Source organism: Polaribacter sp. L3A8 (assembly GCF_009796785.1).
Classification (GTDB): Bacteria; Bacteroidota; Bacteroidia; order Flavobacteriales; family Flavobacteriaceae; genus Polaribacter.
In genome coordinates, this window is record NZ_CP047026.1 from 57,672 (window position 1) to 115,342 (window position 57,671).

General features: G+C 31.0%; 38 protein-coding genes (2 of these 38 cut by a window edge). 29 read left to right on the plus strand and 9 right to left on the minus strand.

Annotated elements, in window-relative coordinates:
* Positions 1 to 308, minus strand: partial view of a PUR family DNA/RNA-binding protein gene (locus tag GQR92_RS00240; protein WP_158837238.1) — the 5' portion only. Its footprint begins 70 nt before the window's first position; 308 of the gene's 378 nt are visible here — the first part of the coding sequence; its start codon is at positions 306 to 308; its stop codon lies beyond the left edge, outside the window.
* A gap of 82 nt (positions 309 to 390) precedes the next feature.
* Complete coding sequence (locus tag GQR92_RS00245; protein WP_158837239.1) at positions 391 to 2,145, minus strand: ABC transporter ATP-binding protein; 1,755 nt, start codon at positions 2,143 to 2,145, stop codon at positions 391 to 393.
* A gap of 194 nt (positions 2,146 to 2,339) precedes the next feature.
* Here GQR92_RS00245 and nusB point away from each other — a divergent pair, with 194 nt between their 5' ends.
* The 8 genes from nusB (at position 2,340) to GQR92_RS00285 (ending at position 8,854) form a co-directional block, all read left to right on the plus strand.
* Positions 2,340 to 3,278 carry a transcription antitermination factor NusB gene (gene nusB / locus GQR92_RS00250; protein WP_158837240.1) on the plus strand — a complete coding sequence of 313 codons (939 nt, stop codon included), beginning with the start codon at positions 2,340 to 2,342 and terminating at the stop codon, positions 3,276 to 3,278.
* Between the two features lie 51 nt (positions 3,279 to 3,329).
* On the plus strand, positions 3,330 to 3,797 hold the full coding sequence (locus tag GQR92_RS00255) for a DUF1573 domain-containing protein (protein ID WP_158837241.1): 468 nt from the start codon (positions 3,330 to 3,332) through the stop codon (positions 3,795 to 3,797).
* 2 nt (positions 3,798 to 3,799) lie between these two features.
* The gene (gene yajC, locus GQR92_RS00260; RefSeq protein WP_158841875.1) at positions 3,800 to 4,117 is read left to right on the plus strand and encodes a preprotein translocase subunit YajC; all 318 of its coding nucleotides are present in this window, start codon (positions 3,800 to 3,802) and stop codon (positions 4,115 to 4,117) included.
* Positions 4,118 to 4,280: 163 nt separating this feature from the next.
* Positions 4,281 to 5,159: a CdaR family protein gene (locus GQR92_RS00265; protein WP_233269916.1), complete on the plus strand. Its 879-nt coding sequence runs from the start codon at positions 4,281 to 4,283 to the stop codon at positions 5,157 to 5,159.
* Positions 5,160 to 5,750, plus strand: a complete 591-nt coding sequence (coaE, locus tag GQR92_RS00270) for a dephospho-CoA kinase (protein WP_158837243.1) — start codon at positions 5,160 to 5,162, stop codon at positions 5,748 to 5,750.
* 109 nt (positions 5,751 to 5,859) lie between these two features.
* Positions 5,860 to 7,449, plus strand: coding sequence for a sensor histidine kinase (locus tag GQR92_RS00275; RefSeq protein ID WP_158837244.1), 1,590 nt, complete (start codon positions 5,860 to 5,862; stop codon positions 7,447 to 7,449).
* Positions 7,450 to 7,459: 10 nt separating this feature from the next.
* Positions 7,460 to 8,161, plus strand: a complete 702-nt coding sequence (locus tag GQR92_RS00280; protein WP_158837245.1) for a response regulator transcription factor — start codon at positions 7,460 to 7,462, stop codon at positions 8,159 to 8,161.
* Positions 8,162 to 8,233: 72 nt separating this feature from the next.
* On the plus strand, positions 8,234 to 8,854 hold the full coding sequence (locus tag GQR92_RS00285; protein ID WP_158837246.1) for an L-threonylcarbamoyladenylate synthase: 621 nt from the start codon (positions 8,234 to 8,236) through the stop codon (positions 8,852 to 8,854).
* Positions 8,855 to 8,954: 100 nt separating this feature from the next.
* Here the strand turns inward: GQR92_RS00285 and GQR92_RS00290 are convergent, their stop codons facing one another.
* Entirely contained in the window at positions 8,955 to 9,953 is a 999-nt protein-coding gene (locus GQR92_RS00290; RefSeq protein ID WP_158837247.1) for a glycosyltransferase family 2 protein, read from the minus strand.
* 200 nt (positions 9,954 to 10,153) lie between these two features.
* Positions 10,154 to 10,597 (minus strand): type I restriction enzyme HsdR N-terminal domain-containing protein, encoded by a 444-nt coding sequence (locus tag GQR92_RS00295; RefSeq protein WP_158837248.1) that lies wholly within the window; start codon positions 10,595 to 10,597, stop codon positions 10,154 to 10,156.
* A 17-nt stretch (positions 10,598 to 10,614) separates the two neighbouring features.
* On the opposite strand from GQR92_RS00295, the gene holA reads away from it, so the two are divergent.
* Both holA and GQR92_RS00305 read left to right on the plus strand, forming a co-directional pair.
* A complete protein-coding gene (gene holA / locus GQR92_RS00300; RefSeq protein ID WP_158837249.1) occupies positions 10,615 to 11,616 on the plus strand; it encodes a DNA polymerase III subunit delta in 1,002 nt (333 codons plus the stop codon).
* A gap of 1 nt (position 11,617) precedes the next feature.
* Positions 11,618 to 12,070, plus strand: coding sequence for a DUF1569 domain-containing protein (locus tag GQR92_RS00305; RefSeq protein ID WP_158837250.1), 453 nt, complete (start codon positions 11,618 to 11,620; stop codon positions 12,068 to 12,070).
* 74 nt (positions 12,071 to 12,144) lie between these two features.
* Here GQR92_RS00305 and GQR92_RS00310 read toward each other — a convergent pair whose 3' ends face one another.
* The 5 genes from GQR92_RS00310 to GQR92_RS00330 form a co-directional block, all read right to left on the minus strand.
* Positions 12,145 to 14,913, minus strand: coding sequence for an alpha-amylase family glycosyl hydrolase (locus GQR92_RS00310; protein WP_158837251.1), 2,769 nt, complete (start codon positions 14,911 to 14,913; stop codon positions 12,145 to 12,147).
* A gap of 61 nt (positions 14,914 to 14,974) precedes the next feature.
* Complete coding sequence (locus GQR92_RS00315; protein ID WP_158837252.1) at positions 14,975 to 16,651, minus strand: SusE domain-containing protein; 1,677 nt, start codon at positions 16,649 to 16,651, stop codon at positions 14,975 to 14,977.
* A gap of 21 nt (positions 16,652 to 16,672) precedes the next feature.
* Entirely contained in the window at positions 16,673 to 17,812 is a 1,140-nt protein-coding gene (locus GQR92_RS00320; RefSeq protein ID WP_158837253.1) for a SusE domain-containing protein, read from the minus strand.
* 18 nt (positions 17,813 to 17,830) lie between these two features.
* Entirely contained in the window at positions 17,831 to 19,444 is a 1,614-nt protein-coding gene (locus GQR92_RS00325) for a RagB/SusD family nutrient uptake outer membrane protein (RefSeq protein WP_158837254.1), read from the minus strand.
* Between the two features lie 10 nt (positions 19,445 to 19,454).
* Positions 19,455 to 22,376: a SusC/RagA family TonB-linked outer membrane protein gene (locus GQR92_RS00330; protein WP_158837255.1), complete on the minus strand. Its 2,922-nt coding sequence runs from the start codon at positions 22,374 to 22,376 to the stop codon at positions 19,455 to 19,457.
* 199 nt (positions 22,377 to 22,575) lie between these two features.
* Between GQR92_RS00330 and GQR92_RS00335 the strand changes: the two genes are divergently transcribed.
* The 19 genes from GQR92_RS00335 to GQR92_RS00425 form a co-directional block, all read left to right on the plus strand.
* Entirely contained in the window at positions 22,576 to 23,598 is a 1,023-nt protein-coding gene (locus GQR92_RS00335) for a LacI family DNA-binding transcriptional regulator (protein WP_158837256.1), read from the plus strand.
* Between the two features lie 144 nt (positions 23,599 to 23,742).
* Positions 23,743 to 25,113, plus strand: coding sequence for an MFS transporter (locus GQR92_RS00340; protein WP_158837257.1), 1,371 nt, complete (start codon positions 23,743 to 23,745; stop codon positions 25,111 to 25,113).
* A 77-nt stretch (positions 25,114 to 25,190) separates the two neighbouring features.
* On the plus strand, positions 25,191 to 25,844 hold the full coding sequence (gene pgmB, locus GQR92_RS00345) for a beta-phosphoglucomutase (RefSeq protein WP_158837258.1): 654 nt from the start codon (positions 25,191 to 25,193) through the stop codon (positions 25,842 to 25,844).
* A 149-nt stretch (positions 25,845 to 25,993) separates the two neighbouring features.
* Positions 25,994 to 28,288, plus strand: coding sequence for a glycoside hydrolase family 65 protein (locus GQR92_RS00350; RefSeq protein ID WP_158837259.1), 2,295 nt, complete (start codon positions 25,994 to 25,996; stop codon positions 28,286 to 28,288).
* Between the two features lie 80 nt (positions 28,289 to 28,368).
* Positions 28,369 to 30,309, plus strand: a complete 1,941-nt coding sequence (locus tag GQR92_RS00355; RefSeq protein ID WP_158837260.1) for a glycoside hydrolase family 13 protein — start codon at positions 28,369 to 28,371, stop codon at positions 30,307 to 30,309.
* Positions 30,310 to 30,373: 64 nt separating this feature from the next.
* On the plus strand, positions 30,374 to 31,342 hold the full coding sequence (locus GQR92_RS00360) for an alpha/beta hydrolase (RefSeq protein ID WP_158837261.1): 969 nt from the start codon (positions 30,374 to 30,376) through the stop codon (positions 31,340 to 31,342).
* Positions 31,343 to 31,393: 51 nt separating this feature from the next.
* Positions 31,394 to 33,820 (plus strand): TIM-barrel domain-containing protein, encoded by a 2,427-nt coding sequence (locus GQR92_RS00365; protein ID WP_158837262.1) that lies wholly within the window; start codon positions 31,394 to 31,396, stop codon positions 33,818 to 33,820.
* Between the two features lie 97 nt (positions 33,821 to 33,917).
* Positions 33,918 to 35,708: an alpha-amylase family glycosyl hydrolase gene (locus GQR92_RS00370; RefSeq protein ID WP_441339132.1), complete on the plus strand. Its 1,791-nt coding sequence runs from the start codon at positions 33,918 to 33,920 to the stop codon at positions 35,706 to 35,708.
* A gap of 113 nt (positions 35,709 to 35,821) precedes the next feature.
* Positions 35,822 to 37,474, plus strand: a complete 1,653-nt coding sequence (locus GQR92_RS00375; RefSeq protein ID WP_158837264.1) for an alpha-amylase family glycosyl hydrolase — start codon at positions 35,822 to 35,824, stop codon at positions 37,472 to 37,474.
* 97 nt (positions 37,475 to 37,571) lie between these two features.
* Positions 37,572 to 40,355, plus strand: a complete 2,784-nt coding sequence (locus GQR92_RS00380) for a helix-turn-helix and ligand-binding sensor domain-containing protein (RefSeq protein ID WP_158837265.1) — start codon at positions 37,572 to 37,574, stop codon at positions 40,353 to 40,355.
* Between the two features lie 221 nt (positions 40,356 to 40,576).
* The gene (locus GQR92_RS00385; protein ID WP_158837266.1) at positions 40,577 to 43,579 is read left to right on the plus strand and encodes a SusC/RagA family TonB-linked outer membrane protein; all 3,003 of its coding nucleotides are present in this window, start codon (positions 40,577 to 40,579) and stop codon (positions 43,577 to 43,579) included.
* Positions 43,580 to 43,589: 10 nt separating this feature from the next.
* A complete protein-coding gene (locus GQR92_RS00390; protein WP_158837267.1) occupies positions 43,590 to 45,074 on the plus strand; it encodes a RagB/SusD family nutrient uptake outer membrane protein in 1,485 nt (494 codons plus the stop codon).
* Positions 45,075 to 45,085: 11 nt separating this feature from the next.
* Entirely contained in the window at positions 45,086 to 47,086 is a 2,001-nt protein-coding gene (locus GQR92_RS00395) for a carbohydrate binding domain-containing protein (RefSeq protein WP_158837268.1), read from the plus strand.
* Between the two features lie 46 nt (positions 47,087 to 47,132).
* Entirely contained in the window at positions 47,133 to 48,803 is a 1,671-nt protein-coding gene (locus GQR92_RS00400) for a family 16 glycosylhydrolase (RefSeq protein WP_158837269.1), read from the plus strand.
* A gap of 108 nt (positions 48,804 to 48,911) precedes the next feature.
* A complete protein-coding gene (locus tag GQR92_RS00405; RefSeq protein WP_158837270.1) occupies positions 48,912 to 50,216 on the plus strand; it encodes a hypothetical protein in 1,305 nt (434 codons plus the stop codon).
* 102 nt (positions 50,217 to 50,318) lie between these two features.
* Positions 50,319 to 53,777 (plus strand): hypothetical protein, encoded by a 3,459-nt coding sequence (locus GQR92_RS00410; protein WP_158837271.1) that lies wholly within the window; start codon positions 50,319 to 50,321, stop codon positions 53,775 to 53,777.
* A 121-nt stretch (positions 53,778 to 53,898) separates the two neighbouring features.
* Entirely contained in the window at positions 53,899 to 55,167 is a 1,269-nt protein-coding gene (locus GQR92_RS00415) for a glycosyl hydrolase family 17 (RefSeq protein WP_158837272.1), read from the plus strand.
* 5 nt (positions 55,168 to 55,172) lie between these two features.
* Positions 55,173 to 56,669 carry a glycoside hydrolase family 30 protein gene (locus GQR92_RS00420; RefSeq protein ID WP_158837273.1) on the plus strand — a complete coding sequence of 499 codons (1,497 nt, stop codon included), beginning with the start codon at positions 55,173 to 55,175 and terminating at the stop codon, positions 56,667 to 56,669.
* A gap of 6 nt (positions 56,670 to 56,675) precedes the next feature.
* On the plus strand, positions 56,676 to 57,671 hold the 5' portion of the coding sequence (locus GQR92_RS00425; RefSeq protein WP_233269918.1) for an MFS transporter. It continues 447 nt past the right edge of the window; the window shows 996 of its 1,443 coding nt (coding positions 1-996); the start codon lies at positions 56,676 to 56,678; the stop codon falls past the right edge of the window.

Consider the following 57,671-nt stretch of genomic DNA (forward strand, 5'->3'; position numbering starts at 1 on the left):
TCTTCCTTTTTAAAATCTTTTTGATGACGTTCACTAATTACTTCGCTACCTTTTTCGTTTAAAATGTAATCTGTTGCTTTACCTAACATTTCTTGAAAATCAGTAAAATCTTCTTTGTAAAGGTAAATTTTGTGTTTTTGGTAATGAAAACTACCATCATCATGTGTAAACTTTTTACTCTCTGTAACAGTTAAGTAATAATCATCTGCTTTTGTTGCTCTTACATCAAAAAAGTAAGTTCTTCTTCCTGCTCTTAATACCTGTGAAAAAATTTCTTCTTGTTCAACTCTCTCTGCTCTCTCTGCCATAATTCTTTTAAAATAGTAATTATAAATATTTTTTTTATACTTAACAAATCTAACAAAATATTTTATGTAGCAATGTTAAAGATTAATTTTCTTTTTCTAAAAGTTGTTGGTCATACAAGTTTTTGTAATACCCTTCTTGTGCTATTAGTTGATTATGAGTTCCTTGTTGTATGATTTGACCTTCGTCTAAAACAATAATTTTATCAGCATTTTTAGCAGAAGATATTCTATGACTAATTATAAAAGTGGTAATATTTTTTGAAATTCGCTCTAAATTAGATAATATTTTTTCTTCTGTTTCTGTGTCTACAGCAGACAAACAATCGTCAAAAATTAAAATTTTAGGCTTTTTAATAATCGCCCTTGCAATAGAAACGCGCTGTTTTTGTCCGCCAGAAAGCGTAACTCCACGTTCTCCTAAAATGGTTTTATATCCGTTAGGGAAATCTACAATGTTTTTATGAACATCCGCATTTTTTGCTGCAGCGATAATTTCTGCTTCTGTAGCATCTTCTTTACCAAACTTAATATTGTCTTCTATACTTTCTGAAAAAAGAAAAGGATCTTGAGGTACAAAACCGATCTGACTTCTGACGTCATCTAAATTAGCTTCTTTAATAGGAGTGTCGTCTAATAATATGGTACCTACTTTTGTGTCGTATAATCTAGAAATTAGTTCTATAATCGTAGATTTACCAGAACCAGTTCTTCCTAAAATGGCAATTGTTTCTCCCGATTTTATAGAAAAATTAATGTTTTTTAAAGCGGTAATATTGGTGTCATCATACGTAAAAGTAACGTCTTTAAAAGTTACGTTTCCTTTTAATTGAGAAGTAGCCGTGTTTGTGTTTTGAATTTCTGGTACTTGCTGTAAAAATTCATTAATTCTTGCTTGCGAGGCTTCCGCTTGCTGTACCATAGAAGTTACCCAGCCCACAACGGCAACTGGCCAGGTTAAAATGTTTACATATAACATAAACTCAATAATAACACCTATTTGAATTTGATCATTAATATATAGTTTTCCTCCAACATAAATAACAATGATGTTACTAATACCAATTAATAAAATCATTAACGGAAAAAATAAGGCATTTGCTTTTTGAAGGTGAATGTTTTTGTCCTTACTTTCATCTGCAATTTTATCAAAGTCTTTAATAATAGAAGCTTCAATTCCGTATGATTTAACCACATTTATACCTGAGAAAAATTCTTGGTTAAAGGTGGTTAATTTTGATAAATATTGTTGAACAACGGTGCTTCTTTTATGTATTACTTTGCTTAACACAAATATAGAAATAGATAATAAAGGAAAAGGTATTAACGTATACATGGTTAGTTTTACATTAATGCTAATCATTTGTGTAAAACCTACCGTAAAAGTTACAATCATATTTAGGCTATACATAACAGCTGGCCCAACATACATTCTTACTTTAGAAACATCTTCAGAAATTCTGTTCATTAAATCTCCTGTTCTATTTTTCTTATAGAAGTTAAGTGATAGTCTTTGGTATTGTTGATAAATTTCATTTTTGAGATCGAATTCTATCAACCTAGAAGTAACAATAATTGTTTGTCTCATTACAAAAGTAAAAAAACCAGATAGTACTGCAACACCTACAATTATTAGCACATTTATTACTAATTGATGTTGTACGGTTTCTAAATTAGTAACGACTCCGTTTTGATAATCTTCAACAATATTTAAAGAATCTCCTACAATTTGAGGTATTTTTAAAGCTAAAAATTTGGCTAATATGGTTATTAAAGTACCAATTAATAATCGCCATTTATATTTAGAAAAGTATTTATTTAAGTGTCGTAGTTCTTTCAACGAATAGTGAGTTTTAAAAAAAATAAAATTACAACTATTATAGTGTCTGTAAATTATTTTTTTGTTAAAAAAGAGAAAGCACGAAGATACAAGAATCAGTATAAAATTTATTCTTAAAAAAGAATTAAAACGTGGTAGTAGAAAAATAAAATAACACTATTTTTGCAGCAAATTATATATAAGTTCTTTAGAAAATGATTAACAGAAGACATATTCGAGTTAAAGTAATGCAATCTGTGTACGCAATGTTACATTCTCATAATGATGATATCATTAAAGAGGAGAAATTTTTGAAACATAGTATTTTAAAAATGCATGATTTGTACGTTTTAAATTTACTATTGTTAGTAGAAGTACAGAAATTAGCAGCCAAAAAAATAGCACTTTCTAAAAAGAAAATCCTTGCCACCAAAGAAGATTTAAATCCAAATAACAAATTTTTAAACAATAAACTAATCAATATTATCGCAGAAAGCGTTAGTGTAGAAGGGTATGTTGAGTTAAATGATTTGAGAAATTGGGAAGAAAATGATGAGTATGTAAAAATTATTTATGAGCAGTTGCAAAATAGCAATTTGTATCAAAAATATTTAGCTACAGAAGAAGATTCTTACAAAGTAGACAAGGCATTTGTAATTGATTTCTTTAAAGAAATTATTGCTCCGAATGAAAAATTAGGAGAGTATTATGAGGATACCATGATTTCTTGGGCAGATGATATTCCTTTTGTAAATACTTGGGTTGTAAAAACGTTAAGTAAACAAAAAGAGCAAGCTATTTTTGTTATAGGGAAGCTTTACAAAGATAATGATGATGAAGAATTTGTATCAAAAATGTTTAGAAAAACAGTTTTAAAGAATACAGAATACGAATTGATTATTGAAGAGAAAACGCCAAATTGGGAAACTGATAGAATCGCAGACATGGATATGATTTTAATAAAAATGGCAATTTCAGAGTTTCTTAATTTTCACTCTATACCAACAAGAGTTACTATTAATGAGTATATAGAGATTTCTAAAGATTATTCTACAGAAAAGAGTAGCTATTTTATTAACGGGGTTTTAGATAAAATATCTAAAGAATTTGTAGAAAGTAAAAAAATTGTTAAAATAGGAAGAGGATTACTTTAAACTATTGTTTTCGATAATTTATTTATTATTTTTACACAAAATTAAATCATAATGAAAAAAATAACAATTTTATTAGCTTTTGTAGTTACAGCATCTTTTTTTACAGCATGTAAAGATGGAGGAAATGTTACTTCTAAAATTAACAAAGAAAATTTAGACCAAGCAGCGTCTAGAGATAGCGAAATTAAAAAAGGAACAGCTTTAATTTCTTTAGATAAAAAAGTGTACGATTTTGGTACCGTAAATGAAGGAGATATTGTAGAAACTAGTTTTGTAATTACCAATTCTGGTAAAACAGATTTAGTAATAACAAATGCACAAGGATCTTGTGGATGTACGGTTCCAACATGGCCTAAAGCACCAATTAAACCAGGAGAAACAGGTACAGTTGATGTGAAATTTAACACGAGTGGTAAGCCTAATAGACAACAAAAAACAGTAACTTTAACTACAAATACAGCATCTGGTAGAGAAATCTTAACATTAAAAGGATCTGTAACACCTAAAGCAAAAATTTAATGATGTATAATGCAATTTTTTTACAAGAAGGAGTAGGTAGTTTAATGAGTATGTTACCTTTTTTAGCCATTATTGTAGTGTTTTATTTCTTTATGATAAGACCACAAATGAGTAAGCAAAAAAAGGAAAAGGCTTTTCAGGCTGAAATTAAAGTAGGTACAAAAGTGGTAACTTCTAGTGGTATTCACGGTAAAATTGCTACAATAAATACTGCAGATAATACAATTACTATAGAAACAGGAGCAGGTAAAATTAAGTTTGAGCGTTCTGCTATTTCAATGGAATTAAGCAAAAGGTTTTTAGAGCCAGCTAAAAAATAAAAATTAAGTTTTTAAAGTATTAAGTGAGCTTTGTCTTTATAGATACTGCTCACTTTTTTGTTTACTAGCTTTTGTGTAGATTGCATAAAATTCAACCATTATTTTGATAAAGAATAAAAAAATTTCGAAAAGTTTTATAAGCTTTTTAATCGCTTCTATTTTAATGTGGTTTTTAATTACGCTCTCTAAAGAATATGTTACTACATTAACCTATCCTATAGAATACACACATATTGCTCAAAACAAACTTTTGCAAAAAGTACCAATTAAAGAAATAGATATTGTAGTAAAATCGTCTGGTTTTAATATTTTAAGTTCTAGATTTGGAGATAAAAGCATTGCTTTAAATGCAAATAGTTTGTATAAAAAATCATCTAATAGATATTATTTTTTAACAAGAAACCAAGTAGTTACTATTCAAAAACAATTGCATTCTGGTGTTCAGTTACAAGAAATTCCTTTAGATACTATTTATTTAGAAATTGGAACTTTACTTTCTAAGAAAGTAGTTTTAAAAGCTAATTTAGATATTAACTATCATATTGGTTATGATATTTTAGAACCTGTAACAGTAAAGCCAGATAGTATTTTAATTTCTGGTCCAGATGCAGAAATAGAAAAGATTAAAGAAATCAATTTAAAATTTTTAAAATTAGAAGGTATTAAGGAAGATTTTTCTAAGAGAGTAAAAATTATATTGCCAGAAAATTCTAATAATATAAAAATGAATGCTACGTATGCTACCATAAGTGGTAAGGTAGAAAAATTTACAGAAGGTACTTTAGAAATCCCTTTTAAAGTAACGAACCTTCCAGAAGGTGTCTCTCTAACAACTTTAAATAAAACAGTTTCGGTTAGTTATGTGGTTGGTTTATCTAACTTTGATAAAATTGATAAAAACTTTTTTGAAATTGTATGTGATTACAATACTTCTAAAAAAAATAACCTAGATTATTTAGTGCCCAAAGTGCTTGTAAAGTCTAGTTATGTAAAAAGTTTTAAAGTGATTCCTAATAAAATTGATTTTTTAATTCAGAAATAAATGATTGTAGGTTTAACAGGGGGAATAGGAAGTGGTAAAACAACTGTAGCAAATATTTTTGCTAAATTTGATAATGTTGCTATCTATAATGCAGATGCAGAGGCCAAAAAATTAATGAATACTTCACCGATACTTAAATCAAAAATCATTGATGAATTTGGAGCTGCTTCTTATGTAGATAATCAATTAAATAGACCTTATATTGCCAACCTTGTTTTTAAAGATAAAAGCAAGCTAGAGGCACTCAATGCAATTGTACATCCAGAGGTTAAAAACCATTTTCAAGAATTTGTAAATCAACAGCATCATAAAGATTATATAGTATATGAAAATGCTATTCTTTTTGAAAGTAAAAGTAATTTAAAGTGCGATATTATTATTACTGTTTATGCGCCGCTAGATGTTAGGGTAAAAAGAACAATGTTAAGAGACAATAGTTCTAAAATAGCCGTAGAGAACAGAATAAAAAACCAATGGTTAGAAGATAAAAAGCTACTACAATCTAACTATATAATTGATAATTTGGATACCGAAAAGACTCAAATTCAGGTTATTAAAATCCATAATATTTTAACAGAAAAAAGCCATTGAATTTAATTTAATTCAATAGGATTGTTAAATTACTCTTAAATTTAAATCTATATTGTTAATTTAGGTTAAAAACAATAAAATCAATTTTTGAAAACCGTAACTTTGATGTATGGGTAAGAAGATGTTTGTTCTTATTGTTGTATTAATGAGCGTCTCCTTGATTGGAATTATTGCTGTGCAATTGTATTGGATTAATAATGCGGTGGCTAGTAAGAAGGAACAATTTAAAAATGATGTTCAGAAATCGTTGGGTAGTGTTTCTCAAAGAATTACCGATAAAGAGAATTATTATTTAGAAAAAAAATATGAAGGTGTCATAGAAAACACCGTTTTAGCAGACGAAGCTCAAATTAAAAATTTTCTTTTCCAAGAAATAGATACAGCTACCAATCAAAAATTTACTTATGGAGGTACCATTTTAGAAGAAAGTTTTAAAATGCCCATTGATTATCTAGACAATGAAACAGATTTTTTAGATAATGATACCATTGTTTTTAAAAGAGTGACAGGTAAAAATGATTTTTTCCATTCTAGAGTTATTAAAGGTGCCGATAATTTATTTTCATCTACAGATGAAAAAAGATTTTCTTTTACAAAAAGATTAAAAAGTATTGAAAGAAGCGAATTTGCTGAAATTTTTAGAAACATTAATAGTACAAGACCTATTCATAAAAGATTAAGCAATAGAGAGCTTAATGAAACCATAAAAGAAGAATTAGAAAAACGAAATATACATTTAGAATTTAAATACGGAGTATATAGTAACGATGGTTTGGCCACAAAGTTAAAGTCGGGCTATTATACCATTGATAAAAAAGAGAGCTATCCTTATCCGCTTTTTTTTAAAGCTAATGGAGACGTAGATTATGAGTTGTATATTACTTTTCCAGCAGAAAAAGAACATATACTTTCTGGGATATCAAATATTTTATCACTGTCAATATTTTTTATTTTAATTATTATAATTGCTTTTTCTAGCTCATTATATCAACTAATTAGACAAAAAAAAATATCAGAAATAAAAACTGATTTTATAAATAATATGACACATGAGTTTAAAACACCTATTGCTACCATTAATCTGGCATTAGATTCTATAAAGAATCCTAAGATTATTAATGACAAAGAAAAAGTGTTGCGCTATGTTCAAATGATTAGAGATGAAAATAAAAGGATGCACTCTCAAGTAGAAAATGTTTTGAGAATATCTCGATTAGAAAAAAATCAAATAGATATTAGTAAGGAAACCATAGACATGCACGACACAATAGAAGATGCTATTACGCATGTTAGTTTATTAATAGAAGATAGACAAGGAGATTTAAATACACATTTTGAAGCATTAATAACAGAAGTTCCTGGAAACGAATTCCATTTAACTAATGTAATTGTTAATATGTTAGAAAATGCTTTAAAATATTCTGAGGGAGCACCAAAAATTGATGTTTATACAGAAAGTACAGATAAATTCTTTATCTTAAAAATAAAAGATGAAGGAATAGGAATGGGTAAAGTAGTTCAAAAACAAGTTTTTGATAAATTTTATAGAGAACAAAAAGGAAACATTCATGATGTTAAAGGGCATGGGCTAGGTTTGGCGTATGTAAAAGAGATTATAGAAAAGCATCATGGAACTGTTTTTGTTGAAAGTGAAAAAGGAAAAGGAAGTACATTTACAGTGAAATTACCTTTAATTTAAAAACATAACAATGGGAAGTAAAAAAATTTTATTAGTTGAAGACGATCCAAATTTCGGAACCGTTTTAAAAGATTATTTAGCATTAAATGATTATAATGTAACGCATGCTAAAGATGGTATAGAAGGGTTAATCATGTTTAAAAATAGTGATTATGACTTGTGTATATTAGATGTAATGATGCCTCGTAAAGATGGTTTCTCTTTAGCACAAGATATAAGAAGCACAAATAAAGAAGTGCCAATTATTTTCTTAACAGCAAAAACGTTAAAAGAAGATGTTTTAAAAGGGTATGCTGTTGGTGCAGATGATTACTTAAACAAGCCTTTCGATTCTGAAGTATTATTACATAAAATTAAAGCAATTTTACAACGTAAAGACACAGATAAAACAGCAGAATCAGAACAGTTCGAATTTGTTATTGGAGGCTTTTTCTTCAATTCTAAGTTAAGACATTTGTCTGTTGGTGAAAACGGAGAACCTGTAAAATTATCTCCAAAAGAAAGTAAATTGCTACGTATGTTGGCTATTCATAAAAATGATTTAATGCCAAGAGAATTAGCATTAACAAAAATATGGAGAGATGATAATTATTTTACATCTAGAAGTATGGATGTTTATATTGCAAAACTTCGTAAGTATCTAAAACCAGATGAACATGTAGAAATTTTAAACATACATGGAGAAGGATTTAGAATGGTAGATAAGTCTTAAAAAAAACAATTTTCCCATAAAAAAAAACTCAACTTGATTGATAATCAAGTTGAGTTTTTGTATATTTATAATATGTCAGAATTTATTAAAATATATAATGAGAACCCCAATCAAAAAGAAATAGATAAAGTTGTTGCGGTTTTAAAACGTGGAGGTTTGGTAATTTACCCAACAGATACAGTTTATGGTTTAGGGTGTGATATTACGAATAATAAAGCTTTAGAAAAGATAGCTCAGATAAAAGGGGTGAAATTAGAAAAAGCAAAATTTTCTTTTATTTGCAATAGTTTAAGCCATTTATCTGATTATGTTAAGCAAATAGATAGCGCTACATTTAAAATACTTAAAAGAGCTTTACCTGGGCCTTATACGTTTATTTTACCAGGAAGTAATAATCTCCCAAAAGTATTTAAAAAGAAAAAAACAGTAGGTATTCGTATTCCTGATAATAATATTATTAGAACTTTAGTAGAAAGCTTAGGCAATCCAATTGTATCTACTTCGATTAGAGATGATGATGAAATTTTAGAATATACTACAGATCCAGAATTAATTTTCGAAAAATGGCACAAATTAGTCGATATTGTTATTGATGGAGGCTATGGAGATAACCAAGCTTCTACTATTATCGATTTTACAGAAGGGTATCCAGAAGTGATTAGAGAAGGAAAAGGAAGTTTAGATATACTTTAGTTTTTTTAAGTAAAACTTTTTTTAAAGTTGATAAATAACTGGTTTTAAGTGATTTTGTTTCAGTTTGAAAAAGGAGCAGAATACATATTTTTCTGTTTTTTTATTTTAACTCCTCAAACTTTTTTCTACCCAAAGCAAAATATTGCCAAACAACACTTGTATGTAAATTGTAGTTTTGTTTTTTTTGTAGGACTCTACGTTTTTTTAAAAATTTAAAAAAATTCTTGTAAAAACTAAAATGTGCTTTAATAATAGCCCAAGTGTGTATGGGTCTTAATTCTAGCATAAATTTAGCACCTGCAATTCCGTCTAAAAGTAAACGAGAAAAAATAACGAATAAAAACCATTTTTTAGGAACATTTTTTACAACATTTAATAAACTGTTTCTAAAGTTTAGATATGTTTTCTGCGGATTTGTTTCTTGTAAAGTAGCACCACCAACATGATATACTGTTGAAGCTCCAACATACTTTACTTTATACCCTCTATTTTGAGCTCTCCAACACAGATCTATTTCTTCTTGATGCGCAAAATAATCTTCGTCTAAACCACCTAATTGATGATATACCTTAGAACGAATAAATAAAGAAGCTCCAGAAGCCCAAAAAATAGTGGCTTCATCATTAAACTGCCCTGTATCTGTTTCTAAATCATTAAAAACACGTCCTCTACAATAAGGATAACCATACAAATCTACAAAACCTCCTGCAGCGCCTGCATATTCAAATTTTGTTTTGTCTTTAAAATCTAATAATTTGGGTTGAATAATAGCCGTATTTTTTTCGTTCTTAAAAACAGTTATAATAGGTGTTAGCCAATTTTGTGTAACTTCAACATCCGAATTTAATAAGCAATAAATATCAGCATCAATAACTTGTAAAGCATCATTATATCCTTTTGCATATCCGCCATTTATAGCGTTTTCTACAATTTTAACGGATGGAAAGAATTCTTTAACATACTTAATAGAAGAATCTGTAGATGCATTGTCTGCGATATAAATAGTAGCCTCTTGCGAACTAAAATTTATAACCGATGGTAAGAACTGCTCTAACAGTTTTTGACCATTCCAATTTAATATGACGATTGCTATTTTCAAGTGTGCGAATTTACTGTTTATAAATTAGTTTAATTCTAATTTTTTCTTAATAATAAATGAATTTTGTTAGGGAGTTTCTGTTCGAATGAAATTTTTTTTTAAAAGAATCTTCTATCAAGAATTAGTAATAAAATTTCTCGATATAATTTTGTATCCATAAAGAATCATCCGAAGTAATAGTTTAAAAATAAAAAGGGGTTCTATTTATAATTAGGAATTTCTTTTAAGAAAATATAGGTTTCATTTTCAAAATCCATTTTGCAGTAAAAATGCTCTAACCCGTTGGTCACTATCAAAAAAGTAGCTTTTAGTTTTAAATTATAACGTGCAATTTGGTCAAAAGTATCTTGTGTAATTTTAATGGAAGGCGCTTTACACTCTACAATAATTTCATGTTTCCCTTCTTTATTAAAAACTAAAATATCAGTTCTTTTTTTACGATTGTTAATGGTTAACTGCTTTTCTAGGGCTATTAAAGAGGTTGGATATTTTTTTTCATCAATCAAAAAAGAAACATAATGCTGACGTACCCATTCTTCTGGAGTTAAAACCAGATATTTTTTTCTTAATTTATCAAAAATAAGCGTCTTATTTTCGCTACTTTTGAGTTTGAAATTATAAGTGGGTAGATTGAGTTTTTGCATCAGTCAAAAGTAAGAAAATGAACGAAATAAGAAACATTGTTTCAGATATAAAGAAAGGAAATATAAAACCTATCTATTTTTTAATGGGGGAAGAGCCTTATTACATAGATAAAATTTCTGACTATATAGAAGAAAATATATTAGATGAAGGCGAAAAAGGGTTTAACCAACAAGTAATGTATGGTAGAGATGCAAGTATAGAAGATATTGTTTCTTCTGCAAAACGCTACCCAATGATGGCCGAAAGACAAGTGATTATTGTTAAAGAAGCACAAGATTTAAGTAGAAATATAGAAAAGTTAGTTGCTTATGCCGAAAATCCGCAGCCTACAACCGTTTTAGTTTTTAATTATAAATATAAAAAACTAGATAAGCGTAAAAAACTACACAAGGCAATTGCAAAAACAGGTTTAATTTTCGAAAGTAAAAAACTGTATGAAAATCAGGTTTCAGATTGGATTCGTAGAGTTTTAAGTGGTAAAAAATATCAAATTGAGCCCAAAGCGTCTCAAATGTTAGTAGAGTTTTTAGGAACTGATTTAAGTAAAATATCTAATGAGTTAGATAAATTGATGCTAATTTTACCTAAAGAGTCAATTATTAACGATAAAGATATAGAGGACAATATAGGAATTTCTAAAGATTTTAATAATTTTGAATTGCGAAAAGCAGTAGGAGAGAAGGATGTGGTTAAAGCGAATAGAATTATAAATTATTTTGCCGAAAACCCAAAAAATAACCCTTTGGTAATGACCATTTCATTATTAAACGGTTATTTTACACAGCTTCTTTGTTTTCATGGTTTAAAAGATAAATCTAAAAGTTCTGTAGCAAAGGCGTTAGGTGTTAATCCGTATTTTGTAGACGAATATTTTTCTGCTTCAAGAAATTATCCGATGCGAAAAGTGGCGCAAGTAATTGCTTTTTTAAGAGATGCAGATGTAAAAAGTAAAGGAGTTGGGGCAAGCCAATCTAACCAAGATATTTTAAAAGAATTATTATTCAAAATACTACATTAAGATGAAAAACATTTTTGAGAAAGAAATTACATCAGAAGAAATTAAAAGAATTAATAAACTGACTGCGGCAACTAAACCAACTTGGGGAAAGATGTCTGTTTCTCAAATGTTAGCGCATTGTTCTGTAACTTATGAGATGGTTTTTAGTGATAAATATCCAAAACCAAATGCTTTTACACGATGGATTTTAAAGATGTTTGTTAAAAAGATAGTTGTGTCTGAAAAACCGTATGCTAAAAACGGAAGAACGGCACCTCAATTTATAATTGCAGATGAGAGAGAGTTTGAAACAGAAAAAAAACGTTTAATAGAATACGTGATTAAAACCCAAGAATTAGGAAGTACTTATTTTGAAGGAAAAGAATCTCATTCTTTTGGAAAGTTAACTGCGGTAGAATGGAATAATTCTTTCTACAAACATTTAGATCATCATTTAACTCAATTTGGAGTGTAGGTTTTCTATTTTATTGATATAAAAAAAGAGAGCAGTAAATATTTACTGCTCTCTTTTTTTGTTAAGATTAGGGATTAATTTATAATCAATTTTTTAGTTAGAATTTGGTTTTGTGTATTCTTAATTCTTATAAAATAGATGCCTTTTTTTAATGTTGATATCACATAATAATTTGATTCAATATCCTCTTTAGAGTAGGTTTTAACTAACTTCCCTGTAATATCAAAAACGGATACTTTGTTTGTTTTATCAGAAAGGACAAAGTACGTTTTAGCAGGATTAGGATATAGTTTAATGGTGTTTTTACCATCAACTGTAAAATCATCTGTAGCAAGTGAAGCAGGGTTATTTGCATACACCCTAAATTCTCCTGGCGCTAATGTAATTGCCGCTGTTGTATTAGTAACTGTAATGTTAGCGTTGTTTTCTAATAAATTATACCAAGTACCTGTTTGCTGAAATGCAGGAACAATACTTTGCGTGGTTACCCCAAAATTTCCAATAATTGTAATATTTTGTATGTCTGTTGCTGTAGGATCTGTTAAATGAATGGTGTTTAACCCATTAGCATTACCAACACCTAACGTGAAATTTGATGTTTCAAAAATATCATATTTTAATTTTAATTTAATTAATTTAGACCAAGTGTCTTTAACAGCTCTTCTACCTTCGTTGGCTAGATAACTCCATAAAATAGGTTTGTTACCTGTTCTACCATTTTCTTCAATAGAAAGATCATACCCTAATTCGCCAAATTGCCAAATCATTTTGGGTCCTGGTACTGTAAAGTAAAAAGCACCAGCTAATTCTTCTCTTTTTAAAGCTGTGTTTAGGTTTTTTATAGAATAGCTTCCATTAGAATTACCATATTCTAGGTTTTTGTACATTAAACGCTCTTCATCATGGCTTTCCATATAACTAACATTTGCAGGTACAGACCAACCTCTGTTTTTATAAGAAATCCAAGAAAAATCTGCATCACTACCAAAGCCCATAGTTGCTTGGTTATATTGGTGGTTATGATTTCCCCAAAGCATAATTCCTTTGCCTTCATCAAGTCTATAATTTACCCATTCGGTTTCTTCTGTATTACCTCCTAAATGTTCGAAAATAATGTAGAAATTAGGGTCTTTGTCCCATTGATAATCAGCATATTCTTTTAAAACATCAACTCTGTCTTGTTGATAATTGTTTGTACAACTTTGGTCCGCATCAGAACAGTTTTGCGTAAACCCTTTTGTTAAATCCCATCTAAAACCATCAATTTTATATTCATCAATCCAGTATTGAGAAACTCTTTTTACATACTCTTTTACAGCTTGTTTAGAGTGATTAAAATCATTAAAAACACTGTAAGAGTGCGTTGCTGTTTGGTTGAAAAAAGGACTATTGGCACTTGCTTGTCCTCCGTAACCACCATTGTCTGTGTTCCACATTCTGTAATAAGGGTTTTGACCACTTGCATGATTAAAAGCAACATCAACAATAACAGCAATACCTCTTCTGTGGCATTCGTCTATTAATTGTTTAAAAGAGTTTGTGTTACCATAATATTTGTCTAATGCCATGTGAAAGGAAGGGTTGTATCCCCAAGATTCATTCCCATCAAATTCCATTACAGGCATTAATTCTATAGCGTTTATACCTAATTCTTGCAAATAATCTAATCTGTTTTGTACAGCATCAAAACTATGAAGCGTATCAAAATCTCTTATTAAAAGTTCATAAATAACTAAGTCTGTTTTTGCAGGTTTTGTATAGTTATTTGTTTGCCAATTATAGGCAACATCACCCGTTCTTAATAAAGTAACTGCGTGGTTAGTTTTTCCTGTAGGATAACTTGCTAGGTTAGGGTAGGTGGTTGCGTTTATATATTGATCGTTGCTTTCTGTTAAAACCACTGTAGAGTATGGATCTGCAACTCTTAAATCGGCTTCAATAATATATTGATACGTATAATCTGTTTGCGGAGTTAAGCCAGTAAGTTCTATCCAAAAACGATCTTTGCTACTGTCTTTTTTTAATAAATAAGCATCGCTTACTTGCCAATCATTAAAGCTACCAATTAGGTGAATAAATTCTTTTCCTGGTGCATAAAATACTAAAGTTGCTTTTGTATTGTCTGATGGATTTAAATTGATTCCATCTTTCATTCCAGAAGGAATTGCAGCTTCTGTAATTGTTGGTTTTACAATGGCATTAAAGCTGGTGTTTTGTACCTCTCCGTTATTTGTAGCTTCTAAAAGGTACGTTGTGTTTTCAGTTACAATAGGAGCGTAGCTATATGCCGTTGCATTGTTTTTTTGATTAATTATTGTTCCATTTGCTTTTAAAGTAAAATCGGCGGCTATTGAGCTTGTTGCATTTATTGGTAACGTTTGTCCGGAGTTTAAAACAGTTGTTGCGTCTGTAGGCGTGTTTAATGTTAATTGAAAAGTACCAACTTGGTATGTTTTATCTTGCGATTTTTTATCACCAGAACCATCTTTTGCTTTTACTAGCATGCCAATGCTACCAATGTTTGTTCTGTTATAAAAAGTAGTTGGTGTAAAAGTAATTGAGTATGTATTATTACCGTTGTTGGTTAATTTTTGTGCCTCATTAGAACTAGACCAACTTCCGTTGGTTGGAGAATCCATAGAGTTTTCTCCGCTAGAATCATAAGACCAAGACCATAAATAAATGTCTGAAACACCCCAAGAAGCTCTTGTAATGTTAGACACTGTAATAGTTATAGCATCCGTTTCATTAAAAGTAGCAGGAGAAACAGAAAAAGTAACATTCTGTACTTGGCTAAAAGTAAAAGAGGATATTAAAAGGATTAATAAAGTAATTTTTTTCATAAAATAGGATGTTAAAAACAAAGGCCACCCATAAAGGTAGCCTTTGTAAAGTTTTATAAAATTATAGAACAGTTACTGTTCCTTTATTATAATCTACTGTAATTTTATAGGTACCATCTCCAGGAGATTTTACGTTGTTTTCATTATCAACAACTAACATACCAGTATTTTCTTTGCTTTCTCCCCAATCATTATCCCAAGCACCTTGTTGAGGTAAAAATTTAAACTCGTCTGTTGCGGTTAATGTTTGTGTAATTTCAAACAATCCTTCAGATACTTTTGTAAATGCAGGTGCCGTAGCATTGTTCCAACCATTTGGAGAACCTACTAAGTAAAGGTTTGTAGGTATTTCTGTTAGATTAAATGTTAATTTATTAAAATCTAAAGTAACCATATAAGTACCAGCAGTAGTTACTTTTATGTTTTGTTCATCATCTAATTCTAAAGAACCAGCAGTTGTTTTGCTTTCTCCCCAATCACCATCCCAAGAACCAGAAGTAGGAAGTAGTTTAAATTCGTCATTATCAGAAAAAGCTTGCACTTTTGTAAAGATGCCGTTTCCTGAAGTATAAAATTGTTGCGTTGCATCTGCATTGTTCCAACCATTATGAGCACCTACCATAAACAGAGTGTCTATATTTTGTAATTTAAAGCTTAATGTATTAAAGTCTATAATTACTAAATAAGTACCTGCTGCAGTTACTTTAATGTTTTGCTCACCGTCTTGTACTATTTTACCCGCATTGTTTGGGTCTTCTCCATAATCTCCGTCCCAAGCACCTGATGTAGGTAACAATTTAAATTCATCGTTTGCAGAAAAAGCTTGTACTTTGGTAAAAACTCCATTTCCTGAAGTATAAAACTGTTGAGTTGCATCGGCATTGTTCCAGCCATTATGAGCACCTACCATGTATAAATTATCTGGTATTTCTGCTTTAAATCCTGTTAATGAAACTGTAATAGCTTCTGAGGTTCTTGCTAAATCTCCCGAAGCAGATTTTGCAATAGCTTTAATTCTAAAATCGAAGTTAGAAGCAACGTCTGCAACACCTCCGTTAGCAATCACTAAATCATTTAAATTATCATGAGAAATTTCGAAAGTAGTTGTGTTTGTAGAACCAATGTTTGCAAGAGAAGCAAAACTAGTACCTGCTACAGCCATTTCTATTTCATAACTAATAATTAAGCTACTAGATGCACCTATTTCTGGATCATTCCAAGTTAGGGTTAAGGCTGTTTCATCAGGATTAACGTCGGTTAATACTTTGGTAAAAGTATTGTCTGGACTAGTAATTACCGGTGGTTTTACAGCAAATTTAGAAATTTGAAATAAAACTACGTTAGACATTGCACTACCTATAGATAATCTTACATAAATAGGTGTTTCTGTATACGATTTTACATCTGTATTTTCTAAAGCTTTGTTTAATTCTGATACTGTGATTGTAAAGTTCTTTTTATCTGTAGTACCTAATTGAATAGGGGCTGCAAAAGTACTTTCTAAATCCATTTCTACCGTATAAGTTGCAGCGGTGTTAATTTCATCTATCCAAGTAATTGTAAATGCAGGATTGTCTAGTAATTCTGAGTTTAAAAACACATTACTAATTCCTGGTGTTACTAACTCAAAAACAGGATCTGGACTTGTTATTGTTAAGCTCTCTTCTGTTTCACAAGCACCTAAAAAAAGTGTAAGTGATAAAAATAAGTAGCTTAATCTTTTTAAATAAGTTTTCATTTTATATCTATTTTTAAGTTATTATAAATTTAAAGGCATTAAGATATAACGACCTGTTAAATCATTAAACCAAACATCATAATCATCTTCTACAATTACAGGTATTGCACCACCACCATCGGTTGCTACTCCAGAAAAAGAAGTTGAGCTTCCCCATTTAGCACTTGCACCTGTAACAAATTCTACTTCACCAGGAGTTAAATGAATTGCAGTTGCAAACCAAATATGACCATCAAAAACTAAAGGAGTCATGGCTACATTAGCTGTACTAGATCCTTGTATTTCTAATGATGTAGGGCTTACAATACCGTCAGCATTAAAAGGTTCTATAGAATATTTTTTAGAAGCAAAGTTTACTTTAAAGGTATAGTAACCATCAGTTTTTACACCAAATCTACCTGGATCAGAATCTTGTGTTGCAGGGTTTCCTGCAATGTCACCTTCAGCATCTATTGGATCTTCATTATCTGGGTAAGTTGTTCCCCATTGGTTAGACCATTCTCCTTTTGTTTCAATTAGTTTAAATCTTCCTTCACCATCATCTGCAGTTGCTTTTGCAAAATAACCAGTATAGTAAAACGTATTGCTATCTGTTTCATCTCTAAATAAAGCAGGGTTGTTACCTGTTGCAAAATTATCCCAACCTGGAGCTGTTGCATTACCTATTAAATAATAATCTTTAAAAGAGTAGTTAAAGTATGGATATACACTAAACTGAATTACATTAGAAGTAGCCGTTTCATTATTTTGAGTACCTAATGAGGCAACAATTCTAATATAAATATCTGACCAGTTAAAAGGATTTACACCTGCATTACCTGCAGCTGCATTTACCTCGTTTATAGATAATGTTGCAGAAGTTTTACCAGAAATTGTTGATGCAGTAACTGGTGCTGTAAAAGCATCATCTTTAGAAAACTGGATAGCATAGTTAACCGCAGCTTGTATACCGTAATCTGCTTCATCCCAATTTAAAGTTAATGCAGGGTTTGTAGTATTTACAGCATCTAATTCTAATTGAGTAAAATTTAATTCAGCTAAAATAGGTGCTGTTGGAGCTGATATCGTAAATGTATCAGAAGTGTCATCGCAAGATTGGAAAAATAAAAGTACTAGACCAATGATACTAACTGCTGAAAATCTTTTTATGTTTTTCATCATTTGTAATTTGTTTTTAAATTAATACCCAGTATTTTGAGTTAAATTTGGGTTAGAAGCTAAACTAGCTGTAGGTATAGGATATACTTTCATGTAAGAAGGTAAAGCAATACCGTTACTTCCATTTCCTTTCCATGCCCAATTGTAATTACCACCAGTAAACTTACCAAATCGAATTAAATCTTGTCTTCTGTGTGCTTCCCAGTGTAACTCTCTTGCTCTTTCATCTAAAATAAAATCTAGAGAAATATCTGCGGCAGTTAAGTTGTTTTGAGGGTTGTTAGCTCTAGTTCTTAGTGCATTAATATACGTTTCCATATCTGCATTAGAACCTCCTGACCCGCCTCTTAAATGTGCTTCTGCATACATTAAATATACATCTGCTAATCTAAACAAAGGGAAATCTGTGTCTACAAAAGTTTGGTTAGAACCAAAGGTTCCGGTAGAAGTTGCATTTGAGTATTTTTCTATAATATAACCTTGATCTTTATCTGAGATATCAGTAATGTCAATACTTCTTGTTCCAGAGATAATGGTGTTTCTAGTGTCTCCAGAAAAGATACCACCATCAAATAATTGAGCAAATTGTTTTCTTACTCTTAATGCGCCTCCCCATCCAGAAGCACCAACACCTAAAGGAATACCGTTTGCTTCTAAACTTCCTATTTCACCATTTACCATAACAGTTGTTGGTCCGTAGTTTTGTGTAATTAAACCATCAGCAATTAAAGGAAAAATAATTTCGTTGATTGCTGAATTGGTATTGTTATCAGCCATAAATAAATGAGCGTAATTGGTTGCTAAAGAAAACCCACCACCTATAATTTTTTTACTTTCGGTTAAGCATTCTGTATATTTTGCTTCACCAATATATACTTCTGCATTTAAATACATTTTAGCTAAAATCATCCACGCAACAGCTTTGTCTGCTCTACCATGTTGATTGGTTTTTGGAGCCATTAAATCGGCATCGATTGCTAATAATTCGCTTTCTATGAATGTAAATAATTCAGCTCTGTCTGCTTGTGGAGGATTAAAACCTGCTGTTGGGTCTGTTTCTACTACCATTGGGGCTTTACCATATAGATCCATTAAGTTATAATAAGACAAAGCTCTTAGTAAACGCGCTTCTGCTCTATAAGTAACAATGTTTTCTCTTGTTGCAGTAGAAACGTTTCTTGCATCTAATTTTGCTGCTGTTGTTTCTCTTAAAAAGTTATTTGCAAATGCAACTGTAACCATAGCTCTACTAAACATACCTAATATTACAGGGTTTTGAGCAGTCCAAATATTACGTTGTAGTTCTCTTGTGCCAGGGTCATTTTCATAAGACCAAATCATTTGATCTGCAGATAATGTTTGTAAGTATAATAATGTTCTACCATATTGACTAGTACCCGCGTCTAATCCTTTAATATTAGAACTTTCTGGACCATCAACACCTGTTAAAGATAAGTTTGCGTAAGTACCTGCTAAAACTTCTAAGTAAGCATTTTCATTTTCAAATAACGCATCACTTAAAACCGTTTGATCATCTTCGGGTACAATATTTAAATCTTTTGTACAAGAAGCAACTACTGATGTTAGTAAAATAACAACGAATAGATTTTTTATTGTTTTTATATATTTTTTCATCTTGTTTTTATTAGAATTTAATATTAGCACCCATTAAAAAGTTTCTAGATCTTGGATAAATTAAATTATCAATTCCTTCAAATACTTCTGGGTCTAAACCAGAGTAGTTTGTTAAAGTGAATACATTTTGTACACCAGCCCATAAACGAATACTGCTATATGAGAATTTTTTTATTGGGTTGTTAAAAGTATATCCTAAAGTAACATTGTCCATTCTTAAATAAGAAGCATTTTCTATATAGATGTCAGAATTTATAACATCAGAAGTTCTTAAGAAATCTGTATCTAATACCGTGGTAGGAATGTTACCTAAAACAGCGTTATCTAGTAATAATTCATATTGAGCTCTAGAAGAGTTTACGTTGTTGTAAACATAATTACCAAGGCTTGCTCTTAAATTAAAAGCGACATCGAAATTTTTGTAATTAAAATTAGATTGAAAACCTAAAGTAACATCAGCATTTGGATTTTCTTTTAAATATCTATCATCATCATTTATAATATTATCTCCATTTAAATCTGCGTAGGCTCCTTCAATAGGTTTACCTGCAGTATTGTATAATTGTTTGTAAACATAAAATGAATTAGGAGCAAAACCTTCTCTTAATAATTGAATCGTATTACCAGTTCCTCCAGCAATACCACCTGTTCTAACATCTTGGTTGTTTGCAAGTTCTGTTATTTTTCTGTCTAAATAGGTTGCGTTAAAGGTAAAGTTCCAATTATAGTCTTCACTTTTAAGGATGTCTCCGTTTAAAGTAAACTCTAAACCTTTAATTTGTAATTGACCAATATTTTGGATTGTACTGTTTCCAAAATTAGTACCATCTGCTAAAGCAGCATCAAATAATAAATCATCAGATGTTTTTTGAAAAGCACTTAAAGATCCACTAAACTTATTATCAAACAAACCATAGTCTACACCAAATTCAATAGTTGTTGTTTCTTCCCATTTTAAATCAGGATTTACAACCGAAGGAATGGTAGATTTTATAGAAGAGTTACCAAATAAATATCTTGAGGTTTCATTACCAAAACGGTATCTATCTAAATACAAATCATTAACACCAGGTATGTTTTGTTGCCCGGTTAAACCAACACTTGCTCTTAATTTTAAGCTAGATAATACTTTAGAATCTTTTAAGAAATCTTCATCACTTATATTCCAAGCTAATGCGGCACCACCAAAGTTACCCCATTGATTGTCTGAACTAAAACGAGAAGTACCATCTCTTCTAAAGTTTAAAGTAAGTAAATATTTTTCGTTGTATTTAAATTTAAGTCTACTAAAGAATCCTAAGTTAACAACATCTGGATCTGCAAATGTGGTAGGAATATTTTCTGGATTATTTCTGTTTCCAGAATTGGTACCAAAGTTTTCGAATCTCTGATAAGAATACCCACCAGTAAAATCTACATTTAATTGATTAAAACTTTTTGAATAGTTTAAATACGTATCAAATAATTTATTACCTCTTTCTTGGGTGTTAAAAGCATCATTACCAAAAAATAATGCGTTAGATTGAGCAGGAGCTAATTTTGATGTAATGTCGCTGTTTTCTGATGTAATCTTATCGAAACCAACATTTACAACCGCTCTTAAATCTGGTATAAAGTGAAACTTGTAATCGAAATTTAAGTTACCGTATTGTCTAAAAGCGTACCCTGTATTATTTCGTTGTAATAAAGAGGCAATAGGGTTGGTAGTTCCGTTTGCAATTTCTCCATTAGAAAAATGTTGATAAAAGCCACCAAACCTAGAAGAAGCATCGTAAACAGGTTGTGTAGGATCATAACGTAAAGCAGCACCAATTTGTCCTGAATCACCAAAACGACTATCTTCAAAAACTCTGTTATAGTTTAAGTTAATTTTTAAATGATCTTTAAATAAAGAAGGATTCATAGAAAGAGAAATTGTTTTTCTATCAAATTGAGACGTTAATAAGGCTCCTTCTTGGTTGGCAAAACCTATAGAAAGTCTTGTTGGTATTGCACCAAATATTTGTCCTTTTGCAGTAAGGTTGTATAAAGAAGACGTTGTAGAACGTAATACTTCATCTTGCCAATCTGTATTTGCATTCCCTAAAGTACTCACATCGCCTGGTCTTTTTGCAGTAATTAAACTTCTATAATCATTTGCCGAAAAAACATTTACTCTATCTAATACTTCACCAAAAGTATATTGCATATCAAAATCTAATGTAAAATCTTTTCTACCTTTTTTAGTAGTAATAATAATAACACCATTAGAAGCTCTAGAACCATAAATAGCAGTTGCAGATGCATCTTTTAAAACAGAAAATGATTCAATGTCATTTGGGTTAATGTTTGCTAATAAACCACGAGAACCAGAAATACTAGCATCACTGTTTTCTATAGGCAAACCATCTATAATAATTAAAGGACTGTTAGAAGCACCAATAGAAGATCCTCCACGAATAGTAATTTGAGATCCAGAACCAGGAGCACCACTTGTAGTAACATTTACCCCAGAAACTCTACCACTTAATAAATTTTCTGGTGTTACAATGTTTCCTTTTGTGAAATCTTTAGCTGTAATAGACTCTACAGAACCAGTTGCATCTTTAACGGTAGTTGTACCATAACCTACCACAACAATCTCATCTAAAGATTCGGCAGATTCTGATAACTCAACAATAAGGTTAAAATCTGTACTAATTGTAACTTCTTTATCTGCAAATCCTAAATATCTAAACACAAGTACACTTCCCGTTTGTACCTTATCAATAGCAAAGTTTCCATCAAAATCGGTTTGTGTACCTCTTGTAGTACCTTTTAATACTACACTAACACCTGGCAAAGGACTGCCCGATGTTTTTTCTTTTACAACACCTTTAACTGTTTGTTGTGCAAACATGCTAAATGATGATGTTAAAAGAATTCCAATTAACAATAATTTAAATTTTTTCATGTATATTTTGTTAAATTATAACTGTAAATTTGACTTGTCGACAACAATAAATTTACATTCCACTTTGTAAAGATAGCATCTTGTCTATCGATTTTAGTATGATAAAAATCACGAAAACGTTTTCGTGTTAACAACTTTTTGAGTATTTTTATTAATAAATTAACAGATAATCGAATTAAATTTTGTCATTTCGCAATAAATGAAGAAAAAAATTACCATAAAAACAATCGCTAAAGAATTAGGCGTTTCTACCTCTACAGTTTCAAAGGCTTTAAAGGATAGTCATGAAATTAGTAAAGAAACCAAAGAAAAAATTCAAGCGTTTGCAGATTATTATAATTACAAACCTAATAGTTTAGCGCTTCAACTTCGGAATCAGAAGACCAAAGTAATTGGTGTTATTTTACCTAAAATAGTGCATCATTTTTTCTCTACAGTTATTATGGGGATTGAAGAAGGAGCTATTGCAAAAGGCTATCATATTATGGTTTGTTTCTCTAATGAATCTTATAAAAAAGAAGTAGAAACTTTAAAAGTTTTATCAAACGGAAGTGTAGATGGTTTAATTGTTTCGATAGCTAATGAAACCCTTGAAAATAAAGACTTTAATCACTTTACAGCATTGGTGGCAGAAGAAATTCCGTTAGTATTATTTGATAGAGTTGTAGACGAAATTTTATGTGATAAAGTGGTTGTAGATGATGTTGGAGCTGGTTATAAGGCAACCAAACATTTACTAGAAAATGGACGAAAAAGAATTGCTTTAATTACAACACCAAAACATGTTAATGTAGGTACTTTAAGAAGGCAAGGTTATGAGAAAGCTTTAATTGAAGCTTATATTAAAACAGATCCTAATTTAATTATAGAAATTGATGAAGAAGGCAATATCTGTAATCAAATAGAAAAAATATTTGAACAAGATATAGATGGTGTTTTTGCCGTAAATGAAATTTATGCAGCAAAAGCAATGAAATTAGCAAAAGAAAGAGGTTTTCGAGTGCCAGAAGACCTTTCTATTATTGGCTTTACAGACGGTTTAATTTCTAGATATTCATCACCATCTATTACAACAGTTGCACAACATGGTTTTACAATGGGAAAACAAGCAGTTGAACTTTTAATTGAACGAATTGAAAAAGAATCTGAAGTGTATAAACCTAAAAAAATTGTGATTTCTAGTGATTTAAAACTACGAGAATCTACGAAAACGTCGTCGTAGATAGTTTCGTTGCTTTTACTTGTTTTTCAATAAAAAATCTATCTTTGTGTCATAATTACGATTTATCAATAAATTACATTCCACAAAATTTATTAATTGATAAGTGTAAACGCTTATTGTAATATCCACTAATAGCATAGATAAATGGAAAAGCGTAAATTAAGCTTCTGGCAAATCTGGAACATGAGTTTTGGATTTCTAGGAATACAATTCGGATTCGCCCTACAAGGTGGATTTATGTCAAGAATTTTTCAAACTTTAGGAGCAGACACGGAAGAAATTCCGATGCTTTGGATTGCAGCGCCTTTAACAGGTTTACTTGTACAACCAATAATTGGTTATATGAGTGATAAAACTTGGAGTGTAAAATGGGGTAGAAGAAAACCTTACTTTTTAATAGGAGCAATTTTAAGCTCTTTAGCATTATTTGTTGTGCCTCATTCTCCTGTATTATGGGTTGCCGCTGGGTTATTATGGGTTTTAGATGCATCTATAAATGTTTCTATGGAGCCATTTAGAGCTTTAGTAGCAGACAAATTACCAGAATCTCAGCGATCTTATGGCTTTGTTGTACAAACCTTAATTATAGGTATTGGAACTTGGATTGCAAGTAACTTACCTTGGATGGTTTCTCAATTAGGTGTTAGTAATGAAGCTGCATCTGGCGTAGTACCAATGTCTGTAAAAGTTGCTTTTGCCATTGGAGCCTTGGTTTTTATGGCGAGTATTCTGTATACCGTTTTTACAACGGATGAATATCCACCAGAAGACATGGAAGCTTTTGAAAAAGAAAAGAAAGAAAAAAATAATTTTATTCCTGATATTTTAAACAATATTGGAAGCATGCCAACTACGATGAAAAAATTGGGAGTCATTCAATTTTTCTCTTGGTTTGCCTTTTTTACCATGTGGTCTATGGCAAACCCTGCTTTAACAGAGCATGTGTTTCATACACCAGCACCTGTAGAAGCTGCATTTAATATGGCAGACACGGTACAAGCAGAAGCATTTAAAATAGCCAACACAAAGTTTCAAGAATCGTCAAATTCAGTAGGTTCTGCTATGGGTATTTATGGGCTGTCATCAATGGTATTTGCGTTATTATTAACCTTATACACTTCAAAAAGAAACATCAACAGAAAATATGTACACATGTTTTCTTTAATAATAGGAGGAGCAGGTTTTTTATCAATGACTTATGCATCTCCAGAAAGTTTAAAATACTGTTTTGTATTAATTGGTTTTGCTTGGGGTAGTATTTTATCTATGCCTTATGCTATGTTATCTAGTTCTGTAGATCCAAAGAAAATGGGTGTAATTATGGGAATCTTTAACATGTTTATTGTAATGCCACAAATTATTGCAGCATTAGGTGGTATCAATTATGTGTCTAATTTATTAGGTGAAGATGCTATAAATGCGATGACAGTTGCAGGTATTAGTTTAATAATTGCAGGGTTGTGTAATTTGTTAATTACCAATAAAAATGCCATTAGTTATCAAGAAGAAGTTTAAAAATAAAAGAACATATATAAATTAAATTAGTTGGTTTTAAGACTGATTTTATTTCAAAAAAAACAAATTAAAAGTAGATGGAAAAAGGATTTATATTCGATTTGGATGGTGTTATTGTAGACACTGCAAAATATCATTATTTAGCTTGGAAAAAATTAGCGAATCACTTAGGATTCGAGTTTACCAAAGAACAAAACGAATTATTTAAAGGCGTTAGTAGAAAACGTTGTTTAGAAATTTTATTAGAAATAGGGAATAGAGAAGCTACACAAGAAGAGTTTGATACTTGGATGGTAGAAAAAAATGTAGACTATTTAAAGTATATAGAAAATATGGATGCATCAGAGATTTTGCCTGATGTACCTAAAATATTAGCCTTTTTAAAGGAGAAAAACATTCCTATTGCTTTAGGTTCTGCTAGTAAAAATGCACAACCTATTTTAGAAAAAGTTGGTTTATTACATTATTTTGATACCATTGTAGATGGAAATAATGTAACCAAAGCAAAACCAGATCCAGAGGTTTTTCTACTTGCGGCAAAACAATTGGGAGTAAATGCAAGTGATTGTGTAGTTTTTGAAGATGCTGTTGCGGGTGTAGAAGCTGCAAATGCTGCAAAAATGATAAGTATAGGTATTGGTGATAAAAAAATACTTTCTGAAGCACAATTTAACTACAACGATTTTACAGAAATCAGTACCGGTTTTATACAAGAGTTAATTAATAGATAATTAAGACAAAAGAAACAAGAGAATAGAAAAAAGAGCCCAGAAATTAGAAGGGTTTCTGAAGTTCTTTCTCTTAAAAAAAACATATTAGAACGTGATAAATTTGACTGTTGCAGTTTGAAATTTATTTTCTAACATCTTAAAAATACAAAATGAATCAAGATTACATCATACCAAACGAATGGTCTATCATAGAAGAAGGCTTTAATTCAGATAAAGTAAAATCATCAGAAAGTCTTTTTAGCATTGGTAATGGTGCCATGGGACAAAGAGCAAATTTTGAAGAACAATATAGCGGAGAAACTTTTCAAGGAAGTTATATTGCAGGGGTTTATTATCCAGATAAAACACGTGTTGGATGGTGGAAAAACGGATATCCAGAGTATTTTGCAAAAGTGTTGAATGCGCCAAACTGGATTGGTATTAACGTGCTAATCAATGATGAAAAATTAGATTTACATACGTGTAAAGAAGTTTCAGAATTTAAAAGAGAACTTAACATGAAAGAAGGTTGGTTGTCTAGAAGTTTTGAAGCTGTTTTACAAAACGGAATCAAAATTAAAGTAGATACCAAACGTTTTTTAAGTTTAGAGTTAGATGAAATTGGAGCTATCAAATACAACGTAACTCCTTTAAATTCGGATGCTAAAATTACTTATATTCCTTATATAGATGCTGGTATTACTAATGAAGATACCAATTGGGATGACCAGTTTTGGGATGTTTTAGAGGTTTCTAAAAACGACAAACAATCTTATATTCAGTCTAGAACCATGAAAACGCACTTTTATACGTGTACTTTTATGGAATCTCGTTTGTTTGTAAATAATGTAGAGGTTGCTGCAGAGAGTAAGAATGAGCAAACAGAAAATATTATTTCTTACGTTTACGAACAAGAAATAAAACAAAACCAAACCTATACCATTCATAAATTTGGTGGTTATGTGGTAGATAGAGATCATGAAAAAGACCAATTAGTTACAGCTGCAAAAAAGGCTTTAGACAAAGCGGTAAGTATTGGTTTTGATGCCTTGTTAGAAATGCAAAAGCAATCTTGGGCACAAATATGGAACATGTCTGACATTACCATAGAGGGCGATGTAAAAGCACAACAAGGAATTCGTTTTAATATTTTTCAACTAAACCAAACCTATTTAGGTACCGATGCTACGTTAAATATTGGGCCAAAAGGGTTTACTGGAGAAAAATATGGAGGAAGTACGTATTGGGATACAGAAGCGTATTGTATTCCTTTTTACATGGCAACCAAAGATCAATCTGTAGCAAGAACGTTGTTGGAATACAGATATAAACATTTAGACAAAGCAATAGAAAATGCGGCTAAACTTGGTTTTACAAACGGAGCAGCATTATACCCAATGGTAACTATGAATGGTGAAGAATGCCATAACGAATGGGAAATTACCTTTGAAGAAATTCATAGAAACGGAGCCATCTCTTTTGCGATTTTTAACTATTACCGCTTTACGGATGATTATTCTTACATTCCAGAAAAAGGATTGGAAGTTTTAATAGGTATTGCTCGTTTTTGGCAACAAAGAGCTACTTTTTCTTCGGATAAAAATAAATTTATGATTTTGGGTGTAACCGGTCCGAATGAATATGAGAACAACATCAACAATAATTTTTATACCAATTACATTGCAAAATGGTGTATCAATTATGCGTTAGAAAATATAGAAATTGTAAAAACAGCACATGTAGCTGATTATAACAGAATCAAAGAAAAAGTAAATTTCTCTTATGATGAATTAACGAAATGGAAAAACGTTGCAGATAATATGTATTTTCCTTTTTCAGAAAAACACAATGTATATTTACAACAAGATGGTTTTTTAGATAAAGAATTAATTACCGTTGCAAATTTAGATAAGAGTCAAAGACCGATCAATCAGAAATGGAGTTGGGACAGAATTTTACGTTCGCCATACATAAAACAAGCAGATACTTTACAAGGTTTTTACATGTTTGAAAATGATTTTTCTACGGAAGAGTTAGAGCGTCATTTCGATTTTTACGAGCCATTTACAGTGCATGAAAGTTCGCTTTCTCCTTGTGTACACAGTATACAAGCTGCAAAGTTAGACAGAATGGAACAAGCATATACTTTTTATTTACGTACATCTCGTTTAGATTTAGACGATTACAATCACGAAGTAGAAGAAGGGTTGCATATTACCTCTATGGCAGGTACTTGGATGAGTATTGTAGAAGGTTTTGGAGGAATGAGAGTGCAAAATAATACACTTTCTTTTGCTCCAAAAATTCCTAAAGAATGGAACTCTTATTCATTTAAAGTAAACTTTAGACATACAATGATTACTGTAAATGTTTCACAAAAAGGAACTGAATTTGAAGTTGATGGTACAAGTATTATCAGTCTTTTAGTAAATGGAGAACAAATAACAGTATCGCCAAAGAAGTAAAATTCCAATCGAGAAGATTTTTTTAAATACCTACAAGGCCTACAAAAATCTTGTAGGTATAAAAAACAACATCAAAAAAAATGAAAAGCCTACCATTAATTATTGTTATCGTACTTTTGTTTTCATGCGAAAAAAAAGAACCAAATAAGATGGAAGTTTTGAATGAAGAGACAGGGATAATGAATGAAGTTGAAAGAGTTGAACCTCCAAATTGGTTTATTGGTTTTAAAAATACTTCGTTACAATTATTGGTAAAAGAAAACAATATTGGTGCTGCTATTCCATCAATTTCTTATGCCGGAGTTACTATAGAAAAAGTAAACAAAGCAAAAAGCAATAATTATTTATTTATCGATTTAAATATTGATGCTGCTACAAAACCAGGAAAATTCAATATAACTTTTACATTTGATGATGGGGCAATAAAAACGCATACCTATCAATTAAAGTCAAGAGAAAAGACTTCGGATGAATATGTTGGGTTTAATAGTACAGATGCTATTTATTTAATTACTCCAGATCGTTTTGCAAATGGAGATGAAACGAATGACATTGTTGTAGGCTTAAAAGAAGCTACCATAGATAGAGTAGATAATTATAAACGTCATGGTGGTGATTTACAGGGAATTATGAACCATATAGATTATATAGCAGATTTAGGTTTTACTGCCGTTTGGCCAACTCCTGTTTTGTTAAATGATATGGAAGAAAGTTCTTATCATGGTTATGCAATTACAGATTATTATCAAGTAGACCCACGTTTTGGAACACTTGAGGACTATAAAAAATTAGCCGATGAATTACGTAAAAAGAACATGAAATTAATCATGGATCAAGTTGCAAATCATTGTGGAATAGGGCATTGGTGGATGAAGGATCTTCCGTTTGATGATTGGTTAAATAATCAAAAAAACTATGAAGACAATATAGACAATTGGGCCAGTGAAACCTCTATTGGATCTAATCATAGAAGAACTACAAATCAAGATTTGTACGCATCACAAGTAGATCGAAAAGGAAATAATGAAGGGTGGTTTTCTCCCAAAATGCCAGATTTAAATCAACGAAATCCGTTTTTAGCAGCCTACATTATTCAGAATAGTATTTGGTGGTTAGAAACATTGGGTTTAGGAGGTATTAGACAAGATACATATCCATATCCTGATAAAACATTTATGAGTAATTGGGCAGGTAGCATTATGAATGAATATCCTAATTTTTCTATTGTTGGAGAAGAATGGAGTTACAATCCGTTAATTGTTGGTTATTGGCAAAAAGGCGCAAATAATAAAGATGGTTACGAGTCTAACTTAAAATCTCCGATGGATTTTCCGATGCAAAAAGCAATTGTAGAAGGTCTTAATGAAGAAGAGGAATGGGATAAAGGTTTGATAAAACTGTATGAAGGTTTAGCGAATGATTTTCATTATACAACTCCAAAAGATATTTTAATTTTTGTAGACAATCATGATAAAACGAGAATGTTTACAGAGTTGTGGGAAGATATTAGAAAAGCTAAAATGGCATTGAGCTATATATTGGTTTTACCTAGAACTCCGCAAGTCTATTACGGTACAGAAATTTTAATGAATGATTCTGCAAATCCTGGAGATCATGGTTTAATTAGATCTGATTTTCCTGGTGGATGGAAAGATGATGCCACAAATGCCTTTACAGGAGAAGGTTTAAATGAATACCAAAAAGACATGCAATCTTTTGTTGCTAAGGTATTAAACTATCGCAAACATAGTGCTGCAATTCATGATGGTAAAACCCTACATTTTGCTCCTTTTAATGGTACTTATTTCTTGTTTAGAATAAAAGATGATGAAACTGTAGTGCTTATTATCAATAAAAATGAACAACCAATTACACTCGATTTAAAACGATATGAAGAAGTCGGTTTATCAGGAAAAAATCTTAAAAATATTATAACCGGAGAAGATTTTATTTGGAATGATGAAATTCATTTAACGGAAAAAGGTAGTATTATTTTAACTACAAAAATAAATAACTTATAGAAAGAAGTCTTTTTTTTAGTTGAGTTGTCAAGCTTTTTTTCTCACGGTATTTAAAATATAAATCATGAAAAAATATATAGTTTTGTTATTAATTTTTTTAATAGTTGCTTGTAAGTCAGAAACAAAGAATACGGATAAGAAAGAGGAGGACACTTTAAAAATCACCTCTAAAGTATTAGAAAAGGCGGTTTTATCATCAGGACAATTAATAAGAGTAGCTGCTTTTCCTTCTAAAAATATTACCCCAAGACCTGTGGATGTTTGGTTGCCAGAAAACTATTCAGCAGCAAAAAAATATGCCGTTCTATATATGCATGATGGTCAGAATTTATTTGATGCCACAACAACATGGAACAAACAAGAATGGATGGTAGATGAGGTTGCTTCAAAATTAATGAAACAAGGAATTACTAAAGATTTTATTGTAGTGGGCATTCATAACATACCAGCGATTCGCTGGTTAGATTTATTTCCAGAAAAAGCCATGAGTTTTTTATCGAAAGAAGATAAAAATATAATGATTGAAGAGGCTAAGAAGAATAATTTGACGATCAATTTAACGGGAGATAAATATTTAAAATTTTTAGTAGAAGAGTTAAAACCTTATATCGATAAAACATATTCGGTTTATAGAGACAAAGAAAATACGTTTGTGGCAGGTTCATCTATGGGCGGTTTAATGTCTATGTATGCAGTGGCAGAATATCCAGATGTATTTGCAGGTGCCGCTTGTTTATCTACCCATTGGGTTGGCGCAGTGCCAAAGGAAAACAACCCTTTGCCTAAAGCTATTTTTAAGTATTTAGAAGCGCATTTACCAGATGCAAAAACGCATAAAATGTATTTTGATTATGGTAATAAAACGTTAGATCAATTTTATGGAAAATATGCATCAAAAGTAGATTCAATTTTTACAAACGGTAGCTATACCGAAGCAAATTTTAAAAACTTATTTTTTGAAGGGAGCGATCATTCTGAATTGTCTTGGCAAAAAAGAGTGGATATTCCTCTTACTTTTTTATTAAAAAAATAAACTATGTACTTTTAAAGTAAATGTACCAGAATGAATTAAAAGCAAAAACAGATGAAAACATATATTATTCTTTTTTTATTACTTTTTATAACAGCTTTTGCTTTTACTCAAAATTCGAAAAGAGGTTTTAAGAAAGCAACATTTAAAGACTGTAATTTTTTACATGTAGAGGTAACAGACGGATCTTATAGAATTCAGTTTTACAATTCTAAAATAGTAGAAACCTCTTTTATACCTAAAGGAGAAACTTTTGTAGCCAACTCTCATGCAGTTGTTTTAAAACCAACTGATGTGCATGCTAGATTTAGGGAGTCATCAACTTTTGTTAATTTTTCTACAAAAGGAGTCTCGGTAAAAATTCAGAAAAAGCCTTTTAAGATATCTTATTTCTATAAGGATAAGGAAATTACATCAGAAAAAACAGGATATATAAAATCCAAACATCAACCAATGGAATTGGTTAAAGGTAATATTGTTGCAGCCGAAACAGAAAAAATAGAATTCAATTTAACTTCAGACGAAATTCTATATGGAGCAGGGTCAAGAGCGTTGGGTATGAATAGAAGAGGCAATAGATTGCCATTGTATAATAGAGCGCAGTATGGTTATGAAACGCACGCAGAATTAATGAATTTTACATTACCCATTGTAATTTCATCAAAAAAATACATGCTTCATTTTGATAATGCACCTATTGGTTATTTAGATTTAGACAGCAAAAAAGACAATACTTTAACCTATGAAACTATTTCCGGACGTAAAACGTACCAAGTTGTAGTAGGGGATTCTTGGATGGATTTGGTAGAAAATTACACCGATTTAACAGGGAAACAACCTTTGCCTGCTCGTTGGACTTTAGGTAACTTTTCGAGTAGATTTGGGTATCATTCTCAAAGAGAAACAGAAGCAACAATAGATAAGTTTCAAGAAGAAAATATACCTGTAGATGCTGTTATTTTAGACTTGTATTGGTTTGGAAAAACATTACAAGGCACCATGGGGAATTTAGAAGTTTACAAAGATTCTTTTCCGGATATGAAAGCAATGATTACTCGCTTAAAAAACAAAGGAGTAAAGACGGTTTTAATTACAGAACCTTTTATTTTATCAAATTCTAAAAAATGGAAAGAAACAGTTAAAAAAGATGTTTTAGCAAAAGATTCTCTAGGAAATCCTGCTAAATATGATTTCTATTTTGGCAATACAGGGATTGTAGATATTTATAAAAAGGAAGGAAAAGAGTGGTTTTGGAATATTTATAAAGAAATTATAAATTTAGGAGCAAAAGGACTTTGGGGCGATTTAGGAGAACCGGAAGTATTGCCTTCTTGGGTGAATTTTAGCGATAAAAAAGCAGATGAAATTCATAATATTTATGGGCATGATTGGGCACGTTTAATTTTTGAAGGCTATCAAAAAGAATTTCCAAAAGAAAGACCGTTTATTTTAATGCGCGCAGGATCTTCTGGTTCGCAGCGATTTGGAATGATTCCTTGGTCTGGAGATGTAAACAGAACTTGGGGAGGATTGCAATCTCAACCAGAAATTGCTTTACAAATGGGCATGCAAGGTTTAGGGTATATGCACTCTGATTTAGGCGGATTTGCAGGAGATAATTTAGATGATAATTTATACACACGTTGGTTACAATACGGTGTTTTTCAGCCAATTTTTAGACCTCACGCACAAGAAGGTGTGGCAAGTGAACCTGTTTTTAGAAGTAACAGCGCTAAAAGAATGGCTAAAGAAGCTATTGAATTACGTTATAAATTATTACCCTATAATTACAATGTAGCTTTCGAAAACAATCAAAAAGGAACTCCTTTAATGCGTCCTATTTTCTTTGAAGAAGATGATCTAAAATTGATGACAAATTCAACCACCTATTTATGGGGAAAGGATTTTTTAATAACACCAATTTTAAAAGATTCTGTAAAAGTCAAAGAAATTTATTTTCCTAAAACGGCAAATTGGTTCAATTTTTATTCGGATGAAAAAGTAACTGGAGGACAAACTAAAAGTGTACAAGTTGATGAAAATTCGATTCCGACTTATGTACGTGGAGGCGCATTTATTGCAATGACAAAATTAGTGCAAACAACAGATGCTTATGACGGAAATAATTTAGAACTACATTATTATTACGATGCTGCTGTGAAAGAGAGTGAAAGAGAATTTTACAATGATAATGGTTTGCTATCGAATGCTTTTGAAAAAGAGGAATTTGAAGTTTTAGAATTTGAAGCAGAAATTACCAAACGTTGTTTAGAAATTGAAATGGAAGCAGAATTTGGAAAGAACTGGAAGCCACAGCAAAAAGAAATATTGCTGGTTATTCATAATGTAAATTGGAAGCCAACTAAAATAAAAGTAGATGGAAAAAGAAAACAAAATTCAATCTTAGAAAATAATGTTTTAAAAATTCCAGTAAACTGGAATCCAACAGAAGAAATAAAAATAAAAATTTCATTAAAATAAGGAATCGGTTATGAGAAAAATATACAGCGTTTTATCCGTATTAATTTTATCAACAGTAATTGGTTGTTCAAAAGAAAAAATATCAAAAAATAAAATAATGAGTACAAATCCACAGAAAAAAACAGTTGTTTATCAGGTTTTTACACGTTTATTTGGTAATACAAATACTACCAACAAACCATGGGGAACTATAGAGGAAAACGGTGTAGGTAAATTCAACGACTTTACAGAAAAAGCATTGTCTGAAATTAAAGATTTAGGGGTTACTCACATTTGGTATACAGGGGTTCCGCATCATGATGTAATTAAAGATTACACAGAATTTGGCATTTCTAATGACGATCCAGATATTGTAAAAGGTAGAGCAGGTTCTCCGTATGCAGTAAAGGATTATTACAATGTAAATCCGGATTTGGCTGTAAATGTAGCCAATAGATTAGAAGAGTTTGAGGCCTTAATAGCACGTTCTCACAAAGCGGGATTAAAAGTAATTATTGATATTGTACCCAACCACGTTGCCAGAAATTACCAAAGTTTATCAAACCCTGAAGGAACAAAAGATTTTGGTGCAGATGATGACAAAACAGTGGTGTATGATGTAAATAATAATTTTTATTATGTGCCAAATGAAGCATTTCAAGTACCCGATTTCTTAAATAGTTATTTGCCTTTAGGCGGAGAAAAAAATCCTTTATCAGATCATAAATTTGTTGAAAACCCTGCAAAATGGACTGGAAATGGATCGCGCGCTGCAAAACCTCATTTTAATGATTGGTACGAAACTGTAAAAGTAAATTATGGAGTTTCTCCAGAAGGAAGAAAAGATTTTGATGAATTGCCACAAGGTTTTGAAAACGAAGATTACAAAAAACATTTTGCTTTTTGGCAAGATAAAAAAATACCAAGTTCTTGGATAAAATTTAGAGATATTGCTTTGTATTGGACTGCAAAAGGTGTTGATGGTTTTAGATATGACATGGCAGAAATGGTACCTGTAGAGTTTTGGAGTTTTATGAATTCTTCTATAAAAATGAAAAATTCTGATGCTTATTTATTAGCAGAGGTCTACAATCCAAATGAATATAGAAATTACATCAGAAAAGGGAAAATGGATTATTTGTATGACAAAGTTCAATTATATGATACTATTAAACATATAATGCAAGGTCATGGTATTACAGATCATATTCCGGGAATACAAGAAGATTTAAAAGATATAGAGCACAATATGTTGCACTTTTTAGAAAACCACGATGAACAAAGAATTGCGAGTCCGGAGTTTGCAGGTGATGCTTTAAAAGCAAAACCAGCAATGGTAGTTTCTACTACAATTTCTACTTCGCCAACAATGGTTTATTTCGGACAAGAATTTGGCGAACCAGGTGCAGAAAATGCAGGTTTTGGTAGCGCATCTAGAACTTCTATTTTCGATTACATCGGTGTACCAACTTTACAACGTTGGGTAAATAACAAAAAATTTGATGGTGGTCAATCTACAGATGCAGAAAAATCATTAAGAGATTTCTACAAACGTTTATTAAACTTTACCATTACAAGCGATGCTTTGATGGGAGAATACCAAGACATTCATCATTTTAATCGTCAGCATACAGAATGGTATAATGAAAGAGTACTATCTTTTGTTCGTTGGAGTGGTGATGAAAAATTAATAATCGTTTCTAATTTTAATGCTCAGGACACCTATGGTTTTGAGTTAGGTTTGCCTGAGGACATTATTAAAAAATGGAACTTAAAAGATGGCGAATATCAACTAGAAGACCAATTGTATAAAGAGTATTCATCAACTTTAAAAGTAGAAAATGGTGAAGCTAGGGTTAGAGTAGATGTAAAACCTTTAGAGTCTTTTATATTGAAAATTAAAAAATAACATTTATATATCCTGCAAGATTTTCGAAACCTTGTAGGTTTATAAGATTAATAAATAAACACCTTATAAGGTATAAAAGACCTTGTAGGAGAAATTTAAATGGAACAATACTCATGAAAAAAATACTCTTCATATTCATAATTGCAACTATTTTTAGTTGTAAAGAAAATTCATCAACAGAAAAAGTAGTAGCACAAACTTTACAAAAAGAGTTTGTTTGGGAAGGCGCTAATATTTATTTTTTGTTGACAGATCGTTTTAATAACGGAGATACAAGCAATGATATCAATTTTGATAGAACTAAAGAAACCGGAAAATTACGTGGTTTTGAAGGTGGAGATATTAAAGGGATTACGCAAAAAATAAAAGACGGGTATTTTACCAAATTAGGAATAAATGCCATTTGGATGACGCCAATTGTAGAGCAAATTCATGGAGGAACTGATGAAGGGACAGGTTTGTCTTATGGTTTTCATGGATATTGGGCAAAAGATTGGACAAAAATTGATCCTAATTTTGGAACAAAAGAAGATTTAAAAGAATTGGTTGCCCTCGCACATAAAAACGGAATTCGTGTTTTATTAGATGCAGTAATCAATCACACAGGGCCTGTTACAGAGAAAGATCCGGTTTGGCCTTCAGATTGGGTAAGAACGAGTCCGCAATGTTCTTATGATAGTTATGAACATACTGTTTCTTGTACGTTGGTTAAAAATTTACCAGACATTAAAACTGAAAGTAATGATAATGTTGCATTGCCGCCACAGTTAATAGAAAAATGGAAAGCAGAAGGATGTTATGAGCAAGAGATGGAAGAGTTAAATGCCTTTTTTACAAGAACAGGGCACCCTAGAGCGCCACGTTTTTATATTATGAAATGGTTAACAGATTATATTACAGAATTTGGAATTGATGGCTACCGAGTAGATACTGTAAAGCATACAGAAGAATTTGTGTGGCAAGAATTTAAGCAAGAATGCGATGCTGCTTTTGCTACTTACAAAAAGAATAATCCTGAAAAAGTTTTAGATAATAGCCAGTTTTATTTAGTGGGTGAGGTATATAATTATACAATTTCTGATGGAAAAGCATTTCATTTGGGTGAAAAAAAGGTAAATTATTTTGACAAAGCTTTTAATAGTTTAATCAATTTTGAATTGAAATGGAATGTCAAACAAATGGCAGAAGCAGCTGTTTTTCAAAAATATGATTCCATACTTCAAAACAATTTAAAAGGATATAGTGTTTTAAATTATATGACGTCTCATGATGATGGGCAACCTTTTGATAAGGAACGAAAAATGCCTTATAAAACGGCAACCATGTTGTTATTAACTCCAGGTACTTCGCAAGTCTATTATGGAGATGAATCTGCAAGAGATTTAACCATAGAAGGTACTGTTGGTGATGCCACTTTGCGTTCTTTTATGAATTGGAACGCTATAGAAAACGAAAAAGAAACTCAGAATATTTTAACTCATTGGCAAAAATTAGGGCAGTTTAGAGCAAACCATACTGCAGTTGGAGCAGGAAAGCATCAATTAATTTCAGAAGAAAATGGTCTGGTTTTTTCAAGAGTACGAAATAAAGATAAAATTATTGCGGGTCTTGATTTACCAATAGGAGATAAAGTAATTACTGTTTCATCTATATTTAATGATGGTGAAATAGTGAATGATTTTTATTCTAATCAAACGGTAGTAGTTAAAGAAGGAAAAGTAAGTGTAAATTCAAGTTTTGATGTTGTTTTGTTAGAAAAGCAATAAGATTAATTACCTATACAAAAACCATACAGGTACTTGTTTTATTCTAAGTTTTATAATATTTAGTGTAACTTAGTAACCAAACATTGCCTAATCAAACATGTATAGAACTTTATCTTTCTTAATTCTTCTTTTTGTTTCTTCTATAAGTTACGCACAGGAGTTACCGCCAATAAAAATATTTACACCAGAAAATTACAAAGCTCAGAACCAAAATTGGGGAATAGCACAATCTGAAGACGATTTAATTTACGTAGCCAATAATGGAGGTCTTTTAGAATATAATGGAGAGCATTGGCAATTGTATACACATTATTCTAATCCGATTTTAAGATCATTAAAAATTAAAGGAAAAGTTATTTATACGGGTTCTTTTATGGATTTTGGTTTTTGGGAGAAAAATGAAAAAGGTCAGTTAAAATATAGTTCTTTAGTAGTAGATTTTAAAATAAAACTAAAAGAAGGAGAAGAGTTTTGGAAGGTTGATTTTTATCAAGATTGGATACTTTTTCAATCTAAAACAAGAATTTATTTTGTAAATAAAATCACCAAAGAAGTTAAAATAATAGATTCTAATGAAACTATTTCAGGGCTTTTTGTAATAAATAATACTATTTTTTTTCAAAAAAAGAACATTGGTGTATTTACACTAGAAAATGGAGAAGAAAAGATGTTTTCTGGTGTTGATTTTTTTAAAAATAATAAAATTATTAATTGTTTTTATCAAAATAAAGAACTTGTTTTTTTATCCGAAGAAAATGGTTTTGCTACCGTAAAAGAACATAATGTTGTTCTACGAACTTCAGATTTAAATAAAGGGAAGTTTTCTGTTTTTAGTGCAATTCAGCTAAAAGACGATAGTTTTGTATTGGGAACAATTTCTAATGGAATTATTTTTTTAAACTCTAAAGGAGAGATTACGTCTACCATTAATAGAAAAAATGGATTAAGTAATAATACAGCTCTTTCCTTGTTTCAGGATAAAACAGATAATATTTGGATTGGTTTAGATAACGGAATTAATTGTATAAATATATCTTCTGCTTTTAAAATTTTTGAAGATGAAGATGGTGCTTTAGGTACAGTTTATAGTTCTTTCTTTTTTGATAATGAGCTTTATTTAGGAACAAATCAAGGTTTGTTTTTTAAAGATAAAGATTTAAAATATAAAATTATAAAAGGTACAGAAGGGCAAGTGTGGTTTCTGAAAGAAATTGACGGAATCCTTTTTTGTGGACATGATAAAGGAACCTTTATCATAAAAGATAAAAAAGTTATAAATATTATTGCAGAGCAACTTGGTACTTGGAATATTAAAAAGGTGCCAAATAATACGGATATTTTAATTCAAGGTACTTATCAAGGTTTATCTATTCTAGAAAAGAAAAACGGAGTATGGAGGTTTAGAAATAAAATTGATGGTTTTAATATTTCTAGCAGATTTTATGAGTTTTATAAAGATAAACTGTATGTAAATCATGAATTAAAGGGGTTCTATGAGTTAAAAATAGACGAAAATTACTCTAAGGTTCTTCATCAAAAGAAAGTTAATATTCCTGAAGAAGGATATGGATCTAATGTTTTTACTTTTAGTAATAATTTGTTTTACGCTTCTTCTAAAGGGATTTTTAAAAAACTACCTAATGGTAATTTTAGTAAAGATACACTGTTTACAAATGTTTTAAATAATATTGAGAACATAACAACTATAAGGAAGTTACCAGAAAAAAAGAACACTTTTTACAGTTTTTCTAATAATAATATTCTTTTTATAACTTCTAATAGTGTTAGTTTAAAACCACAGGTAAAACGGATTCCTATTGCTGGGGCTATCAGGAATAATGTGTTGGGGTTTGAGAATCTAACACAAATTAGTGAAAACAATTATTTAATAGGTACTTCTCATGGTTATTTATTATTAAATGATGCTATTGAAAAAAGCGAACAAGAGGTCGCTATTTCTCTTCAATATGTTCTTGTACATAAAATTGATGGAATAAAAACCAATCTTTCATTAGAAGGTGAAATTGAATTAGAAAACAAACAAAATAATATTGATTTTTCATATAGTATTTCTAAGTATGATAAAATTATTAAAAATGAATACCAATACCAACTAAAAGGTTTGTCTAGTACTTGGTCTGCTTGGTCAGAGAATTCATCACAACTTTTTGAAAATTTACCTTATGGAGATTATGTCTTTAATGTTAAGGGAAAATATGGAAACCAGGTAACCAAAATGGAATCTTTTTCCTTTTCTATAGAACGACCTTATTATTTGAGTAACTTATTTTTCGTTTTTTATACGTTATCTGTGGTTTTTATTATTGTAATGATAAATATATATTACAGAAGAAGGTACAAACGAAAAAACAAAATTTTATTAGAGAAAGCTCAGAAAGAATTAAAATTAAAGGAGTTAGAAAATTCTCAGATAATAATGAAATTGAATAATGAAAAATTAAGAGTAGATATAGATAGTAAAAGTAGGGAATTGGCTAGTTCTACAATGAATATTATAAAGAAAAACGATTTCTTAAACACTATTAAAACCGAATTGATAAACGGAGATAGTAAAAACATTTTAAAAGTAATTAAGATTATTGATAAGAATTTAAATAATTCTGATGATTGGAAAATGTTTCAAGAAGCATTTAATAATGCTGATAAGAACTTTCTTAAAAAAGTAAAAGATAAGCATGTAAATTTAACACCTAATGATTTAAGACTTTGTGCTTACCTAAGGTTAAATTTATCATCTAAAGAAATTGCTCCATTATTAAACATATCTCCAAGAAGTGTAGAGGTTAAAAGGTATCGATTAAGAAAAAAAATGGACTTACCACACGACTCTAATTTAACCAACTACATCTTAGAAATTTAACGACCAAACACGGTTGTTTTTTACCTATACATTACCACAACAAGGTTAATATCTCTTCTTTATAGGGTAATTTTTAACATGTTTCTAAAACCTTGTGTTTATTAGGGATTTACTGTATTTATTATGTTTTTTTTACGATGTATGTTTTTTGTTGTGGTGGTTTTTGTCAATTAACTAAAATTTAACGATAATTTTATCAAGAAATAATAAATACCTTATTCATGAGAAAAAAAATCACATTATTACTCCTTTTACTTATAGGTTTTTGTGCGTCTGCACAAACTATAAATGTAAAGGGTGTTGTTACAGATGCTAAAACAGGCGATCCATTGCCTGGAGTAAGTATAATAATTAAAGGAACAGTTGTTGGAGTTCAAACAGATTTCGACGGACTTTATAGTCTTTCTAATTTAGAAAAAGGAACAACCCTTGTCTTTAGTTATTTAGGATATACCAAAAAAGAAGTGGTAATTAATCAACAAACACTTAATGTAGCGTTAGAAGAATCAGCAGAATCTTTAGATGAAATTGTAGTTATTGGCTATGGTAAACAAAAGAGAAAGGATGTTACAGGTTCTGTTTCTATTGTAGGTGAAGAAACTTTAAATATTTTAAAACCAATAGATGCAACAAGTGCATTACAGGGAACAACATCTGGTGTTGCTGTAAACTTGTCTTCTGGTGCTCCTGGTGCTAAAGTAAATATTTTAATTAGAGGTGTAAGTTCAAATACAAACAATCAGCCATTAACAATTGTAGATGGTTACGAAGGAGATTTAAATAGTATCAATCCAAATGATATTGAATCGATTACGGTTTTAAAAGATGCACAAGCTGCTATTTATGGTATAAAAGGAGCAAATGGTGTTGTTTTGGTAACGACTAAAATTGGTAAGAAAAATAAGAAAGCAACGGTAAGGTATGATACTTATGCGGCTTTTCAGCAAACTACCAAAAAATTAGATTATTTAAATGCAACTGAATATGCTTTAGTTTTAAATGAGGCTTATGCAGCAAGCGGACAAACAGTACCTTTTAGTAATGTAAACTCTTTAGGTAAAGGTACAAACTGGCAAGATGAACTTTTTAATGATGCATTATTAATGAATCATAATATTAGTTTATCTGGTGGTGGAGAAAGTTTTAGATATTTTGTAAGTGCATCTCGTACAGAACAAGATGGTATTATCGCTAAAGATAAATCGAATTTCATTAGAAATAATATCAAATTAAATTTAGGTGTAGACATCAGCGAAAAATTAAATTTCTCTGTAATTGCAAACTATTTTACAAGTGCATCTCAAGGTTTTGATGGATCGTTATTATTTAATGGTTTAAATTATGCACCAACTTTTGGTGTTGCAGAAAACGATACCAATAATTTTTTAGGAATTGAAGTGGTAAATCCTTTATCATTATTAAATAATACTTTTGGTGAAAATAATGGAAACGGAATTGAAGGAAACTTTAAATTAGAATACAAACCAATTGAAGGTTTAAATGTAGTATCTCGTGTTGGTTATAAAATTTATAATGAAAAGCAACGTTCTTTTACACCAATTCAAGAATACGGAAATAGTAAAGTGTACAACAAAACGCAAAGTTCTGTTTATCAATTTAAAGCAACATCTACAAGAGTAAATTGGGAAACATTTGCTACGTATCAAAAAACATTTGCAGAAAATCATAACACTACTTTTACTGCAGGTACAAGTGTACAAAATGATTTGTTTGATGGTATTTATGCTACCGGTTTTGACGTACCAAACAATTCTTATGACTTTGCAGATATTAGCTTAACAAACTCTCAAAGTGAACAAAGAAGTTTAAATACAGGTAATGGAGATATTCGATTAACTTCTTTCTTTGGTAGAGTTCAATACGATTATAAAGGGAAATACTTGTTTTCAGGATTGATAAGAAGAGATGGAGCTTCAGTGTTTGATGAAGCTTTAAGAGTAGATAATTTTTGGTCTGTAACTTCAGGTTGGAAAATTTCTGATGAAGATTTCTTAAAAGATAGCGAAACTATCTCTTTCTTAAAGTTAAGAGCAAGTTATGGTACTTTAGGGAACTTAGTAGGAGATAATTTATATAGATCATTATTAAATGGTGAAGGAGAATATGTATTAGATGGAAGTTTAGTAGATGGAACTGCACAAGGTGGTTTGCCAAATAAATTAGCACAATGGGAAACAGCAGAAAAATTAGATATTGGTTTAGATATTAATTTCTTTGATGACAAATTAACTGTTGTTGCAGATTACTTTGAAGAAACAAGAAAAGATTTATTAATAGAAAACTTTCCTGTTTCTGGTTTATTAGGTTCTGCCGCACCAGGAGGAGCAAACCCAACAGTAAATGCGGGTACTTCTAAAAATACAGGTGGAGAATTAGCACTTAATTATAAGGCAATTTCTAAAGAAGATTTCACTCTAAATTTTGGTTATAATGTTACCTACGTAAAAAATGAAGTAACAGAGGTTTTAGATGGTGCTTTTGTAGAAGGAGGTAGTTTTGCTGTCGGAAATCTTGCACCTTCTAGAATGGAAGTTGGGCAACCAATTGGTTATTTCTTAGGCTTGCAAACAGATGGTATTTTTCAAACACAAGCAGAAGTAAACGCACACCCTTCTCAGTCTGGATTAGGTGCTGCAGTAACATCACCAGGAGATATTAGATATAAAGATACCAATGAAGATGGCGTTATCAATTTTGAAGATCGAGTAAATATTGGGAAACCACAAGCAGATTTTTATATGGGATTCAATGTTTCTGCTACCTATAAAAATTGGGATTTTACATCGTATTTGTATGCAGAATTAGGGAAAGACATGGTTAGAAACTTCGAACGTTTTTTACCAAATGTTAATAAACCTGCATATTATTTAGATAGATGGACAGGAGCAGGAACAAGTAATTCTGTACCAAGACTTACAAATGATGCAACAAACAACAAATTATTCTCAGATTTCTTTGTAGAAGACGCTTCATTCTTACGTATGCAAAACATACAGATTGGGTATAATTTTGCCCCTGAGTTATTAGAAAAAGTTGGCTTGTCTAAGGTAAGATTATACACGTCTATAAATAACTTATTTACTTTAACGGACTACACAGGTTATGATCCATCTATAAATGACGGAGCAATTGGAGCTGGTATTGATTCTGGGAGTTATCCATCTGCAAGACAGTTTTTATTAGGTTTAAACGTAACATTTTAAAAAATAAAAGATGAGAAATTACAATCAAAAAATAAAATTAGGATTCATCTTTATGACAAGCTTATTTATTTTAAGCGCATGTTCTGATGATTACTTAAATAATTCTAAAATTTACGCAGAAGATTCTGAATCTTTTTTCAATTCAGAAACAGATTATTACAATGCTTTAGTAGCAGCCTATGACCCATTGCAATCTACATTTATCAATGTATTAATGGGAGAAATTGCATCAAACAATACTTTAGCAGGAGGAGAAAGTGCTACAGATGTACCAGGGTATCAACAAGTAGATGATATGACGCACACACCTGTTAATGATCAACTTCAAAATCTTTGGAGTTGGATGTATGGTGGTGTTAATAGAGCTGCATACATTTTAGAATTTCAAGACAAAACAGATTTTACAGGTAAAGAAGTTATCATTGCAGAAGCTCGTTTTTTAAGAGCGTATTATAATTTTGAATTGGTAAAATGGTTTGGAGACATTCCTATTAAAGCAGAAGGTCGTTTTGTTTTGGGTGATGAAAAAACAATACCAAGATCGCCAAAAGCGGATGTTTATGCATTAATAGAAGCAGATTTAGAATATGCAATTGCAAACATGACCTATACAGCACCGCAAGTTGGTAGAGCAACAAAAGGATCTGCGCAAGCATTATTAGGTAAAGTATATTTATATCAAGATAAATTTTTACAAGCATCTACAGTTTTAGAAAATGTAATTAATAATGGTGGTTATGTATTAGAATCTGATTATAATAAAATCTTTGAATTTGATGGAGAAAACGGAACAGGTACTGTTTTCGAAGTTCAATATACAGACACTCAAGGAGCAGGTTTCGATTGTTTACAATGTAGCGAAGGTAATGTGGCAGTAGGTTTTCAAGGGGTTAGAGGTTATGATGGAGATTTATTTACATCGGGCTTTAGTTTTAATATTCCTACACAAGAAGTAGTAGACGAATTTGAAGATGGAGACAATAGAAAAGACGTAGCTATTTTAGACATCGATGCTTGGTCTGCTGCTACAGGTGCACAATTTACTACAGGTTATGAGCATACTGGTTTCTATAATAGAAAGTACTTACCAAGAAAAAGAAATGCAGATGCAGCAGGAGATTTAAATATAACCAACCCTAATAATTACAGAGCAATACGTTTTGCAGATGTATTATTAATGGCGGCTGAGGCTTTTAATAGAAGACCTTCTGCAGATGATGCCAAAGCTAAAACTTATTTAAATAAGGTTAGAGAAAGAGCTTTTGGCGATACAGATCATAACATTACAACAACAGGTACTAATTTAACAGCTGCTATTTATCACGAACGTAGAGTAGAATTAGTTGGAGAAGGTCATCAGTTTTTTGACTTAGTAAGAACAGGAAGAGGAGCTCAAATAGCAGGTTTTACAACAGGTAAAAATGAGGTGTTTCCAATACCTGTAGAAGAAATACAGTTTTCTCAAGGAAATTGGTCACAAAATGATAAATATTAATATTTATAAGGATGAAGAAAATTAAAATAATATATAAAGCGTTAATAGTATTACTGATTATCAATGCTTGTGCAGAAGAAGATAGAAGTTTAGACTTTTTAGATACTATTGCTGCGCCAACTAATGTTGCTGCTAGTTATAATTTATCTCAAGATAATTCTGGGTTGGTTACCATTTTACCAACTGCAGATGGTGGGGCTTATTTTGATATTTCTTTTGGAGATGCAACTCCCGAAGAAAAAAGTGTAGAAGCTGGTAAAAGCGCCCAACATACTTATATAGAAGGTACTTACAATGTAAAAATAGTAGCCTATAATACAAAAGGAGATACAACAGAAGCAACGCAAGAATTAGTTGTTTCATTTAAAGCTCCAGAAAATTTAGAGGTTACTTTAGAGAATGATGTAGCCATTTCTAAACAAGTAAATGTTACTGCTACAGCAGATTATGCTGCTACGTATGAGTTTTACTCAGGTGAAGATGGTGTAACTCAACCAGTTTTAACAGGTAATATTGGCGATGTAATTTCTTATCAATATCCAACTGCAGGTACTTACTCTGTAAAGGTAATTGCTAAAGGTGGTGCTGTAGAAACAACAACATATACGGCAGATTTTGAAGTAACAGAAATTTTAGTTCCAATTGTTGCTGCACCAAAACCTCCTACAAGAGATGCAGCAGACGTAGTTTCTATATTTTCAGATAAATATACACAAACTACCGTAGATTCGTTTACTACAGATTGGTCTTCTTTAGCTTTACAAGAAGTAATTACAGTAGATGCTGACAATGTTTTAGCGTACAGAGATTTAAATTATGCGGGTATTATAACAGAGGCTTCTCCGATAGATGCTTCGTCAATGGAGTTTGTTCATTTTGATATTTGGACTACGAATGTAGATACTTTTAAATTGAAATTTGTTGACTTTAATGGTACAGGTTACAATGATGGTTCTGATAATATTGAATTTGAAGTAGAAAATACAATTACAGAAAAAGGAAAATGGTTAAGTTTTGATATTCCTTTATCAGAATTTACAGGAGTTCCATTTTCTGATATCAACCAAATTGTTATTGCTGCTGCACCACAAGGAACCGTGTTTTTAGATAACTTTTATTTTTATAAAGTAAGTACAACTGCACCAGCATTTGATGATGGATTATTAACCAATGGAGATTTTGAAAACGGAAGCGATGCTTGGTTAATTGGTATTGATGATAGTTCTTCTGCGCCAGTAGTAACAGATGCAGGTAATACTTACTACTCAGTAAACGTAACTGCAGCAGGTCAACCTTATGATGTAAATGCAAGTCAGAAAGTAGAAATAATTCAAGGAAATACGTACACATTAACTTTTGATGCTTGGTCAGACGTAAATAGACCCATAATTGCAGGAATTGGTTTAAGTGCAGATCCTTGGTCTAATGATTCTAAAACGGTAGAAATTACACCAACAAGAACAACGTATTCTGTTACGCTATCTGCAGCAGAATTTGGAGCCTCAGATGCTAGAGTTATTTTCGATTTAGGCGCAGCTGTAGGTATGGTTAATTTAGATAATGTATCTCTAATTATAGGTACAGGAAATATAATAGTTAATGGAGATTTCGAAAACGGAAGCGATGCTTGGTTAATTGGTGTTGATGACACTACTGCTGCTCCAGTAGTAACAGATGCAGGTAATACCTATTATTCTGTAAACGTAACGGCGGCAGGTAATTCTTATGATGTAAATGCAAGTCAAAAATTAGAAATTATTCAAGGAAACACATATACGTTAACTTTTGATGCTTGGTCAGACGTAAACAGACCTATAATTGCTGGTATTGGTTTAAGTGCAGACCCTTGGTCTAATGATTCTAAAACGGTAGAAATTACACCAACAAGAACAACCTATTCTGTAACATTATCTGCAGCAGAATTTGGAGCCTCAGACGCAAGAGTTATTTTCGATTTAGGAGCAGCAGTAGGTATGGTTAATTTAGATGATGTTTCATTATCTAGTAATTAGGTATAAAAACAATTATTTACATGTTAACGTAATTAAAATATAAAAAATGAAAAAAATAAAAAATATTTATATAATCCTATTTTCTTTAATGGCCGCTTTTTATGGGTGTCAAGAAAATGAGCATGAATTCGGAGAAATAGTAGCTCCTACAGATATTGTTATCACCGCAGAAATTGTGGGCGTAGATGCTAACAATCTTTACGGAGATGGTAGTGGTACAGTAAATTTTACTGCAACCGCAGAAAATGCCTCTTCTTATGTGTATTATTTTGATGGTGTTGCAGAAGCTTCTCCATCAGGAGTGTTATCAAAAAGGTTTTCTAAAGTAGGTGTAAATAACTATACCGTTGTTGTAAAAGCAAATGGTACAGGTGGCGTTTCATCAACAAAAACAATAGATGTAGAAGTGTTTAGTTCTTTTTCTGATGTAGATGCAGAAAACTTTTTAAGTGGTGCTAATATTGGAGATAGTAAAAAATGGTACTGGCAAGCAGATAAAGATTTACATGTTGGTTTAGGACCTGTTACAGATGATTATGGTAATGGAGAATTTGCTTATGAGGCTTGGTGGAATGGTATTAAGGCTTGGGATGATGAAAAAAGTTGTATGTACGATAATGAGTTTGTTTTTACAAGAACTGCAAACGGATTAACATTCGAACAAACCGCAGGTCCTGCTTTTGTACCAGGTACGTATGCTGGTGTTTTAGGGGTTGCAGGAGATCAGTGTCATGATGAAACTGTAGCAACAAAAATGTTTGGTGTAAAAACAGTGGCTTTTGGTCCTTCTACATCTAAAGCAGGTACAGAAGGTACGTATAACAATGCGCCATATAGAGGTACAAATTTCGAAATTTCTGATGGTGGTTTTATGGGATGGTTAGTAGGTTCTGGAACTTATGATATTATTTCTGTGTCTAGCAGCGAATTGGTTGTTAGAGTTATAGAAGACCCCGTTTCTGGTTCTGGAGGAGCTTGGTACCATAAATTTACGTCTACGAAACCCGTAAAAGGATCTGGTTATATTTATAATGATTTGGCTTGGGAAGACGATTTTAATACAGCAGGAGCACCAGATGCAACTAAATGGACGTATGACCTTGGTGCAGGTGGTTGGGGTAATAATGAATTGCAAACTTATACTAATGATGCTGAAAATGTAATTGTAGAAGGTGGTTATTTAAAAATTAAAGCGAAAACAGATGGTAGTGGAGGTTATACTTCTGCAAGATTAAAATCTGAAGGATTGTATGAATTTACCTATGGTAGAGTAGAGGTAAAAGCAAAATTGCCTGGTGAGCAAGGTACTTGGCCAGCTATTTGGATGTTAGGTGCTAATTTTTCTACTATTGGTTGGCCACATTCTGGAGAGATTGATATAATGGAGCAAACAGGAGCCGATAAAAATACTTCTTTAGGTACGTTACACTGGTACAATACTGCGGGTAGTAATAATGCAAGTTATGGTGAAACTACTCCAATTGAAAATGCTTCATCAGAATTTCATTTATATACAGTAGAATGGACAGAAAAAACTGTTAAAATATATGTGGATAATGTTCCTTTTTATGAGCTTGCTAATAGTGCAGATTTACCTTTTAATGCAGATTTCTTTTTAATTCTTAATGTAGCAATGGGAGGTTCTTTAGGGGGAACCGTTGATGCAGCGTTTACAGAAGATACTATGGAAATAGACTATGTAAAAGTATATCAATAATAAATAATTGAAGATGTTTAATAAGGTCAGTTTATAATTGATTGACCTTATTTGTCTTCTTTTTATTAGCTACAAAATAGTAAGGTTTTATCATCTAAAGAGATACACATGAAATACATTTTCTTACCAATTATATTTATTCTTTTTGCTTTAAGCTCATGCTCTAAAAATAAGACTGAAGTAGTTGTTTTAAATAATGAACAAGGAATGCGGTTAATGGTTAATGGAGAAGATTTTATCATTAACGGAATGAATTGGGATTATTTTCCGGTAGGAACCAACTTTTCTTACAGTTTATGGCAACAATCTGATGCGTTTATAAAAAAGGCATTAGAAACAGAAATGACTTTGCTTAAAGAGTTAGGCATTAATACAATTCGTGTTTACGAAGGCATTCAACCTAAATGGATTACTTATATCTATGAAAAGTATGGTATTTACACCATGCTAAACCATTCTTTTGGTAGATACGGAGTTTCTATAAACGGAAATTGGAAACCAGAAACAGATTACACAAATGTTGATACTCAAAAATCTTTACTAGCAGAAGTTGTACAAATGACTAAAACGTATAAAAATACACAGGGTTTGTTATTATTTCTTTTAGGGAATGAAAATAATTATGGACTTTTTTGGGCGGGATCAGAAACAGAAGACTTTCCTGAAGAAGAAACTGAAAAGAAAAAAATAGGAGAAATAAGAGGTAGAGCAATGTATAAATTGATGAATGAGGCTGCTATTCAAATGAAAAAGGTAGATGCTGCTCATCCAATAGCTATTTGCAATGGCGATTTACTTTTTATAGATATTATAGCAGAAGAATGCAAAGACGTAGATATTTATGGTACCAATATGTATCGTGGAAAATCTTTTTTAGATGCTTTTGATATTGTTAAAAAGAAACTGAATATGCCGATATTATTTACAGAATTTGGATCCGATGCTTTTAATGCAATCAATAATAAAGAAGATCAAAAAATGCAAGCTTTTTACTTGGTAGAAAACTGGAAAGAAATTTATAAAAACGTTGCTGGTTTAGGTAAAGCAGAAAACGCAATTGGGGGGTTTACTTTTCAATTTAGTGATGGTTGGTGGAAATACGGACAGACCATAAATTTAGATGTGCATGATAATGATGCCTCTTGGGCAACCAAAGCGTATGATTATGACTATCAAGAAAATCATAATAACATGAATGAGGAATGGTTTGGTATTTGTGCAAAAGGCCCAACCAATAACGAAGGTTTATACACTTTATATCCAAGAGCAGCTTATTATGCTTTAAAAGAAGCACATCAATTAAACCCCTATGCAAAAGGAATGACCACAAGCTTAGTTTTAGAATATTTTAATAAAATTAAACTAAATGACGCCCTTATAAAAGCAACAAATAATGAGGTTGTTTTAGACTAAACGAATAAACAGCGATAGAATATTTTTTAATATTCTGATAAAATAAAATATTAATTAGAACCTCTTTTAAATAGTTGCAGAGGTTTTAGAATACCAATTTTAATGACAAACAAGACCATCTTTTTAGGAAAAAATAAAGCAGACTTTCAAGCACAAGAAGTGAAAGGAGAAATGATAAATTTTGACAATGAAGTTTATTATAAAATTGCAAATAGTAATGAAATGAGACCATTCTTTATGAGTATTGTTTCTGACTCCAATCATTGGATGTTTATTTCTAGTAATGGAGGTCTTACAGCTGGTAGAAAAAATAGTGAGTATTCACTTTTTCCGTATTATACAGATGATAAAATTACGGAATCTGCAGATGTAACTGGGAGTAAATCTATTTTTCAAGTTTCTAAAAATGGAAACATTTATTTATGGGAACCTTTTTCTCAGAGACAAATTGGGTTGTATAAAACCAAACAAAACTTATATAAAAATAGTTTTGGAAATAAAGTTATTTTCGAAGAAATTAATGAAGATTTAGAAGTAACCTTCAGATATCAATGGAGTTCTACAGATAAATTCGGATTTGTAAAAAAATCAACCTTAATTAATAATTCTTCAGATATAATACAAATTACATTTTTAGACGGTTTACAAAATATTATCCCTTCGGATGTAGAAACAGATTTACAAAACTCTCGCAGTAATTTAGTAGATGCTTACAAGAAAAGTGAATTACAAGCAGAATCTGGTTTAGGTATTTATGCATTAAGTGCCATTATTGTTGATAAAGCAGAACCAAGTGAAGCTTTAAAGGCAAATATCGTTTGGTCTTTAGGTATCGAAAATCCAACGTATTTATTATCATCATTACAATTAGATAGTTTTAGAAGAGGAAAAGAGATACATCCAGAAGTAGATATAAAAGCAGAAAAAGGAGCTTATTTTATCAGTGCAGATTTAGAATTATCAGCAAATGAAACCAAAGAATGGAGTTTTATTGCGAATGTGAATCAGACGATAGGTGATATTCAAATAATTTCTAAGGCTATTTTAAATGATAAAAATTTAGCTGAAAGTATTTTAGAAGATATCGAATTAGGTACTAAAAACTTAATTGCTTTAACAGGTGCTGCAGATGGTTTGCAAGTAACAAACGATCCTTTAGTAAATACAAGACACTTTGCAAATACACTTTTCAACTTAATGAGAGGTGGTACTTTTGATGATGATTATAAAATTGAAAAAGAAGATTTTATAAAATACATTGGAAAGGCAAATAAAAAAGTAATCAAGAAAAAAGAAGAATTGTTAAATGACTTACCAGAGGAATTTACATTAAATACGATTCTTGAAATTGCAGAGAACGATGAAGATAAAAACTTTAAAAGACTTTGTTTTGAATATTTACCATTAAAATTTAGTAGAAGACACGGTGATCCAAGTAGACCTTGGAACAAGTTTTCTATCAACACAAAAAATGAAATTGATGGTTCTAAAATTTTAGATTATGAAGGGAACTGGCGAGATATTTTTCAGAATTGGGAAACCTTAGCACATTCTTATCCTGAGTTTATAGAAAGCATGATTCATAAGTTTTTAAATGCAACGACTTTTGATGGTTACAATCCGTATAGAGTTACAAAAGATGGTTTCGATTGGGAAACTATAGAAGAAAATGATCCTTGGTCTTATATTGGATATTGGGGAGATCATCAAATAATTTACTTATTAAAATTCTTAGAATTTATAGAAAACCATTATCCTAATCAATTAGAAAAACGTTTTTCTGAAGATATTTTTGTGTACGCAAATGTGCCTTATAAAATTAAAGATTATCAAAGTATACTTCAAAATCCTAAAGATACTATAGCCTTTGATCATGAATTAGATGCTAAAATTCATGAAAAAAGAGAAGAATTAGGAGCTGATGGTGCTTTATTAAGAGATGAAAACTTCTTTATTTATAAAGTGAATTTAATTGAAAAATTATTAGCAACTGTATTAGCAAAAGTATCTAACTTCATCCCAGAAGGTGGTATTTGGATGAATACGCAACGTCCGGAATGGAATGACGCGAATAACGCTTTAGTTGGTAACGGAGTTTCTATGGTAACGTTAAATTACTTAAATAGATTTATCAATTTCTTTGAAAAAGTAGTTACGAAATCAACCACAGAAGAAGTTGAGATTTCATTAGAATTGGCAACATTCTTTAATGAAGTTGTGTCAACTTTCAACCAAAATAAAGAAATACTTTCTGGTTCTGTTTCTGATACTGAGAGAAAAACAGTTTTAGATGGTTTAGGTGAAGCAGCAAGTACGTTTAGATCTGCCATTTATGAAAACGGATTTTCTAGTGATAGAAATACAATTTCTAAAACAGAATTGTTAGCCTTTTTTACAATTACAAAACAATATTTAGAGCATACCATAAAAGCAAACAAACGTTCTGATAATTTGTATCATTCTTACAATTTAATGACTATTAAGAATGATAACGAAGTAGCTATTTCTTATTTGCCAGAAATGTTAGAAGGACAAGTTGCTGTTTTAAGTGCTGGATATTTATCATCAAAAGAAGCTTTAAAAGTTTTAGATGGTATGAAAGCGAGTGCGTTGTTTAGAGAAGATCAATACAGTTATATTTTATATCCGAATAAAGATTTACCTCGTTTCGATCAAAAAAATGTGATTTCTAAAGAGTCTGTAAATAAGTCTAAATTATTATCAAAGTTGATTAGTGATGGAAACACACAAATCATTACTAAAGATGTTTTAGGTAATTATCATTTTAATGCAAACTTTAACAATGCCAATAGTCTAAAAGGAGCTTTTTTAGCATTACCAGAAACGTATTCAGATTTAATAGAAAACGAAGCTGGTTTGTTACTAGAAACTTTTGAAGGAGTCTTTAATCACAAAGCATTTACAGGTCGTTCAGGAACTTTCTTTGGCTATGAAGGGTTAGGTTCTATTTATTGGCACATGGTTTCAAAACTATTATTAGCGGTTCAAGAAAATTGCTTGTTAGCGGTTAAAAATAAGGAAGATGAAGCTGTAGTTGGTCAATTATTAGATCACTATTATGAAATTCAGGCAGGAATTGGTGTGCATAAATCTCCAGAATTATATGGCGCTTTTCCAACAGATCCATATTCTCATACACCAGGAGGAAAAGGAGCACAACAGCCAGGAATGACAGGTCAGGTTAAAGAAGACGTGTTAAGTAGAATTGGAGAGTTAGGTGTTTTTGTAAAAGAAGGTAAAATCATTTTTAATCCTAGATTATTAAGAGGAAGTGAGTTTATTAAAATGCCAAAAACTTTTAAATATACTGCTATTAGTAAAGAAGCAAAATCAATTGAATTAAAAGAAGATTCACTTTGTTTTACCTATTGTCAAATTCCAATTGTGTATAAAAATAAAGGAGAAGAAAGTATAACAATCTTTTTTACAAACGGAAAAATAACAACATCAGAAAGCTTAATTCTTAACAGTACTATTTCTAAAATGATGTTTGAAAGAACAGGTGAAATAGATAGAATAGAGGTTTCGGTAAAAAAATAATTGATAAAAAAATTAAAAGATAGATTCCACCTGCAAGGTCTTTTTTTCTTGTAGGTGTAATGAATAAACATAATAAGGTTTTAAAACCTTTCAAAAAAAAAACGATTTTAAACATCAAAATATGAATTCAATTTTTAAAATATCCTTTGCAATTATTGTGTTTATTTTTTGCGTTAGTTGTAATTCTAAACAAGCAATTAAAAAAAAGGAACTTACTGCAGAACATATTTTAGGGAATCCTGATTATTTAGCAATTTCCTATGGAGGTTATAGAGAGAAATCTAGAGAAGACAATCAACCTACAATTCCTCAATTAAAAGAAGATTTAAAGTTGATGCATGCTATGGGAATTCGCATTTTAAGAACCTATAATGTGCAACCAAAATTACCACATGCTGCAAATGTTTTAGAAGCCATTCATCAACTTAAAAAAGAAGATGCAAATTTTGAAATGTATGTAATGTTAGGGGCTTGGATAGATTGTTTAAATGCTTGGACAGACAAAGTACCTAATCATAATATTGAAAGTCCAGAAAATGAAGGAGAAATAGCGAGAGCCGTAGCGTTGGCTAATAAATATCCAGACATTGTAAAAGTAATTGCAGTTGGTAATGAAGCGATGGTAAAATGGGCAGCAAGTTATTTTGTACAACCGAATGTTATTTTAAAATGGGTAAATCATCTGCAAGATTTAAAGAAAAATGGAGAATTATCTAAAGATGTTTGGATTACAAGTTCAGACGATTTTTCTTGTTGGGGTGGTGGAGATCCGTTATATCATACAGCCGATTTAGAAAAATTGATAAAAGCCGTAGATTATATTTCTACCCATACGTATCCATATCATAATTCGCACCACAATTCAGAATTTTGGAAAGTACCCGATAATGAGTTGCATTTATCAGACAAAGAAAAAATTGATGCAGCCATGGTAAGGTCTAAAAAGTTTGCCATAAAACAATACAACGCTGTAAAAAATTATATGAAAAGTTTGGGCGTAAACAAACCTATTCATATAGGAGAAACAGGTTGGGCAACGATTTCTAACGGCTATTATGGCGCACAAGGTTCTAGAGCTACAGACGAATACAAGCAAGGTTTGTATTATAATAATTTGCGAGAATGGACAAATAACGAAAGGATTTCTTGTTTCTATTTTGAAGCTTTTGATGAACAATGGAAAGATGCTGAAAATGCAAATGGCTCAGAAAATCATTTTGGTTTAATCAATTTAAAAGGAGAAGCTAAATATGCACTTTGGAATTTGGTTGATAAAGGCGTTTTTAAAGGTTTAACAAGAAATGGACAACCAATTACAAAAACATATAATGGAAATAAAGAAGCGTTGATGAAAGAGGTTCTTGTTCCGAATACAGATTATAAAAAATAAATACAATGAAAGCAAAAACCTATTTTCTAATCCTTTTTTTAGTAACGATAATCAGTTGTAAGCAAGTTGATAACAAACTAAATGTAACTGTTTATGAAACCTCTGAAGCTGGAAATAAATTAACACCTATTTCAACATTTACTTCGGATGAAAATGCATCAATAATAACTTTAAACCCTAAAGAGACGTTTCAAACAATTACTGGTTTTGGAGGGGCTTTTACAGAATCATCAGCATATTTATTAAATAAATTAAGTAAAAAAAATAGAGATACTATTTTACAAGCTTATTTTGCTGAAGATGGCGCTAATTATTCATTAACAAGAACACACATGAATTCTTGTGATTTTTCTCTCAATCAGTATTCTTATTCTCCTGTAGCAGAAGATATGGAGTTAGAACACTTTACAATTAAGGAAGACATGGATGACTTAATTCCGATGATAAAAGATGCCATGAAAGTGTCTAAAGACGGATTTAAAATTTTTGCTTCACCTTGGACCGCCGCTCCTTGGATGAAAGATAATAAGAAGTGGGTTGGCGGTAAATTATTACCAAAATACTATGATACTTGGGCATTATTCTTCTCTAAATATGCAGATGCTTACAAAGAACAAGGCATCGATATTTGGGGATTTACAGTAGAAAATGAACCACATGGAAATGGAAATAATTGGGAAAGCATGCATTATTCTCCTGAAGAAATGACGGAGTTTGTACAACATCATTTAGGTCCTAAATTAGAAGCAGATGGAAAAGGGGATCTCAAAATTTTAGGGTACGATCAAAATAGAGAAGGTTTAAAAGAATGGGTAGATGTTATGTTTAAAGATAAAGCTTCCTCTAAATACTATGATGGAACAGCAATTCACTGGTACGAAAGTACCTATGAAGTTTTTCCGGAAGCGTTACAATATGCACATAACAAAGCTCCAAATAAATACCTAATAGAAACAGAAGGTTGTATTGATTCTCAGGTTCCGGTATGGCAAGATGACGCTTGGTATTGGAAAAAAGAAGCAACAGATTGGGGTTGGGATTGGGCACCAGAAAAAGACAAACACTTACATCCTAAATATGCACCCGTAAACAGATATGCAAGAGATATTATTGGTTGCCTAAATAATTGGGTAGACGGTTGGGTAGATTGGAATATGGTTTTAGACACAAAAGGAGGACCAAACTGGTTCGAGAATTGGTGTGTGGCTCCAGTAATTGTAGATACAGCAACTGATGCCGTTTATTTTACTCCACTTTATTACACAATGGCTCATTTTAGTAAATATATAAGACCAGAAGCAAAAGTAATTGGTTTAGAAAATTCAGATAAAGAATTGCAAGTTACGGCAGCACAAAACACAGATGGTTCTATTGCTGTGGTAGTTTTTAATGAAGGAAAAACAAAAAAGAGTTTCAAATTGCTTTTAGCAGAAAAAGAAACACTTATAAATATAGATGCACAAGCATTACAAACCATTATGGTATCAACTATTAAAAACTAAAACATTATGACTAAGACTAAATCAACTTCTAAAGTTCCGATGGGAAAAAAAATAGCATTCGGTTTGGGTATGTTAGCCAATCAAATGTTTCCGGCTGCTTTGGGTATTTTTATGGTGGTCTTAGTTAAAGACTTAGGTTTCCCAACTTGGATGTGGAGTATCTTGTATTTTCTTCCTCGTATTTTCGATTCTATTACAGATCCAATAATGGGGTTTATTTCAGACAATACCCGTTCTAAATATGGTAGAAGACGTCATTATGTTTTTATTGGTGCTATTATAATGGGTATTTCATTTGCATTAATGTGGCAACTTTACAGAGAAGATAGTTTAAATTATAATTTTGCTTATTATTTATTTTGGTCTTTGGTTTTCTATTTAGGCTTAACTATTTTTAGTGTTCCTTATGTGGCAATGGGCTATGAAATGAGCGATGATTTTCATGAACGTACCAGCATTATGGCAGTATCTCAGTGGATTGGGCAATGGGCCTGGGTGTTAGCACCTTGGTTGTGGGTAATTATGTACGACCCTAATTGGTTTGATTCTGGAGATGTTGCAACAAGAACTTTGGCAATTTGGGTAGCCATTATATGTGCTTTATTAGCCATGGTACCCGCCATATTTTTAAAAGATAAATCTACTTTAGATGATGATAGTTTGGTGCCTTTAACAATAAAAAATATTGGCGGTAGTCTTAGAGAAATATTAAAAGGTTTTAAAGAAGCCTTTAAAATTAAACAATTTAGAAAACTTTGTATAGCTACCTTCTTTATTTTTAATGCATTTAATACGGTTGCCGCTTTTTCTTTTTTTATTATTGTATATTATTTGTTTAATGGTGATGCTGGTGCAGCTTGGATTTGGCCAACATTATTTGGAAGTGTAGGTGCTTTAATAACTACCTTTTTGGTGATACCTATTGTTGCTAAAATATCTAAAACAATGGGTAAAAAGAATGCGTTTCTAATCTCACAAGGAATTTCTATTTTTGGTTATATC

Bases quoted from the DNA above. Each gene is read 5' to 3' on its own strand.
- nusB (WP_158837240.1), top strand. From the start codon at position 2,340: ATGATTAACAGAAGACATATTCGAGTTAAAGTAATGCAATCTGTGTAC.
- GQR92_RS00255 (WP_158837241.1), top strand. From the start codon at position 3,330: ATGAAAAAAATAACAATTTTATTAGCTTTTGTAGTTACAGCATCTTTT.
- yajC (WP_158841875.1), top strand. From the start codon at position 3,800: ATGTATAATGCAATTTTTTTACAAGAAGGAGTAGGTAGTTTAATGAGT.
- GQR92_RS00265 (WP_233269916.1), top strand. From the start codon at position 4,281: ATGTGGTTTTTAATTACGCTCTCTAAAGAATATGTTACTACATTAACC.
- coaE (WP_158837243.1), top strand. From the start codon at position 5,160: ATGATTGTAGGTTTAACAGGGGGAATAGGAAGTGGTAAAACAACTGTA.
- GQR92_RS00275 (WP_158837244.1), top strand. From the start codon at position 5,860: ATGGGTAAGAAGATGTTTGTTCTTATTGTTGTATTAATGAGCGTCTCC.
- GQR92_RS00280 (WP_158837245.1), top strand. From the start codon at position 7,460: ATGGGAAGTAAAAAAATTTTATTAGTTGAAGACGATCCAAATTTCGGA.
- GQR92_RS00285 (WP_158837246.1), top strand. From the start codon at position 8,234: ATGTCAGAATTTATTAAAATATATAATGAGAACCCCAATCAAAAAGAA.
- GQR92_RS00295 (WP_158837248.1), bottom strand. From the start codon at position 10,597: ATGCAAAAACTCAATCTACCCACTTATAATTTCAAACTCAAAAGTAGC.
- holA (WP_158837249.1), top strand. From the start codon at position 10,615: ATGAACGAAATAAGAAACATTGTTTCAGATATAAAGAAAGGAAATATA.
- GQR92_RS00305 (WP_158837250.1), top strand. From the start codon at position 11,618: ATGAAAAACATTTTTGAGAAAGAAATTACATCAGAAGAAATTAAAAGA.
- GQR92_RS00310 (WP_158837251.1), bottom strand. From the start codon at position 14,913: ATGAAAAAAATTACTTTATTAATCCTTTTAATATCCTCTTTTACTTTT.
- GQR92_RS00315 (WP_158837252.1), bottom strand. From the start codon at position 16,651: ATGAAAACTTATTTAAAAAGATTAAGCTACTTATTTTTATCACTTACA.
- GQR92_RS00320 (WP_158837253.1), bottom strand. From the start codon at position 17,812: ATGATGAAAAACATAAAAAGATTTTCAGCAGTTAGTATCATTGGTCTA.
- GQR92_RS00325 (WP_158837254.1), bottom strand. From the start codon at position 19,444: ATGAAAAAATATATAAAAACAATAAAAAATCTATTCGTTGTTATTTTA.
- GQR92_RS00330 (WP_158837255.1), bottom strand. From the start codon at position 22,376: ATGAAAAAATTTAAATTATTGTTAATTGGAATTCTTTTAACATCATCA.
- GQR92_RS00335 (WP_158837256.1), top strand. From the start codon at position 22,576: ATGAAGAAAAAAATTACCATAAAAACAATCGCTAAAGAATTAGGCGTT.
- GQR92_RS00340 (WP_158837257.1), top strand. From the start codon at position 23,743: ATGGAAAAGCGTAAATTAAGCTTCTGGCAAATCTGGAACATGAGTTTT.
- pgmB (WP_158837258.1), top strand. From the start codon at position 25,191: ATGGAAAAAGGATTTATATTCGATTTGGATGGTGTTATTGTAGACACT.
- GQR92_RS00350 (WP_158837259.1), top strand. From the start codon at position 25,994: ATGAATCAAGATTACATCATACCAAACGAATGGTCTATCATAGAAGAA.
- GQR92_RS00355 (WP_158837260.1), top strand. From the start codon at position 28,369: ATGAAAAGCCTACCATTAATTATTGTTATCGTACTTTTGTTTTCATGC.
- GQR92_RS00360 (WP_158837261.1), top strand. From the start codon at position 30,374: ATGAAAAAATATATAGTTTTGTTATTAATTTTTTTAATAGTTGCTTGT.
- GQR92_RS00365 (WP_158837262.1), top strand. From the start codon at position 31,394: ATGAAAACATATATTATTCTTTTTTTATTACTTTTTATAACAGCTTTT.
- GQR92_RS00370 (WP_441339132.1), top strand. From the start codon at position 33,918: ATGAGTACAAATCCACAGAAAAAAACAGTTGTTTATCAGGTTTTTACA.
- GQR92_RS00375 (WP_158837264.1), top strand. From the start codon at position 35,822: ATGAAAAAAATACTCTTCATATTCATAATTGCAACTATTTTTAGTTGT.
- GQR92_RS00380 (WP_158837265.1), top strand. From the start codon at position 37,572: ATGTATAGAACTTTATCTTTCTTAATTCTTCTTTTTGTTTCTTCTATA.
- GQR92_RS00385 (WP_158837266.1), top strand. From the start codon at position 40,577: ATGAGAAAAAAAATCACATTATTACTCCTTTTACTTATAGGTTTTTGT.
- GQR92_RS00390 (WP_158837267.1), top strand. From the start codon at position 43,590: ATGAGAAATTACAATCAAAAAATAAAATTAGGATTCATCTTTATGACA.
- GQR92_RS00395 (WP_158837268.1), top strand. From the start codon at position 45,086: ATGAAGAAAATTAAAATAATATATAAAGCGTTAATAGTATTACTGATT.
- GQR92_RS00400 (WP_158837269.1), top strand. From the start codon at position 47,133: ATGAAAAAAATAAAAAATATTTATATAATCCTATTTTCTTTAATGGCC.
- GQR92_RS00405 (WP_158837270.1), top strand. From the start codon at position 48,912: ATGAAATACATTTTCTTACCAATTATATTTATTCTTTTTGCTTTAAGC.
- GQR92_RS00410 (WP_158837271.1), top strand. From the start codon at position 50,319: ATGACAAACAAGACCATCTTTTTAGGAAAAAATAAAGCAGACTTTCAA.
- GQR92_RS00415 (WP_158837272.1), top strand. From the start codon at position 53,899: ATGAATTCAATTTTTAAAATATCCTTTGCAATTATTGTGTTTATTTTT.
- GQR92_RS00420 (WP_158837273.1), top strand. From the start codon at position 55,173: ATGAAAGCAAAAACCTATTTTCTAATCCTTTTTTTAGTAACGATAATC.